The organism is Salmonella sp. NW1250 (assembly GCF_051812965.1).
GTDB classification, from domain to species: Bacteria; Pseudomonadota; Gammaproteobacteria; order Enterobacterales; family Enterobacteriaceae; genus Salmonella; species Salmonella enterica.
Genome location: NZ_JAMNDD010000004.1, coordinates 203473 through 261143, shown reverse-complemented (window position 1 = coordinate 261143; position 57671 = coordinate 203473). Strand labels below are relative to the sequence as shown.

Below are 57671 nucleotides of genomic sequence, written 5' to 3'. Positions count from 1 at the left end.
CGGTGAGTTTTCAGGCGCTGAACCCATTCTGGGTGGTCGTCGCCAGTCCGGTACTGGCAGCGATTTACACCCGACTGGGTAGCAAAGGCAAAGATCTGACTATGCCGATGAAGTTTACGCTCGGCATGTTCCTCTGCGCGCTGGGTTTTCTGACCGCCGCCGCCGCCGGGATGTGGTTTGCCGATGCGCAAGGATTGACGTCGCCGTGGTTTATCGTGCTGGTGTATCTGTTCCAGAGTCTGGGCGAGCTGCTGATTAGCGCGCTGGGGCTGGCGATGGTCGCCGCTCTGGTGCCGCAGCATCTGATGGGCTTTATTCTGGGAATGTGGTTCCTGACCCAGGCCGCCGCCTTCCTGCTCGGCGGTTATGTGGCGACCTTCACTGCCGTACCGGAAAACATCACCGATCCGTTACAGACGCTGCCAATTTATACCGGCGTCTTTAGCAAAATTGGTCTGGTAACGCTGGCGGTCACCGTGGTGATGGCCATTATGGTGCCGTGGTTAAACCGAATGATTAATACGCCAGGTACCGAACAGTAATACTCAGTGCCGGATGCGGCTTACGCCTTATCCGGCCTACAAATAATTGAGAATCGTAGGCCCGATAAGCGCAACGCCATCGGGCAATCCGTTACTCCGTCAGAGGGGTTCCGGCATAAATATCAAACCGATGCCCTTTGGTAACGATGGCGTTGGGCGTCGCGACATCCGCCAGCGGCGGCGCATAATCGGGACGTTTGACCACCACGCGTTTGGTCGCCAACTGACGCGCCGGTTCCAGCAGTCCGTCGGCGTCTAAATCCGGCCCCACCAACGACTGAAACACCCGCATCTCTTTCTTCACCAGCGCGCTTTTCTGCCGGTGAGGAAACATCGGATCGAGGTAGACCACCTGCGGGCGCGGCGTGATATCGGTTAACGCCGTCAGGCTGGAAGCATGAATCAACTGCAAACGCTCCTGAAGCCAGCTGCCAATATCCGCATCGGCGTAGCCGCGCGTCAGACCGTCATCAAGCAGCGCGGCGACTACCGGATTACGCTCCAGCATCCGCACGCGGCAACCGACGGACGCCAGCACAAACGCATCGCGCCCCAGCCCCGCCGTGGCATCGACCACATCCGGCAGATAATCGCCTTTGATACCGACGGCTTTCGCCACCGCTTCGCCGCGCCCGCCGCCGAACTTACGTCGATGGGCCATCGCGCCGCCGACAAAATCGACGAAAATGCCGCCGAGCTTCGGTTCGTCGCGCTTGCGCAGCTCCAGATGTTGCGGCGTCATCACCAGCGCCATTAGATTGTCTTCGTCATGCTCCAGTCCCCAGCGGGCAGCCAGAACAGATAAGGCGCCGTCTGTGGCGCCCGTTTCATCCATTAAGCAGATTTGCACGTAAAATCAGCCTTTAATCCCGTAATGCTCCAGCATCGCGTCCAGTTGTGGTTCACGGCCACGGAAGCGTTTAAAGAGTTCCATCGGCTCTTCAGAACCACCGCGAGTCAGGATGTTATCAAGGAACGACTGACCGGTCTCACGGTTGAAAATGCCTTCCTCCTCAAAGCGGGAATAAGCGTCCGCCGCCAGTACGTCGGCCCACAGATAGCTGTAGTAGCCTGCCGCATAGCCGCCAGCAAAGATATGGCTGAACGCATGTGGAAAGCGACCCCATGTCGGTGACGGCACCACGGCGACCTGTTTTTTAATTTCAAAGAGCGTCTCAAGAATTTTCGCTCCTTGCTGCGGGTTAAATTCCGCATGCAGACGGAAATCAAACAGACCGAACTCCAGCTGACGCAGAATAAACAGCGCCGCCTGATAGTTTTTCGCCGCCAGCATTTTATCCAGCAGTTCCTTCGGCAGCGGTTCGCCGGTCTCATAGTGGCCGGAGATAAACGCCAGCGCTTCCGGCTCCCAGCACCAGTTTTCCATAAACTGGCTTGGCAGTTCGACCGCGTCCCACGGCACGCCGCTGATACCGGAGACCCCGGCGGTCTCAATGCGGGTCAGCATATGATGCAGGCCATGACCAAACTCGTGGAACAGGGTGATCACTTCGTCATGGGTAAACAGAGCGGGTTTACCGTTCACCGGACGGTTGAAATTACAGGTCAGATAAGCGACCGGCTTTTGCAATGTGCCGTCCGCCTTACGCATCTGGCCGACACAGTCGTCCATCCACGCCCCGCCGCGTTTGTGTTCGCGCGCGTACAGGTCAAGGTAGAAGCTGCCGCGCAGCTCGTTATTTTCGTCATACAGTTCAAAGAAACGCACTTCCGGGTGCCAGACATCAACGTCAGTACGCTCTTTGGCAGTGATGCCGTAAATACGTTTCACCACTTCAAACAGGCCATTCACGGCTTTGTTTTCCGGGAAGTACGGACGTAACTGCTCATCGCTGATGCTGTACAGGTGCTGTTTTTGCTTTTCACTGTAGTACGCGATATCCCACGGTTGCAGCTCCTCAACGCCAAATTCGGCTTTGGCGAAGGCACGCAGCTGGGCCAGCTCTTTTTCCCCCTGCGGACGGGCGCGTTTCGCCAGATCGGTTAAGAAATCGAGCACCTGCTGCGGATTTTCCGCCATTTTGGTGGCCAGCGATTCATGGGCATAATTTTCGAAGCCCAGCAGTTGCGCCAGTTCATGGCGCAGCGCAAGAATTTCTTCCATCACCGGGCTGTTATCCCACTTACCGGCGTTCGGCCCCTGGTCGGAGGCGCGAGTGGAATAGGCGCGATACATCTCTTCGCGCAACGCCTGGTTGTCGCAGTAGGTCATGACCGGCAGATAGCTCGGGATATCCAGAGTCAGCAGGTAACCTTCCTGCTCTTTGGCTTCCGCCTGGGCCTTCGCTGCCGCCAGAGCGCTTTCCGGCATTCCCGCCAGCTCGGCTTCGTCGGTGATGAGCTTCGTCCAGCCCATGGTGGCATCAAGCACGTTGTTGCTGTACTGGTTGCCCAGCTCAGACAGGCGAGTGGCGATTTCGCCGTAACGCTGCTGTTTCTCTTTCGGCAGGCCGATGCCGGACAGTTCAAAATCACGCAGCGCGTTATCGACCGCTTTCTTCTGCGCGGTATTCAGAGTGGCGTAATGATCGCCGTCGCGCAGGTCGCGGTACGCATTGTACAGTCCTTCATGTTGCCCAACCCAGGTGCTGTATTCAGACAGCAGCGGCAGCGTCTGTTCGTAGGCTTCACGCAGCTCCGGACTATTTTTCACCGAGTTTAAGTGGCTAATTGGCGAGAAAATACGCCCCAGAACATCGTCGGCTTCCGCCAACGGCTGGCAGAGGTTTTCCCAGCTATACGGCGCGCCATGCGCCACAACGCCTTCTACCGCCGCCCGGCAATCGGCCAACGCTTTGGTGACCGCAGGCACCACATGCTCCGGTTTAATTGCAGAAAAAGGCGGCAGTGAAAAAGACGTTAGTAATGGATTGGTCATATGCGCAGTCCTGGTCTAAAAAAGAAATGAAGCGCTCTATCGCGCTTTCGCTATGGATCTAGAATGGGGGATAGTTGGGGGAATTTCAATGATGGTGGGCGCTCATTTCACCCGTGCAGCAACGCCAGCATCCGAACGTAGGCATTGCTGCTGAATCCAATTTTAACGACTGAAGATCAGTAGCTGTAGCGGCATAGTGACAATATCCAGCGCCAAAGTTACCGGCAGCAACACTCTGCCAAATTTTGCCCCGGACATACTGCGCTGATACTGATAGAACTCAACGGTGAAAGGATGGTAGAACGATAGCTGCTGCGTAACGCTCTGATCTTTATTTTTCTGATGGATAGTCCCCTTCAGGTCCATGACGGATAGCGTGCAATTTACCGCGCCGTCTGCACAAATAAACCCATAGCCTACCGCCGCCAGTTTGTCTTTCTCGTCCACCCAGGCGTAAGTCACATTGACTTCACCCGTAAACTCCTTCTTATCTGTATCAATCAGGAATTTAACACCATCCTTTACTCGCATTTTATCCCGGCGAATAGTCGCATCTTTTAACAGCGCCACCACATTATCGCCGCCCTGGGTCAACAGGTAGTCAAAATGTTCGCCAACAAACACCCAGCCCGTTTTCCCGTTGCTATCTTTACCTAAGGAAAGCGCGGTAACGGTATCCGATTTCCAGGTAGACTGATGACGATTGCCATCTTTATCGGTGGCAAGTATCAGCCCAAATGAAAGACAGCCCGACAGCGAACAGCAAACCAGTAATAAAAACAGCGTGCGAACGACACATTTTCCATAATGGAGCATCAATGAATCCTTTCTTTTCTATTATTAGCGCTATCGTTTTAATCAAATAAACAAGGTAAAACCAGCACTATCATCATAATAAAAACGATTTCAGAATAAGACCCGACAGGGGTAAGTCGGTGGACGCGTCGCGGCATGATTAGCGTTAAATTCAGATAGGTTTTTCATGGGCGTTTTTCTGAAAACAGGGCCGTGGCATCAATCGCTGTCATTTTTGCGCAAACTGCCCATGTATAATATTCTCAACTTTTTCGTTTCTGGAATACAAGGATTGTATATGACCACGTTATTACAGGTTATTGTACTGATATTTATTGTTTTCTTTATTTTCCCTGGGCGAAAAATTTTCCGTCGGAGTAAGCATCTGCAAGATGGCCGTAAATTAATTTCATCTTCTTCGCTGATGCTGCGAAAATTTGGCAGTTCTCGCGGCTATAACGCGGATTACTACTTTGACATGCAGTACCTCTATGAAGTCGCGGACGGTATCACCACCGCGATACCACTCACCAGCATCATTGAGGCGAAACCGGGAACAACGAGAGTCAGTGGTCGTTCAGTCTGGTCAGTCGACTGGATAACAGCGGAAGGGCAAAGAAAACAGACGCGCTTCCTTCATAATTACACCCTATTCAATCAAAGTTTTGCCACCTTCCTTAAGACCGTGAAACAGGCCAATCCAGACGCCTGCATCACTTCGTTGACGTTATTTACGCTCTGACGCCACAGCCTACTTGTTTTTCCTCCTGGCCAACGGCGATAAAAGCGCAAGAGCGGTAATCTCTACGGATCTGCGGTAAACTATCGGCTAACTTGTTTACTTCCCGGAATATCTGCATCCATGCTCAGTTATCGTCACAGCTTTCACGCTGGCAACCACGCCGACGTCCTTAAACATACCGTTCAGAGCCTGATCATCGAGTCGCTAAAAGAGAAAGAAAAACCGTTTCTCTATCTGGACACGCACGCGGGCGCGGGGCGTTATCAGTTGGGCAGCGAACATGCTGAACGTACCGGAGAGTATCTGGAAGGCATCGCCCGTATCTGGCAGCAGGACGACCTGCCCGCCGAACTGGAACCGTATATTAGCGTCGTAAAACATTTCAACCGCAGCGGGCAGTTACGCTACTATCCGGGCTCCCCGTTAATCGCCCGCCAGTTGCTGCGTGAGCAGGACAGTCTGCAACTCACGGAATTGCATCCCAGCGACTTCCCACTGTTGCGCGCGGAGTTTCAAAAAGACAACCGCGCCCGTGTGGAACGCGCTGACGGCTATCAGCAACTGAAAGCCAAATTACCGCCGGTTTCCCGCCGCGGTCTGATCCTCATTGACCCGCCTTATGAAATGAAAACCGACTACCAGGCGGTAGTCAGCGGCATCAGCGAGGGTTATAAACGTTTCGCCACCGGGACATACGCGCTATGGTATCCGGTGGTGCTCCGCCAGCAAATTAAGCGCATGATTCATGATCTGGAGGCCACCGGCATCCGTAAAATCCTGCAAATTGAGCTGGCGATCCGCCCGGACAGCGATCAGCGCGGGATGACGGCGTCCGGTATGATCGTGGTTAACCCGCCGTGGAAACTGGAGCAGCAGATGAACAACGTGCTACCGTGGCTGCACAGCAGGTTGGCGCCAAACGGTCACGGACACACTTCGGTAAGCTGGATCGTGCCGGAGTAATCACAGCCATCGGTGGAACCTTTCACCTTCAGGTATACAATCGCGAATATTTTGGCGGGTAGCGCAGAATCTATCCGTCCGACAACGAACATAAAGGAGCGGTCATGACCAAACACTATGATTACATCGCTATCGGCGGCGGCAGCGGCGGTATCGCCTCGATTAACCGCGCCGCTATGTACGGCCAGAAATGCGCGCTCATCGAAGCCAAAGAGCTGGGCGGTACCTGTGTTAACGTGGGCTGCGTGCCGAAGAAAGTGATGTGGCATGCCGCGCAGATTCGTGAAGCGATTCATCTGTATGGCCCGGACTACGGTTTTGACACCACGATTAATCAGTTCGACTGGAGCAAGCTGATTGCCAGCCGTACCGCGTATATTGACCGCATCCATACTTCATACGACAACGTGCTGGGCAAAAATAACGTGGATGTGATTAAAGGCTTTGCCCGCTTTGTCGATGCCAAAACCATTGAAGTGAACGGCGAAACCATCACCGCTGACCATATTTTGATCGCTACCGGCGGCCGTCCGAGCCATCCGAGCATTCCAGGCGTGGAATACGGCATTGATTCCGACGGTTTCTTTGCGCTGTCGGCCTTGCCGGAGCGCGTCGCGGTGGTAGGCGCAGGTTATATCGCCGTTGAACTGGCTGGCGTTATCAACGCGCTGGGGGCGAAAACGCATCTGTTTGTCCGGAAACATGCGCCGCTGCGCAGTTTTGACCCGATGATTAGCGAAACGCTGGTTGAGGTGATGAACGCCGAAGGCCCGCAACTGCATACTCACGCCGTGCCGAAAGCGGTGGTGAAAAACGCCGACGGCAGTCTGACTCTGGAACTGGAAGATGGCCGCAGTGAAACCGTTGATTGCCTGATCTGGGCCATTGGTCGCGAACCGTCGACCGACAATATTAATCTGGCGGCAGCGGGCGTGAAAACCAATGAAAAAGGTTACATCATCGTTGATAAATGGCAGAACACGAACGTAGAAGGCATTTACGCTGTTGGCGACAATACCGGCGCAGTGGAGTTAACGCCAGTCGCCGTCGCCGCCGGTCGCCGTCTCTCCGAACGCCTGTTTAACAACAAGCCGGACGAGCATCTGGACTACAGCAACATCCCGACCGTGGTCTTTAGCCATCCGCCTATCGGCACCGTCGGGTTAAGCGAGCCGCAGGCGCGCGAGCAGTACGGCGACGAGCAGGTGAAAGTCTATAAATCATCGTTTACCGCTATGTATACCGCGGTAACGACACACCGCCAGCCGTGCCGTATGAAGCTGGTCTGCGTCGGGCCGGAAGAAAAAATTGTGGGTATCCACGGTATCGGCTTCGGCATGGATGAAATGTTGCAGGGCTTCGCAGTGGCGCTGAAGATGGGCGCTACCAAGAAAGACTTCGATAATACCGTCGCTATTCACCCGACCGCATCGGAAGAGTTTGTGACCATGCGTTAATATCTTGTGCGCCCATCTTCGAGGGTGGGCGCACAAGCCTGCATGATTAATACGTACTGAAATAACTCTGGATGAGTTCCGGATTACGCGTCTGAGTTAATGCCGTCATCAGCAAGACTCGCGCCTTCGCCGGGTTGAGCGAGTCAGACACCAGTCCAGGCTGCCCTTGCGCCATCGGCGCTGATTGCCGACGCGGGCCGCATTGCAGCGGTAAACACCACCGGTTTGTCGCTTTTCACGGTCAAATTAAGAGCCTATCCCAGTAGGCGTTATTGGCGCAGCCAGTTTGGACACGGACAGCGCGCAAAAACCGGAGCGTACACGTAGTACGTGAGGATTTTGAGCACTGCCCAGGACCAAAATGGCAAGTAAAATAGCCCTAATGGGATAGGCTCTAAGAAAGTAGGCGGTTTCATCGAGCGTGTCAGTGCCATGAGTAATAACCACACCGTCAACATCGTCCCGCGCCAATAACGCATTCACCTTCTGTGAAAGTTTCAGGATAATATCGCTGGTCATATTTTCGCTACCAATATTCGCCACCTGCTCGCCGTCAACGCGAGCGATATTATTCATTTCCGGCACGGCGTTTATTAATGTTTGCACGCCAAGTTCACCGGATTTATATCCGGCGGTTTGTGTATTATTGGCTGCCATCCCGGCGATAGTGCCGCCTGTCGCGAGAATAACAATATGCGGTAGTGACGTTGTGCTAAATACACAGTGGCTGATGAGCAGCAACACGGCGGCCATGAAAACTCTGATTTTCATTTTCTTCCTCTGAATTAAAAATAATAAGTGACGTGTGCTATAAAAACATGAATAACAATCAGGCCAGAACCATTTTCCCTATTAACAGCCCGACAATGACCGAGACAATCACGTTAACTAATCCCGGACGCATAAAACTATGGTTAAGCACATATTTGCCGATACGCGTCGTACCGGTATCGTCAAACGCCAGCGCCGCCAGACACTGCCCCGCCACCGGAATAAAGAAATAGCCGTTAACGGCAGGCCAGGAGCCGATTAATGCATAAGCGGGCAACCCTAACGCCAGCCCCAGCGGCAACAGAATTAACGTCGTTGCCGCCTGGCTGCTGACCATAGCGGACACGAAAAACATCATAATGGCGATAAGCCAGGTATGCTGTTGCAATAGAGTTTGCACTTCTGCCTTAATCAACGCGATATGACCATTCACGAACGTCTCACTCATCCAGGCCAGGCCGAAGGCGCAGACAATCGCCAGCGCGCCCGCCCGAAATACCGTACCGCTGATAATCTGATCGACCTGCGGCCGACATAACAACACAATCAGGCAGGCAAAAGAGAGCATCGTAATCTGGATAGCGGCGGACATCGAAAGCGGTTGTAGCCCTTTCGCTGTTTCCACCATGGGCCGCAGCGCCGGAATCAGTCCTAACAGAACGATAACGATCGCGCTGGTCAGAAATAACGCCACCGACAATTTGGCGCGCGAAGTGACCACCGTATTTTTACTTTCTTTCTGCGCAGGTTTAATTAACCCTTCAGCAAGCCGACGTTGATATTCCGGATCGTCTTTTAACTCTTTTCCTTTATTAAAGGTCGCTATTGCCCCCATCGCTACGCCGATTAACGTGGCGGGCACGCAAATCATCATAATGGTTGAAATAGAGACGCCCAACGGCGCCATTAAACCAATCATCGCCGCCATGGCGGCAGATATAGGACTGGCGGTGATCGCCTGTTGCGATGCGATAACGGAAATAGATAAAGGACGTTCCGGTCGAATACCAGAATCCCGTGCGACTTCAGAAATAACCGGTAACAAGCTATAAACGACATGCCCCGTTCCTGACATAAAAGTGAAGATATAACAGATAAACGGCGCTAATAACGTAATGTAACGAGGGTGGCGACGCAGAATTTTTTCCGCCAGTTTGACCAGTAAATCCAGCCCGCCGGAGGCCTGTAAAGAAGCGGCCGCCAGGACAACAGAAAGAATAATCAGAATAACATCAATCGGTGGCGTAGAAGGCGTCAAGCCAAAAATAAAAACCATCACGCCGACGCCTAACCCGCCGACCATCCCTAAAAATACGCCGCCGATCCTGGCGCCTATCATCAGGGCCACAAGGATAAAACATAATTCCGTCCAAAACATACTTCCTCCTGGGTTATCTGGAGTGAGTGTCGCTTTACATTGAGGGACGTAACCTATTGTGCAAACGGTTTACCAAAACCAAATGCGCCGTAATGAGATAACACCTGCGCCGCCGATTTCCCGCCCTGCCGCATGGCGCGTAACACGCTTTCTTTATCGGGTTCCGCCATACCCGATTGCAAAATGGAAAGCAAAAAACCGGTTAAGAAGGCGTCGCCTGCGCCCAGCGTATCGACAGGTTCGATATAAGCAGGTTGCCACTCCAGATAATCCGCGCCGGAAAAATAATAAACTTTTTCATGCCCGCAGGTGGCAATAATATGCCGACAGCCATAACGATAAAGTTTATTGAGTTTTATTTTGATTTCATCTGGCGATAACCCGCTACAGGAGACAAATCCATAATCTACCCACGGGCATACCTTTTCAAAATAGTCGTCTGTACCGCGCCCGGAAAAATCAAAAGAGAGTAAAACGGTTTGTTGTTTAATTTTCTCCAGTTCCGATTCCAGGTGGCCGTTAATACTGGAATGGACTAAGGTAAATTGTGATATATAGCGAAGATCATCGTCAGACAGGCTAAAAGGATGTTCCCGCAATACGCCGTTTTTGTTGCTGGCGACAAATTGCCGATCGCCATGCGTGAGACGGATACAGGCATACCCATTTTCGCCGGTATAATGGCGGCTGTGAGAGATGTCTATCTGTAGCTGGTGTAATACATCCTGTACGTGCTGCGCGGCGTCGTCATTGCCAAACGCCCCCATAAACGCGCTGGGGATGTCTGCTAATTTCGCATAGACAGCAAAATTTAATGCGTTACCGCCGGGGTACATGATGCCGGAATGCAGGTATTTATCGACAACGTTGTCGCCAATACCCAATACGCTGATGCTCATCATTATTCCTTGTTTGTCTTTACAATAAAAAGCGTCCCTGCTTTTTTATCCATCCTGATGTAATTAATATTCCACTTTCCACATATAGCGGCGCGTCGTTAACGGATGCTGACGCGCCTCAGCTAACGCCCGATTGTAAACGGGATAAACGTTATTAAAGAGAGAGTGGTTAAAGTAATCAATAACCGTGGTTTTAATGGTCGATAGCCCCAGCTCTTTCGCATCGACAACTTCAATCCGGCGGCCATATTTTTTCAGGAAGTTTAACGCACGTTCATCCACCGCCCGCGTATTGCCCTCGGAAAACTGGAAGAAGAAAGGCGTATTCGCATCGGTAATTTCAAACGGCCCGTGGAAAAACTCACCGCTATGAATACAGGCGGAATGTATCCATTGCATTTCCATAAAGATGCAGATGCTCTGTAGGTAGGCTGCGCCATAGCCCGCGCCGCTGGCGACGGTATAAATGACTTTATCGTCTTTATATTCCTGCGCGAACGCCTGCGCGCGTTCCGCAACCTGCTCGCAAGCGCGCCAGACGATACGGTTGATTTTGCTGACGCCATCCTGAAAATCGTCGTAGTGCGCATACCCTTCCGTCTGCTGGAGCAGTTCGACCGCACTCAGCAGGCCTTTCATCGTTTTCTCTCCGGCAATATCTTTACCGTCGCCAAACGTGTACGTTTCCACATAGTCGCAATGCGCCACCAACGGTGAATCCATTATCCAGGTTAAACCAATGACCGGCGCGCCGTGCTGACGGGCGATTTCAGCCGCTTTAATTGTCTCTGGCGTATTACCTTTGTGGGAGGCGACAACCACAACGGCATTTTCTCCCAGCGCTACCGGCGGGTTGTTAATAAATTCTCCGCTGTTATACAGACCGACAGTCAACGCTTTCGCTTCTTTTTCTAAAAATGCTTTCGCCGGATAGAACGCCGCATAAGAACCGCCGCACGCCACGTAATAGACGTGTTTAACGCCCCCTTTCTCTGCCTGGCTGGTCACAATATTGCTAACTGTCTCTTTCATACCTATCATGCTTTCCTCTGGTTCCATCAATGATACAGGCGAGGATTCGCCATAAATGACTCATAATGTATTATTATTTTTATATGACATTTAAAGACATTTGATCAAGATGGAAAGCAAAAAAAATCGGGATCCGCGATCTGGATCCCGATTCAGCCTGCTCTTCGTTAGCGTAATGCTGACATCATACGGTAAACCGTATTTTATCGCCGACAATCAACTGTTGCGAAACGCAGGAGAGTTCTCCTTTGTTATCAATCATTTCACTTTTTATCAGGATCAGCGGATAACCCTCGTTGACGCCAAGATAATGGGCGACTTCAAAGCTGGCATAAACCAGTTCGATCATCTTACGGGAGTGGGTAAACCATAAGTGGTGTTTCTCGCGTAAGCATTCATACAAAGAGTGATTATTAAGATCTTCGTCCAGCAAAAACGCAAAACGTGGGGGAAGATGTACGGTTTCCAGCGATACCGCCACATCGTCGGCATAGCGGATACGTTCAATGACGACCGCTTTTTCGCCATCGTTCATATTCAGTAACGCTTTTGTCTCATCGTCTACCGATTCAAAAACGGATTTGATAGTGCGTGACCCCGGACGACGTCCCTGGGACTGGCATAACTCGCTGAAACTCATGATGCCGGTCATGCTACGCTGAAATTTCTCACCAGAGACAAAGGTGCCTTTGCCGGAGACACGGGTCAGCAAATTTTCACGCGTCAGCGCATCCAACGCCTTACGGACCGTGACCCTGCTCACCTGCCAGCGCGCGCTCAGTTCATTTTCCGTCGGGATCTGCTGGCCTGGTTTATACTCTCCACGCGCAATGGCCTCTTTTAAGGCGGCTTCAAGCTGCTTATAAAGCGGTTTGGCGCTTTTACTGTCGGGTTGCTCGATCATTTGTATCCATTTGTATTATCATGGTGCCATAGCTTGTATTATAACTATTTACGTTACCTTTGCTTGTGAATCCACGCCATGCGGTGACGTAGTGATACCGCTATGAAACGAATGTTCTGATTTTAGGTCTGGGGCGGGCGTCATGAAAATAGGATTTTCGCAATACTATTCAGTAAGTTATAAATTGTTTTTCTTGAGAGACAAATTGCAAAATGTGATCTATCGCACACTTTGCCACTCAGGTATCGAAGCGAATGTCTACGCTTAATAGACAGCCGGGCAACACCCGTATCTTTTACGACGCAAGCCGGAGGTCCTTGTCATTATGCTCAACCAGAAATTAAACCCCACGCCTTCTGAAGATCTGACTATTGATGTCGATCTGCTTTATGAAACAGACCCGTGCGAGTTAAAGCTGGATGAAATGATCGAGGCGGAACCGGAGCCGGAGATGATCGAGGGGCTTCCCGCCTCTGACGCCCTGACCCCTGCCGATCGGTATCTCGAACTGTTCGAGCATGTACAGTCAACAAAACTGTTTCCAGACAGTAAAACGTTCCCGGACTGCGCGCCGAAGATGGACCCGCTTGATATCCTGATCCGCTACCGTAAGGTCAGACGCCACCGTGATTTTGACTTACGCCGCTTCGTCGAGAACCATTTCTGGCTACCGGAAACATTATCCAGCGAGTATGTCTCTAACCCCGAAAACTCGCTCAAAGAACATATTGACCAGCTTTGGCCGATACTGACGCGCGAACCGCAGGATCATATTCCGTGGTCTTCGCTGCTGGCGCTGCCGCAATCCTATATCGTGCCGGGAGGCCGCTTTAGCGAAACCTATTATTGGGACTCTTATTTTACCATGCTGGGTCTGGCGGAAAGCGGGCGCGAAGACTTACTTAAATGTATGGCGGATAATTTCGCCTGGATGATTGAAAACTATGGCCATATTCCCAACGGCAACCGGACCTATTATCTGAGCCGTTCGCAGCCGCCGGTTTTCGCCCTGATGGTTGAACTGTTCGAAGAAGATGGCGTACGCGGCGCGCGGCGTTATCTCGACCATCTCAAAATGGAATACGCCTTCTGGATGGACGGCGCCGAATCGCTGGCGCTCAACCAGGCTTATCGCCACGTTGTGCGGATGCCGGACGGTTCCCTGCTGAACCGCTACTGGGACGATCGCGACACGCCGCGCGACGAGTCCTGGCTGGAAGATGTCGAAACCGCAAAACACTCCGGTCGTCCGCCCAATGAAGTCTACCGGGATTTGCGCGCCGGGGCGGCGTCCGGCTGGGACTATTCTTCACGCTGGCTACGCGATGCGGGCCGGCTTGCCAGCATACGTACGACCCAGTTTATCCCTATCGATTTGAACGCTTTTCTGTATAAACTGGAGAGCGCTATCGCCAATATTTCAGCACTGAAAGGCGAACGTGACACCGAGGCGCTATTTCGCCAGAAAGCCAGCGACCGACGCGCCGCCGTGAACCATTATCTGTGGGATGATGAAAACGGCTGTTATCGGGACTATGACTGGCGACGCGAAGAAATGGCGCTCTTTTCCGCTGCCAGTATCGTGCCGCTGTATGTCGGTATGGCGAACCATGAGCAGGCCGACCGTCTGGCAAATGTGGTACGCAGCCGTCTGTTAACGCCCGGCGGGATTATGGCGACCGAATACGAAACCGGCGAACAGTGGGATAAACCGAACGGCTGGGCGCCGCTGCAATGGATGGCGATTCAGGGCTTCAAACGGTATGGCGACGATATGCTGGGCGATGAAATCGCCCATAACTGGTTAAAAACAGTGAACCATTTTTATCAGGAGCACCACAAACTGATCGAGAAATACCATATTTCCGGCGGTACGCCCCGCGAAGGCGGCGGGGGCGAGTATCCGCTACAGGACGGGTTCGGCTGGACCAATGGCGTGGTGCGCCGCCTGATTGGCCTTTACGGAGAGCCTTAACCTGCTCCGGCCTCAGTGAATCGCATCATAAATGGCTGACTGAATTTTCAGCCATTTTTTATTGTCTGCGCTGGGCCGGGCCTGAGCGCGCAATCGGGCCTGCTCCGTATCGTGCTGCTGGCGCGTCACAACAGCCGGAACGGTGCAAAACGTTTGCAAATAGGTTTTATGCATCGCGGTCAGCGGCGCGCCGCTCGACATGTCATGACTTAACGTTGTGATAAATCGTCGGCAGGGTTTGACCTCATCCATCAGCGCGGGATAACGCAACAACAGTTGCAGCACCTCGGTATGTCCTGCCGCAAACGCCTGCTCCGTCCACGCGAGCTGCCAGTTCATTCCGCCCTGGAGGAACAGCGCCGTCACCCGCGTATCATTGCGCTCTATCGCCGCCCGCATGGTAAACGCATCCCAGGTAATCCCCATATGATTGAGCGTTTCCCGCGCGGAAGGCGCCTCGCGCGGCGGTTCATCCTGCGCCATTGCGGGCGCTTGCCCGTTATCGGAGCCTGGCGACGACGAACTAAATAGCCAGAACGCGCCCGCCAGTATCGCCAGCGTCATGACGCCAACCCCGGCCCACAAAGTGCCGGAAATAAGTTGCTCACGCTCTTCAGGCGTACGCGGAGGCCGCTTACGCGGTGGTTCTATGCTCTCGCTAATCTCATGCTTATCTCCCCCGGCCTGCCGATCTTTAAGCCGCGCGGTTTCCCAGAACTGGCGCAATTCACGTTCATCCGCCAGCAGAAACGAAGCGGGATTCACGCGGGTACGTTTTTCGGCATAGGCGCGCTGGATGGGCCGAACGATTTGCTGATACTGAACGTTTAGCAGCATAAGCTGCGCTGAGGTGAGCGGCTGCCTGGCGATAACCTCGTTTCGCGCGAGGCGGCAATCATCCAGAAACATACGCAGAGTGGTGCGCGACTCGGCGAACAGCGTTAACGCTGAGGCGTCATTAAAAATGACGACGTAATGACGGGCAAACAATTTTTTATCAACCACCATAAGCGCCAGTTCGCTGAACAACATGCCCTCCAGCGCATGTTGATCTTCTCCCTGTTTTAACCACTGGCGCAAACGGTCCGGGCCAAAATGTTGCTTGAGGTAGTGATTCAGCGACGCCCGATCCGGCCATGCGCGCGCAATAAGCGCTTTTAACGTCAGTTCTATCGCCCGAAGCTGACGCTGCGCCTCAAGATGCGCCTCCTGGTCGGGGTCTTCCAGCTCAGTTTGATACGTCAGTAGCGGCTGCTGCTGACGTAGATGTTCCAGCGAGGTGACAAAACGCAACGCGGCAAGGAGTTGATTTTCGCTCACCTCTTGCCCGCTGTCATAGTGGGGAACATGCTGCTGAAGGTGACGCAGTTGCAGCATAAACTGGCTCAACTGCGCGTCATTTATCCGCAATTTTTTCGCCACCGCGCCCCAACCGCCCAGGTTAAGACGCGCCTGCTCAAGTTGTTCCATGAACCACCGGGGCTCTTTTCCCTCTGTGGTATGAATACCCAGCAGCAGCAGGATTTCTATTGATGCCTGGCGGATAATCCCCAGGCTATGTTCAAAAGGCGCGCGTGTCGCCTGCGAAGCGCTATTCGTCATTATCTTCCCTAAAAAGACGATCCCGCGACGAGATCTTCGTTTTCTTTTAATTATGTTTTTTCATAGATATAACAGATTTAGCCACATTTCAGTGACTTAATCTTAATGATTGCAAATTTATAAGAAGATCGGTTACTAACCAAAAACATCAGTTTTTCATTCTGTCAACGCGGCGTGACGCTGAACGGCATAGACCTTTTCCCTGCCTGCGTTTGGCCGTCTGACCGCTAGCCACGCGTGCAGCACACTTTATAATCGCGCTTTTTATGAGAAAGATGCCATGCCGCACATTTCATCTCGCTTTAGCTCCGCCTGCATCGCGTTTATTAAACAGTGGCAGGGTCTGTCGCTGGAAAAGTATCGCGATCGGCAGGGTAACTGGGTGATTGGTTACGGGCATATGTTGACGCCGGATGAGACGCTGACGTTCATTACGCCCGACCAGGCGGAGGCATTCTTGCTGGATGACCTCAATAGCTGCGATATGCTGCTACAGAATTGTTTGCCGGAACTTAACGATTGGTTTCAACGCGAAACGCTTATTGCGCTGATGTTCAGCATCGGACATCAGCGTTTTTTATCATTAATCAATACGGGTGATATTTCACAGCCAGAAATAAGCGGACTGCGAATTTAACGTCGCTAATTCGATTCATTTAACATCATGGCGGCCTGGGTACGATTTTTTACATCCAGCCGCCGGTAAAGCGACTCCAGATGCGCTTTAACCGTCCCGGTACTAATATTTAACGCCCGCCCAATTTGTTTATTTGATTCTCCTGCGGCAAGCATCTGTAAAATTTCCCGCTGGCGGGCGCTTAACGCTTTTATATCACGGGACTCCAGCTCCGTTGAATTTAACCAATCCCCCGGTAAAAACATCATCCCGCGAGCGACAGCATTGAGCGCAAGGACAAAGGTTTCGGCATCAGAATCGCGTGGCACCACGGCCTGAACGTTAAATTGCATGACTTCATGCAGCCACTTTTGACTGCCATCCATCGCCGTGATAATAATCTTCACCTCCGGAAATTGCTGCGCGATTCTTTGTAACACCTCGCGGCAAAATTCAGCATCCAGGCCGCTATCCAGCATGACCAGCGCATCCGGCGCGCTTTCTATTTTTTGCCAGAGTTCTTCTGCCTGACCGACACTCTGGATACTTATTCCTGGAATGTGCTGCTGCAAACTGATTTTCATTCCATGAATAAATATTGACTGCCTGTCAAACATGATTACCTGCATTACTTTTCTCCACCTGGGTAAGATAATAGTCTCAAGATGAGGAAGGGTATTACCCGTAGGGTAAAATAAGAAGTCGCCATTTGGTATAGGCCATTTTACCGATAGTCATTGGTTGAGGAAGGGAAAGGTTATGAATATTTACAGCTTCAACATCGGGATTACAGAATTCGCTAAAATTAGCCTTTTAAAGTAAGGAATATCTTATTAGCGCGAACAGCCAAGGCTAATTTGAATATTAATTTAATGAAGAGTACGCCTGGCGCGTCACAAAGGAAATATCTGCTTTTCACCTGATGTGTTACAAAAAATAAAGTAGCACATTTTGTTAAAAAATAGCCAATCCGCCTGAAAACCGCGACGATGGGTCAATGACAATACCGTGTATGTACATGCATTTCTCTCTCCCACTACACCCGCGGCTATCAGCGTGTTTTACCGCTCTCGTCCCGTTTATCGGCTTTTTGGCGCTAAAAAGCCTGGCCGGAAGGCGATAAATCCGCCGCGCAACACGATCAGACGTATTCGTCACGCGAGCAATGATTGCGAAAGGGCTTATTAGATGCTAGAAAATCAATAAAACCAGCCGCTTCAGCGTCACTGTTTCAATAAAAACAATAATAGAGCCTGATGATGGATAAAATATATGCAATGAAATTGTTTGTACGCGTGGCGGAACGGGAAAGTTTTTCCCGCGCAGCAGAGGATATCGGCCTTCCCAAAGGCAGCGTCTCACGGCAAATACAAGCGTTAGAACATCAACTGGGCATCCGCCTGCTCCACCGCACCACCCGGCGGGTACAGCTTACTCAGGACGGAATGGTTTACTACGAACGGGCAAAAGATCTGTTGAGTAACCTGGATGAACTGGAGGGTCTTTTCCAGCCTGATCCCGCCAGTATCAGCGGCAAAATACGGGTAGATATACCGCCATGTCTCGCAAACAGCCTTATCATGCCGCGCCTGCCCACTTTTTTGCATCAGTATCCCGGCATTGCGCTGGAACTTTGTAGTAGCGATCGACAGGTCGATTTACTACGGGAAGATTTCGACTGCGTGGTGCGTACAGAGCCGCTACATGCGCCAGGGATACTGACGCGCCCGCTTGGCAAACTGAGAAGAGTGAACTGCGCCAGCCCACAATACCTGGCGCGCTTTGGGTATCCAGAAAACCTTGACGATCTCGCCTCACATGCGGTGGTGCATTATTCATTGACCCCGGGAGTTTCTTCACCGGGTTTTGCCTTTGAAACTCCCCACGGTATGCAGTGGGTAAAAACCGGCGGAATGCTAACGGTAAACAGTACGGAGACCTGGCATACGGCCTGTCTGGCAGGATTAGGGATCATTCAGACGCCGCGCATTGCTGTACGGGAGGCGTTACGCGCCGGAACGCTCATTGAAATTTTACCGCAATATCGCGCCGCTCCACTGCCGGTGACGCTGCATTATCCCCATCGCCGTAATCTTTCCCGCCGGGTACACCTGTTTATGGTATGGCTGACTGAAACCATTAAAGAGGCCGCAGAGTAGCCGCATTTTCAGCATCCACCGGGGAGAAGCTATACTGACATATTCTATTAATGATGAAGGACTACCGACCTGATGACGCAGGAAAATGACGTAAAACGCCCTATTCAGGAACTGGAGCACGACCCGATACAAAAAATAGAAACGCAGCCGCATGACGCCCCGGAAAAAAACGAAAAGGCAAATCAGGCGTTGCATTCCGTCACCTCCCTGATGCAAAAAATTCAGCGTCAACCAATGGTGGCCCACCTCATTCGCGCGACCGAACGTTTTAACGATCGACTGGGTAATCAGTTTGGCGCGGCTATCACCTACTTTTCGTTTCTGTCGATGATCCCGATAATGATGGTGTCCTTTGCCGCGGCAGGTTTTATCCTCGCCTCGCACCCTAATCTACTGGAAGATATTTTCAGCAAGATATTGATGAATGTGAGCGATCCTACGCTGGCGTCCACGCTTAAAAATACGATTAATACGGCGGTTCAACAGCGTACCACGGTAGGGCTGGTCGGACTGGGTATCGCGCTCTATTCTGGCGTTAACTGGATGGGCAACCTGCGGGAAGCGATTCGCGCCCAGTCACGGGACGTCTGGGAGCGCAAGCCGCAGGATCAGGAGAAAATCTGGCTCAAATATCTGCGCGATTTTATCTCGCTGATTGGATTATTAATCGCTTTAATCATTACGCTGTCCATTACTTCCATCGCCGGTTCCGCCCAGCAGATGATCATCTCCGCCTTGTATCTCGACAGCATCGAATGGTTAAAACCGGCCTGGCATTTGATCGGTCTGGCCATCTCTATTTTTGCCAACTATCTGCTTTTCTTCTGGATTTTCTGGCGACTGCCTCGCCATCGTCCCCGTAAAAAAGCGCTGATTCGCGGCACATTTATTGCCGCTATCGGTTTTGAGGTGATTAAAATCATTATGACTTATACGCTGCCGTCACTGGTGAAATCGCCTTCCGGCGCGGCGTTTGGCTCCGTACTCGGTCTGATGGCATTCTTCTACTTTTTTGCCCGCCTGACGTTATTCTGCGCGGCCTGGATAGCCACCGCCGAATACAAGGACGACCCGCGAATGCCGGGTAAAACGCAACGCTAGTCTGCGGCTTGCTGCCGAATGGCACGCACGGCGTCGTCATTCGGCCTACTGATGTGTAGATCCAGGCCGGGCAAGCAAAGCGTACCCGGCGGTACAATCAGGCACGTCCTTCCGCCTCATCTCATTGTTTCAGCATATAAATCCAGTAATTAACTTTTATTTAACCAGAAACCAGTTTTATCCACCAATTCTAAAATTATGTGAAGCATTTCATAGACGCAAAATGGCTGGCTTAAACATTATCCCCTTTTTGCGCTTTTTTTGACCATTTTTAGCTTTTGTTACACATTGAAATATAACTTTTGCTGTGCGTAATATGGCTATTCGTTCGCTAAAAATAAGAAAATAGTATGCAAGCAACCGCCACAACACTCGACCATGAGCAGGAACATGTTCCGGTAAACTCACGCAATAAAGTCGTTATTGCCTCGCTTATCGGCACCGCGATTGAGTTCTTCGACTTCTATATTTACGCCACCGCTGCGGTGATCGTGTTCCCCCTTATCTTCTTCCCCCAGGGCGATCCCACTGCGGCAACGCTACAATCGCTCGCCACCTTCGCTATCGCGTTTGTGGCGCGTCCGATTGGCTCTGCGCTATTCGGCCACTTCGGCGACCGGGTAGGCCGCAAAGTCACGCTGGTGGCTTCGCTGCTGACGATGGGGATCTCCACGGTTATTATCGGTCTGTTACCGGGCTACGCGACGATAGGTATTTTCGCGCCGCTGCTGCTGGCGCTGGCGCGTTTCGGTCAGGGACTGGGGCTGGGCGGCGAATGGGGCGGCGCGGCGTTATTAGCGACGGAGAATGCGCCGCCGCGCAAACGCGCGCTGTATGGCTCCTTCCCGCAGTTGGGCGCGCCGATCGGCTTCTTCTTTGCCAATGGCACCTTCCTGTTGCTCTCCTGGCTGCTGACCGACGAGCAGTTTATGAGCTGGGGCTGGCGCGTGCCGTTTATCTTCTCGGCGGTGCTGGTGATTATCGGCCTGTATGTGCGCGTGTCGCTGCATGAAACGCCGGTGTTTGCGAAAGTCGCCGCAGCGAAAAAACAGGTAAAAATACCGCTGGGCACGTTGCTGACGAAGCATGTCCGCGTAACCATTCTCGGCACGTTTATCATGCTGGCGACCTACACGCTGTTCTATATCATGACCGTCTATTCCATGACTTACAGCACTGCCGCCGCGCCGGTGGGGCTTGGCTTGCCGCGCAATGAAATACTGTGGATGCTGATGATGGCGGTGATTGGTTTTGGCGTGATGGTGCCCGTCGCCGGCCTGCTGGCGGACGCATTTGGCCGTCGGAAAAGCATGGTCATCATTACCACGCTCATCATTCTCTTCGCGTTGTTCGCCTTTACCCCGCTGCTGGGTTCAGGCAATCCAGCGCTGGTATTCGTGTTCCTGTTGTTGGGCCTGAGCCTGATGGGGCTGACCTTCGGCCCAATGGGAGCGCTGCTGCCGGAGCTATTTCCGACGGAAGTGCGCTATACCGGCGCATCGTTTTCCTACAATGTGTCATCGATTCTGGGCGCTTCCGTCGCGCCGTATATTGCCGCATGGCTGCAAAGCCACTACGGGCTGGCGGCGGTAGGGGTTTACCTGGCGTCAATGGCGGCGCTGACGCTGATTGCACTGCTGTTAACCCATGAGACGCGTCATCAGGCGTTGTAATAGGGCGCCGGATGGCATCATCCGGCGCTACGTTTCACGTTACTGCTTCATCTGCGTTAAAATCGTCCGGCACTGATTGGCTTCGCCTTCAGAGGGCGAAATGAGCGCCAATAGCGCGGCGGCGGGCGTTACCAACGTCGCCAGCGCTGCCGCAACCGCGCCGCGCGCAATCAGCGGGCCGGGCTTGACGCCCGCCTGCGGATTTTTAAATGTCCCGCGCACGTACAGCGGCGATCGCAGCGTAATAATACGAATCCCTTTACTTTCCGGATCAATGGTTAAATCGAGCTGTTCAGAGGCGAAGCTCGCCGTACCGGTCACGTTAATCAACGCATTTTCTGTATCAAAAGCAAAAATTTGCGGTCGCGCCACGCCGTTCGCAATATTGAGATTCGCCGCCGCGCAGTTAACCCGCACTTCGTCATCGCCAAAAATCTGCCCGACAATATAGTTGCCGACGTTCAGCCCCACGATTTCCATCAGGTTGCGGCTAATCAATCCATCATTCATCAATAATTTCAGATTGCCGTTACTGTTGCCAAGCAGCGCGGCGACCGAGTTGCCCGTCCCGCGAATATCCGCATCGCCGTTCAGCTCGCCCAGCGTTTTCTGCATCAGCTCCACATCCGGCATCAGTTCTTTAAGCTTCAGCCGACGCGCCTGTATATCCGCCCGCCCCTGCATTGGCTTTTTATCCCCTTCCAGATGGATGTTGGAGACAATACTGCCGCCTGCCAGACCAAACTTCAGCGGCTGTAGACGTAAGTCGGCGTTTTTCAGGATGATATGGGTCGAAAGATCGCTAATCGGTAGACTGCCGCCATGCTCAATACGTCGGCCTTTAAACCGGACATCGGCGTCCATAACGTCCCATTTGTCGGTTTCAAAGCGATCGTAAGGCAACACTTTATCCGCCGGCTGAACATTCTTCTCGCCTTTGCGCTGTTCAGACCGTTTCGACTGCTCAACGTCTTTCCCGGAATCCACGCCAATCAGCGGCCCAAGATCGGCCAGTCGTAACTGGCGCGATTCGACATCGCCTTCCAGTTTAGGGCGCGGTTTACCGGTGGTATAAGTGAGGGAGCCGTGGATATCACTGTCGCCAATGCGCCCGTTAAAACCGCGATAATCAAATACAGATGACTTTTCGGCGTCAATTTTCGCCACCAGTCGCCCATCGGTCTCAAACGGCGGCGTATCCGGCAGCAGCACGCCGGTTAAATCATATAAATCGCCCAGTGAATCGCCAGAGAATTTAAGCCGCAGATCGACGCCGCCCATTTTCATCGGCTCGTTCACCACGCCGCTAAAAGCCACCCGCGTGTTGCCAGAGCGGAAATCGGCCTGCACAGGAAAAGGCGTACTTTCGCTGCGTAGCGCCAGCATACCGCCTATTTTGCCCGTACCGGTCAACGGTTCCCCGTTATAACGCCCCTGCGCTTTCAGGCCGAAGACATAGTCGCCCACGGTGGATTTGTCTGCTTTGCCTTTCGTTCCCGTCACTTCGCTGAACGGCAACGGTTTGCCTAACGGATCGATCAGAATAGTGATATCCGCCTTGCTGACCTTATCATCGATCGCGATTCGCCCCTGGTCGAAGAGAATATTATCCAGCCGGAAGGACCAGGCGGAAGGTTTAGCATTGGGGTCCGTATTCTTGTCTTGCGCGAGGTTAAAGGTCCAGTTATTGGTTTTCTCGGACAGACGAATAAGACGCGCGTCGGGTTTCACCAGTTTGATCCACGGCAGCCAGACGGTTTTGGTCAGGAGCGCCAGCGGAGCAAGCGTCGCCTCAACGCGTGGCAGATGTACCATCGTAACTTCCGGAATATCCGGCGGATTGCCGAGAATGACATCTTCCGCGTGAACATGCGGCCACGGTACCCAGCTTCGCCAGCCAGTCTCCTGTTTTTGGCGTTCCCACACCACGCCTAAATCGCCGCGAATAGCGAAAGGCCGGTTCAATTCGGTAGAGACTTTCTGGTTGATGGTCGGTTTGAGGCGGTTCCAGTCAAATGTTGCGATCAACAAAATCACTATGACGATCAACAACAAGAAAGTCCCTGTGATGGCGGCGGTTATTTTGCCTGCTTTAGTCATGTGTTATTTCCTCACTTCTTCCCTTGCCTGTCCTAAAGATAGTTCAGCCAGACGAAAAAGGAGGATGACCGCGCCTCGTAATACCATGTATTACGGGAACAGTCTGGCGTTACAGGGTCAGAATCACCTCTTCGAGCGATATCAGCGGCACGGGTCGAGAAAGAAAATAGCCCTGGGCGGCAAAGGCGGGCGAACGCTGCACATCACGCCACTCTTCCAGCGTCTCCACGCCCTCGACAATAACGCCGCGGCAGTAGCGGTTCATCAGTTGCAGCAGCAGAGTGAACAGGTTGCGTCCCTCCGGGGACTGACGCAGCATGACGAACAGCTCGCGCGCCACTTTAATGTAGTCATAACGCACTTCGCTCAGCGCTGAAAAATTGGCCATACCAGTACCAAAATCATCCAGCCACAGCGGGCCGAACTCACACATCGAGGCGAAAGAGGAGTCTTTCGGCAAACGAATATGTTCCACCAGTTCGAAACGCAGCCAGGGTAAGCGCTCCATCGCGGCCAGAATGTCCGGCTGTCGTCGCATGGCAATTAGCGTAGGGCCATCGACATTGACCGATGCCAATAAGTGATGGCGAGTGAAAAAATCCGCTTTTTGTTCAAGCTGATGAAGTTGTTCTTTCACTACGTCAATGCGGTGTCGAACCGCTAACTCCGCGAAATAACGATCCGGGGCAATACGTCTGGAAGGGTTATCAGGATGGGTGACGACAGTGAGAAGTTCAACCGCCATCAGACGGCCATCCGTCTGGTATATCGGCTGGTAAGTATAGGCACGCTCGCATTGCAGCCAATAGCGCCGTTCCTGCAAATTCTCTATACCTGCATCAGGAACGCGTAGCTGCTGGATAACCTGCTTTATCATCTCAGTTGTCCTGTTAATGGGAGTGTGACTGTCCGGACTCGTCAAAGGTTATCGGCGTTCAGGCAGAGAACTTTACCCTCGGTCCCTGGCAAAATAAAAACAGACCCCGAAACTTGTCAAAAATACGCACTTGCTCAAAAAAATAATGGACCGATGTTTTAATATTATTGACCACTAAACATCCACAGCGCACACTAACGCTAATTTTTACAGATCAGGTTCACGACTATGTCTAAAAAGATTGCCGTGATTGGCGAATGCATGATTGAGCTGTCGCAGAAAGGCGCTGATGTTCAGCGCGGCTTCGGCGGCGACACGCTGAATACCTCCGTTTATATTGCCCGTCAGGTCGATTCTGCCGCTCTGGCCGTTCACTATGTGACGGCGCTGGGTACCGACAGTTTCAGCCAACAGATGCTGGAGGCGTGGCAGCATGAAAATGTGGATACCTCGCTAACGCAGCGGATGGAAAATCGCCTGCCAGGCCTCTATTACATCGAAACCGATGACACTGGCGAGCGTACCTTCTACTACTGGCGTAACGAAGCGGCAGCGAAATTCTGGCTGGAGAGCGAACAGTCAGCGGCTATCTGCGAGACGCTGGCGACCTTCGATTATCTCTACCTGAGCGGCATTAGCCTCGCGATTTTAAGCCCAACCAGCCGTGATAAGCTGTTGTCTTTATTGCGTGAATGCCGGGCCAACGGCGGGAAAGTCATTTTTGATAATAACTATCGCCCGCGTTTATGGACAAGTCGCGAAGAAACGCAGCAGGTCTATCAAAAGATGCTGGAATGTACTGATATCGCCTTCCTGACACTGGACGATGAAGACGCGCTATGGGGTCAGCAACCGGTGGAAGAGGTCATTGCCCGCACCCATGCGGCAGGCGTGCAGGAAGTGGTGGTAAAACGCGGGGCGGACTCATGCCTGGTCTCGATTCAGGGCGAGGCGCTCATTGACGTTCCGGCAGTAAAACTGCCGAAAGAGAAAGTGATAGACACCACTGCCGCAGGCGACTCCTTCAGCGCCGGTTATCTGGCCGTTCGTTTGACGGGCGGCAGCGCGACGGATGCCGCGAAGCGCGGACACCTGACGGCCAGCACGGTGATTCAGTACCGTGGGGCCATTATTCCGCACGACGCGATGCCGCAGTAAGTCATTTGCTCTTGCCCGGTGGCGCTACGCTTACCGGGCCGACAGGCGGCAGCTTACTGTGCCGCCGGTGTTTCCGTCACTTCCGGATGCGCCTCATCTGCTTCAACAGCGGCGGCAGTTGTCGGGACCATGATTTCATCCCACGTCGCCTTTAACGCCTTCATGTTAAATTCCGGCTCGCCTTGCGGTTGCAGCAAAATTAATGCCATCTCCTGCGATAGCTGCTGACGTAGATTCTGATTGAGCATGTCGACGGTCAGACTGTTGAGGAAATTCTGACGCAGCTTCTGATACTGCTCCGGCGCGATATCCACCACCTGATTCTGCAGCGAGCGCATACGCTGTCCAGTCAAAATGTCAGTATCGGTACGCGCGTAGGTCGCGAACAGCTTTTGCAATTCGAGATTTTTCTGCGCCACCAGAGCAGTAAACTCCTCTTCCGACAAACCTTTATCGCGTACTTTCGCCAGTTCATTCGCCACCAGGCTCAAATTGGTATTGAGCTTATCATTAGGTGATTCAATGTTGATGGCGCACTGCGCGCGCAGGAACAGAACCCGGCAGTCAAACCCCAGACCAATATCTTTCGCGTTATTTTTAGTAAGCTCTTGCTGGATATGCCAGAACAGCGCTTCGCGCGCCAGATCCGCCTGCCAGTAGCGCAACAGCGCCGCCGACTCGCGAATCGGTTGCCACGGCGTATCCCACATAATGGAGAGACGATCCTGGCGCACCGCATCGGTCATAATGCTCACTGATTCCGCCCGCAGCGGCGAAAGCGTCGGCACCGGGGCGGGCGTTTCGCGTTTACCTTTCAGCGTACCGAACGTTTTATTGATCTGCTCGGCGACGGAGCGCGCATCAATGTTGCCGACAACAATCAGCGTCATGGCATCCGGGGTGTACCATTTTTCATAGAAAGCCTGAATTTTGGCTGCGTCTACTGGCTGCTTTAACGGTTCCGCGGGATCGTGCCCCAATAACGCCGATCCTTTCAGCCGATAACGCCACCAGCCCTCTTTAGTATCTGCTGGCCACGTCGCAACCATATCTTCGCTGCTTAACGCATGATTCACCGTCTCTGGCGTAATGGTTAATTTACCGGAGACGTTAGCCAGATAGGTCAGCGCTTCTTTCAGCAGATCGTTACGGTTATTGGGTAAACTGAGGTTATAGAGCGTGGAATCATAAGAAACAATAACGGGCGGCATGGGACGTTTCGGATCAAACCCTTGCTGCCATAAAGAACGTGCCTGTGCGGCATCCAGACCACCGCTTTGCGTTAGCGCGATACGGGGAATCGCATGGCTGAACCCGCTCTGTTGAGTACTTTCGGTGAGCGAACCGGTATTAACCTGGAGACGAACTTCAATACGATCGCTGGGGCGCTGAGGCGTAGCCAACACTTGCCACTGTAACCCATTAGCCAGCGTCCCCTGTTGCCATGCCGGATCGGGCTGGAGCGCATCTGCCTGCACATAGCCGGCAGAGGCCAACATCAACAGACTGCCCGCTAAGAGTCGAATTTTTGTGCCCTGCATGTGAACCCCTGATCAACAATCCTGGTAATAAAAAGACAGCCCCGGCAGGGATGCCTGAATATGACGTAAAAACACTTCGTGTTAGACCGCGAGAACCTAAAAATGTCACGGAAGAAGTGAAATAATCCCTAAGCATCATGCTGTATGCTTTGGGCGCAGGGGTCAATTATGCGCAAACACCCGCAGTCCTGGAAGGGACTACGGGCATAAGTGGCGAGATTAGGAGGAAATTTCGTGCGTTTTGCCATCCGGCGCACGATTATTAAGCACATCGTCCAGCTTTTGGTGATCTAACTCTTTCACCCATTTGGCAACCACCACCGTCGCCACGCCGTTACCCACCAGGTTAGTCAGCGCGCGCGCTTCGGACATAAAGCGGTCGATACCGAGGATTAACGCCAGGCCCGCAACCGGTAAATGGCCTACGGCGGAGATAGTGGCCGCCAGCACGATAAAGCCGCTTCCGGTCACGCCCGCAGCGCCTTTTGACGATAGCAGCAGCACGACCAGCAGCGTTATCTGGTGGAAGATATCCATATGGCTGTTGGTCGCCTGGGCGATAAACACCGCCGCCATCGTCAGGTAGATAGAGGTGCCATCGAGGTTGAACGAATACCCCGTCGGGATCACCAGCCCTACCACCGACTTACGGCACCCCAGTTTTTCCATCTTATCGAGCATACGCGGCAACGCTGACTCGGAAGAGGAGGTGCCGAGCACAATGAGTAATTCTTCCCGGATATAGCGAATAAATTTAAAAATGCTAAAGCCCGTTACCCGTGCAATCGTCCCCAGCACCACCACCACGAAGAGAATACAGGTGATATAGAAGCAGATAATGAGCTGCCCCAGTTGCACCAGAGAACCGACGCCGTATTTACCGATGGTGAAGGCCATCGCGCCGAATGCGCCAATCGGCGCCAGGCGCATGATCATATTGATGATGCCGAAAATGACCTGCGAAAAACTCTCAATCACATTGAAAATGAGCTGGCCTTTGCTGCCCAAACGGTGCAGCGCAAAACCAAACAACACCGCAAACAGTAAGACCTGCAGAATGTTGCCGCTGGCAAACGCGCCGATCACGCTGCCCGGTATGACATCCATCAGGAAGGCAATAATGCCCTGCTCCTTGGCTTGTGCGGCATAAACGGCCACCGCCTGCGCATCCAGCGTTGCCGGATCGACGTTCATCCCGGCGCCAGGTTGCACAACGTTGACGATGATAAGACCGATAATCAGCGCAATCGTACTGACAATTTCAAAGTAAAGCAGCGCGACCGCGCCGGTACGCCCCACCGCCTTCATGCTTTCCATGCCTGCGATGCCCGTCACGACAGTACAGAAAATGACAGGAGCGATGATCATCTTAATGAGCTTAACGAACGCGTCGCCAAGCGGTTTCATTTGTGCGCCCAGTTCAGGATAGTAATGGCCAAGGAGAATACCAATGGCGATTGCTGTCAGGACCTGAAAATAAAGACTTTTGAACAGAGAGGTTTTCATAGGGTGTCCTTGAAGTAAAAACCACAGGTCTTGTAAGGTTATGAGTAACCTGCGGCCTTAAAATAACACCCACACAACATGACAGAAATGCGCCAGGATCATAATTGAAACAAAAATGTTAAAAAGTTTGAGCTGGCTCGCACAAGCGCGACCTTTTTTAACTTTTGTAATCAGGATTTTCGTGCGACAGATACCGTTCTTCAAAGATATCCGCGGGAACGGGCCGAGCAAACAGGAAGCCTTGCGCGACGTTGACTCCCGCCTGTTCCAGCCACGCGCGTTGCGCCTCGTTCTCCACGCCCTCGGCAATCAATTGTAAATTAAGACTGCGGGCCATCAGAATAATCGCCGTCACCATACTGTGATCATCCGGTAACCCATCGACAAACATTTTATCAATTTTAAGGATATCGACCGGTAGCGACTTCATATGCTGTAACTGGCGCAGCCCCGCGTAACCCATGCCAAAATCATCCAGTGCGATACGCACGCCAGCATTACGTAACGGACGTAAGATAGCGACGGCAGCGTGCGGATCGTCGATACGGCGGCTTTCAGTGACCTCAAGAATCAGCGTACCCGGTTGAATACGATAGCGGTTTAACAATTCCAGCAGCTCCGACACCATGCCAGGGTGCATGAGCTGTAACGCGGAAAGATTGACGGAGAGCGGCAATGTCACGCCGCGCTCCTGCCAGGCAGCAAGCTGGCGACAGGACTCTTCCAGCACCCAATGGCCCACCGTGACCATCAGGCCGCAGGATTCAATGCGCTCAATCAGCCCCTCCGGTAATTCCCAGCTACCGTCCGGCTGCTGCATACGTAATAAGGCTTCGGCGCTTAATACGTTGCCGCTGCGCATCTCGACCTGCGGCTGCAGCCAAATGGCAAACTGATGGTTATCCAGCGCGGTAAGGATATCGCTCTCTTCGGTAAGGCGCTGTTGAGCGGCCTCCATCTGCGCCGGGTCAAAGAACTGGATTTGATTTTTACCTTTTCGGCGCGCGGTAAACGCGGCGGAGACGGCGCGACCATAGAGCTCTTCGGCGGTCAGATCGCCATAATACATCGCAATGCCAATACTGCAGCTTGGGCGCAGTTGAATACCCTGGATGGGCAGTCGTTCATTAATGATAGTGAGTATTTGCTGACCTAATGTAATGGCGTGCCACGGCTCTTTAACGCCGTGGGCGATAATGGCGAAGTCATACCCGCTGACCTGCGTAAGCACCATGCGCGGCGCCAGCACCGACTTCAGCTTCTCAACCAGCGTCAGTAATAGAATCTCCCGCTGCGTTTCTTGCAGCACGCCTGCCGTGTCACGCAACGTTTCGCACGTCACGATGATAAGCGCGGTGGTCTGTTGGCGGGTGATAACCTGTTCCAGCAGCGCCATTAAAAAGGCTTTATTGGGCAGCTCGGAAACCGGAAAACGCATCGCATTGTCCGTTTGCTCCTCGCGTTGACGCTGCATAAGCTGCTGGTTGAGGTTATAGCTGCGCACCAGCATTCCAATTTCATCATCCTGATGCAGACGCGGCAACGCCAGCTGATGTCCGATCAGCTCCTGCTGCGGAATGTCGTTCAGCTCGCGGGCGATTTTGCGCAGCGGATGCACAATCAGGCGGTTTACGCACCAGGCGATGGCCACCGTCAGGATCAGCGATAGAAGTAAGTAAATGGTCACTAACGTAGAGAGCGCGCTCATGACGAACTTGTACATACGGTACGAATCCGCCTGCAATACAAGGTAGGCCAGCGGTTGCGGATTGGCGGGACGCTCCAGCGAATAAACCGGTAAAGAAATTTGTACCGGCAGTTCGAAGAGACGCGTCACCATAACCGGGACGGGGCGTTCAGGAATGAAGCGCTTACGCAACGCCTGGAACTGATTCGGCAATACCACATCGGCGCGACTCACCACGCCCGCAGGTTTAATACTTTCCAGAATGGTTTCCGCGCCGGGGAGATCCGCTTTTAAAATCGCGGAAGAAAGAGGTTCCCGAACAGATCGCGCGATACTTTCCAGTTGCGTAGCCGTGTTGTAGCGGTTCTGCTGTACCAGATGGAACAACAAAACGGTGCAAAAGACAAAAACAAACACCATGACAACGGCCGCAACCATTGCCATCTGTTTAATTGTTAACGAGCGGCTGACGCGCAAATTGACTCTCCCTGGATATCCCGGACTGCCGCCTGAGTATACCCGATTGCAGCGGCATTAAGAGAGGCTGTATCTGAAAAGGACTTTTCTGAATAACGGTTAATGATAGCGTCTGATGGCGCTGCGCTTCTCAGGCCTACGACGCCTGTCAATTCGTAGGCCTGACGCAATGATTACCAGTCAGCGTAAGGCACCAGAGGCTGCGGCGGTAAATCCATATCCCCCTGCCAGCCCGCCGCGGAATAACGGACATACAGCAGCAGATGACTGGGGGTATAATCTTTCGCCTGCTGAATATCGACAGCCGTACCCACAAACCAGTTGGCAGTAACACGGCGTTCAATGAGCGCCCGCGCGGTATAGCCAAATCCCTGGCTGCTGCCGCCGCCGTTGGTCTGGTCACGCGCATCCTCCTGATAATCCGCCGGAATCAAATTCATCAGCGGATAACGCGGCATGGTACGGTTGCGGGAGTGCGACCAGGATACCGAGCCGCCCAGCTCCCACGACCAGTTTTCCGTACGCTGCCGCCACATCACCGGCACCGCAAACGACAGGTATTCCTGCGGGCTATAATAACCGCCCTGACCCAGTGAATAACCGCTCAAATCTTTGTCGTAATGCCAGATCATGTTATTCAGCCCGACGGTAACGCGGCGGTTATTCTCGTTAATCACCTTATAGTAATAACCGGTCATCCAGCGCACGCGCCAGTTATCTTCCACATTTTTACCGCTCAACTGGTCGCCGCTGAGCGACGCCCAGACACCGTTTGCTTCGCCTTTATCATAGCTGAGACTGACGCCGCCGCCGTTGGCCCGCACGCCGCCCCATTTGGTGCCGGTATTGCTGCTGGCGTCCTTTTGTCCGCCAAACGCCAGCAGCGAGCTGGAGATCGGGCGACGATGCGCGTTCAGGGTATAACCCAACGGCCCGATATCGTCGCTGTAGCTGACGCCGCCGACCACATCAACGACATTAAAGCCCATCGGCGTCGTGCCGATATCCCAGCGCCAGGTCTCATTCTGCCAGCCGACCGCCACGCTCGCGCCCGTATCGGCCTGGCTACGATGTCCGCTGCATTTCTCCAGCGTACAGGTACCCCAGTTATTATCGTATTTTCCATCAGCATCCGTAGAGAAGCGGCCAACATCCATATTCACCATATCAGTACGAAAGAACGCCCGTCCGTCCGACCAGGGCGCATCCACCTGAAGCATCGTGGTATGCGCCTTCAGATCGGAGTAACCGCCAGTCCCGCTCGACCCCCAATAATCGTGCGCCAACGTGACATTGAGATCCTGCTGACGGTACAGCTCCGCCGCATCGCTACGCACGCCGCGTTTTAGCCAGTCATCTTTTTCATCATTGCGCGTCAGGCGGGTAAAGGTATCGTTATCCTGGGGACGAACCGGCGTAATCGCCGCGGCGACCATTGCGTCTTTGTAGGTCTCCAGCGCCCGCTGCGGCTCGCCCGTTTGCGCCTGAAAAGCGGCGGCGTCACGCAATACCATCGCGCTTTCCATTGATGGCGGCTGTGCTTTTGCCTGCGGCGTAATGCGGTTAAAGGTCCGCGCCGCCGCCGTAATATCGCCAAGCTGGAGCTGCGCCAGCGCGACGCGGCGCTGCATGTTAATAGAGGTGATTTGCGACGCAGGCAGCGCCGCCAGTTGAGCGCGCGCCGCAGCGTTATCGCCCTGTGCGATGTCGATTTCCACCCGCCCCAGCATGGCATCGACATTACCCGGTTCCCGCGCCAGAACGGCGTCATAAGCGGCGCGGGCCGCCGCATTATCGCCACGCTGCTGCGCCCAGTCCGCCAACGTTAACGCAATGCGCGTAGAGGGCGGCTGCTGACGTAACAACGCTTCCGCTTCGCGTTCTTTGCCGCTATCGCGCAAGCGGTTAGCGCTTTCCAGCACCTGGTTACTTTGCAATCGGCCCGCCAGTTCCTGAATATTGCTGTTCCACTGGCTGGTCGGCAGGGTATTGAGATGCGCCAGCGCCGCCCGGTCCCGATCGCTGCCGGAAAGATAAAGTCCATAAGCATAGACCTGTTCCGGATCGTTTGGCTTCTGCTGCGCCAGAGAGCGCATTTGCGCATCGGCCTGGGCGTGCTGCCCGGCCTGCCACAGATCGCGTGACAGTCGGTACGTCACCCACACGCTCCCCGGATCTAATGCCAGCCGACGACGGTGCAGTTCTGCGGCCTGCGCCCATTTGCCCTCGCTTTCCAGCGTTTCCGCCTGCTGCGCCAGACGGTCATTTTCCAGACTGCGTTCGATATCGTCGATACTGCGCCGCTGGCTGGCGGAAAGAGAAGCGATAAACGCGGCGGCTTTTTGCGGCGACTGCTGGCGATAAAGATTCGCCAGCCCGCGTACAGCATTGGTATTACCGCTATCCATACGCAGCGTCTGCTGATAATAACGTTCGGCGGCGGCATTATCTTTGCGCGCCATCGCCACATCCCCCAGCCCCAGTACCGCGTAGCTGTCGGTGTTATCCACTGCTCGCGCCTGCTGATAGAAACGCTCCGCCTGGGCCAGATTATTCGCTTTTAAGGCCGCGTCGCCCTGCTGAATTAACAGCCAGTAGCGATTGACCTTCAGCAGACTCTCCCACTTATCGCGGCTGCTGCTGTGCGGCGCCATCGCCAGCGCCTTTTCAAACTGCGCGACGGCGCGGGCGCGATCGCCACGCTGTGAGTATGCCTGCCCCAGCGCGCCGACCGCCTCGCTGTCGTCCTGCCGGGCGCTCACCGCCTGCTGCAATTGCGCAATGGCCTTACCGCCTTCTCCGGCATTAACCGCCGCGATGCCCTGCGAGCGCGCACGGAACGCCGGATCGGCTAACTGTTTTTGCTGCTCGCTAAGCTGGGCGCGGGCGGCAGACACGCTATCGCCTTCGCTAAACTGCGTCAGATAGTCTTGCAACGCTTTTACGCTGGCGTCGCTAACCGGGAGATCTTTTATCTGCTGGTACCAGATGGCGGAGGCCGCGCTGCGTCCCGTACTGGATTTCGCCATCTGTTTTAGCACCGCAAATCCCTCATCGCGCCGCCCACTGGCGAACAACAGTTGCGCCAGCGCATTTTGCAGAGCGTTATTACCCGGACTGACGGCATTGATTTTCTGTAGCTGGTTAATCGCTTCGTGACGGCGGGCGGGCAATTTCGCCACGGTCGTCCAGTATTCGACCGCCAGTTCGCCCTCCGGCGGATAACCTTTAAACAGCTTGTCGTAGCTGGCGATCGCTTGTTCAGTATGGCCGGTCGTCGCCAGTAAACGCGCCTCCTGCAAAGACTGGCGTCCTTGCGGCGTGGAGAGCAGCATCGCGGTGCGGGAAGATTGATACGCCGTCGACTCCGGCGCCAGTTGCGCCAGCCGGTCAAGTAGCTTCTGCGCCCCGTCGCTATCCCCCTGGCGCAACAGATAGCGGAAACGGGCGGCGATAACCTGTGGATCATTGGGGTCGATCAGCTCCAGGCGATAGAGCGACTGACGGACTAAGTCCTCACGGTGCGTGGCCTCGCCCAGCCGAACCTGCTCCAGCAACTGTTGCTGCGCGGAGGTCGCTGCGCCGGCAAGCGGTGTTAGCGCCATACCAAGCGATAACACCAACAATGCCCGAGAAACGCCCCTTTTGCCAGGTAAGGCGTTTCGACCGCCAGCCGGCAAAAAAGCGTGCATGAGACTTAACGTGAACTTACGCATTCCTGGCCCCAGTCAGGTAATAATTCACCTTTGACGGTGAAGCGAAAACGGTGCTGATCCCAGCCTTGTCCAAAGAGAGTCAGCACATAGTTGTAATAGGCATCGCTGCCAGGAAAATGGTCTGCGACCCGCTGTCGCTGCACGGCCTGGGCGTCGCGATTTTGCAGGAAAGGCAGTAAAGCGGCGGAAAACCCGACCGGCCCCGTCCCTTGCGCGTTCCCGCTGACGACATCCACTTTCTCCGGTGGAACGCCGTTTTTCATCGTTAACGTCGCCATCGGTTTAAATCGCGCCAGTAAACGCGCTTTTTGCGGATCGCCATCATGCATCATTCCCGCCCATAAATAGACGCGAATCGCATCGTAGCTACTGATCAGCGTCTTTTCCGCTTTCAACTGCCAGCCTGGCTTGCTTTCATAACGCACCCAGTCCGGCGAGAAACCTTTCGGCGCGGTTTCCAGCAAAAGCCGCAAATTGGTTTCCCGTAACGTCGACCACGGCGCGCCAAAACGGCTAAAGTATTGCGCCAACTGCGGCGGCAGATAGCTTGGGTTAAAACGCCAGCTATTCGCCTCGGCAAAGCCGATTTTGCCAGGTAGCAGCATTGAGCCCAGCCCCGGCACATTCACGACCTCTTCGCGGGCGATGCGTTTTAGCAACGCCGTGCCCACCTCGGTATAACGCGTCTCTTTCCACAGACGACCGGCCTCCAGCAGCGACCATGCCATCCAGATATCGCCGTCGGACGCGGAGTTGCTGTCCAGCACCGACCAGGTGTCGGGATCTTTTTGCCCCCACAGCCAGGCGGGCAGATGTTCACGCAGCGATCCCTGCGCCAGATTGTTTTGCGTCCAGTTAAACAGTTGCGCGAACGCCGGTCGATCGTTCGCTGCCAGGGCAAAGAACATGGCGTAGCTTTGCCCTTCGGAGGTGGTAATTTTTCGCGCATCGCCCGGATCGATAACGCGTCCCTGCTGGCTAATGTAATCTTTCTTGAACTGTTCCCACGCAGGCCAGCTACAGGCCGCCTGCGCATTTATTGCCGTCAGCATGACGATCATCGTTATCCATCCGCGCAGCATAGTCATCATGCGTTACTCATGGTCAGGGTCGAGACGACGGCGACTGAGAATACGTAGCAGACGCCACAATACCCACGCCAGTAATACCACACTGAGGGCCGCCAGTACCGCCAGCAGCACCGGGTGATTCGCCAGCGCATACCACAGCCGCTCAAACCACGGCAGATGTCCGACGTAATAGATATCGCCAACGCGCAGACTGTGAACGCCGGACTCGCGGATCACCGCCACGGAACCAAACATCGCGGCGCGTTTACCGCTGTCGTTCACAGCGTCGTTCAGTAGCTGGTAGCCGCGCGGGCTGTCAGCCAGCAGAGCAATCACGCTGCGCTGATCATTAAACGGCGACTGGAAGCCCACCACCGCCGCCATCGGGCCGCTGGCGGTGACGGTGGACTGCGCATCCGCCGCGCGATCGGCCTCATCCGGCATAATCGACGGGAAAGCGGTCTGCCGCATCGGGGTTTTTACCCAGCTTTGTGTCGCCTGCACCAACAGATCGATACGCTTATCGTCTTTTAGCTTGCCCGGAATAGCGCCAATAATCAGCAGGTCGGCGTCTTTGTCGGCTATCTGAGCGCTATCATCGGTGATGGTCAGATTAATTGCCGGGAAACCGGTCTGCCCGCCAATGGCGCCGACCGTATTCAGCAGCGTTTCCATTTGCGCTTCGGTTGGGGTCTTCGGCATCACCGCCAGCGTGTCAGACAAGTCGGCCATCCGGCTGAACGGGAAACCCGCATTGGCGAACGCGCGTAAATCCGGCATCGCGATAAAGTGGTAATATTTCGAAAAATCGATAGTGGAGTCATCCCCTATCACCACATGATTCGGTACCGGCTGGAAGGTAATACAGTTGTCCACCGACCCGCCCGGCATCGGATTCATGTAGCGGAAGTCAAAACGTAGTTGGTTCATCGCCCCCAGTTTGAGCGCCGGAATAGACACATCCGTTTTACCATCCAGCAGTCCCTGAAGTACCGGCAAGCGCAACAGGAGTCGATTAGTTTCCTGCGTGCTGTTAAGGCTAAAGGCTTGCAGGAACTGGTTATTCAGACTGATATCCAGCCGTGAACTGTCTTTGGTCGGCGGCGAGGTATAACGGTAGTTGAGATCCATATCAATACCGTTGCTACGCAGCAAATAGAGGTCCGGCGGCAGATTCAAAGAAACGTTGATGGGCGCCGGCTCCAGCCCACTCGACTGGAGCTGCTCTTCATAGGTTTTCAGCTCGCCAAAAGTGACCGGGCGATCGGTACGCACCCAGTTCGGCGCATCATACGGTTTGCGCGCCAGCAGCGGTTTTACATCGTTGACCACCACGCTGGAACCACGGAAGAGAATATTCCCTTGCGCGATACCTTTTGCCGCTTGCAACAGGTCTTTATCATCTCGACCAAACACGATCAGCAACTTCACATACGGATTATCCGGATGGCTCATCATCTCGATAACCGGCGCGTTAACCGCAGGATGATCGCGCAGGAAATCGGGGCGTCGATCGTTGGTGGCGAACACGATCGCATTGCGATCCGGCAGGTGATTATACAACACCGGGAAGCGCTGACCGCGCCAGCCCGCCCGCGAGCCAAACCAGGACGCGACAATAGAAGCCGCCTGCTGCTGCGCCAGGTCCGGCATATCAGCAAACACTATCGGCAACGTCACCGGACGGTTATCCCGCGGATCAAAAAACGGCACCGGGAAGTGGGACAGATCGTTATTCACCGCCAGCATGTTATAGGTCAGATCCAGGGCGCTATTTCGCCCGATGTCTAACCACAGAGTACTGCTGGCCGGGTTTTCACACACGTCGCGATAGTGGCCGACAAACTCCAGCCGCACCCGGTTAAAGTCGGTGATAAATAGCGGATTGATAGGTACCTGCGCCAGCGTCTTTTTCCCCAACTGCTCTTTTGTCACCGGCAGTACGCCCATCAGTTCATCATTGAGATAAACCTTGAGCTGCGACTGAACCGGCAGGAGCGACGGCGAGGGCGTATATTCCAGATTCAGCACCGCTTTCGACGCCACTTCATCGCTGCGCATACCAAATTCAATGCCGCCGTTAGGGTTAACGCCACGCAGCGCCATACTGCCCGGCGGCGGCGCGATTTGCGCAAAGGTCAGCTTGACCTCGCGCGAAGGCGCGGTCTGCGCCACGACGGGCGCCTCAGTTGCGGGCGACGGCGCAGGCTCGGTGGGTTCAGCATTTATCAATGGCGGCGTAGCAGGCGCCGCCGCCGTCATGAAAGCAGGAAACGCGCTTAATCCTATTACCGCCGCACACATCCAGGACAATTTTCTTTTCATCGCATTATCATCATTGTTGAGCCTGAGCCATAACCCGATCCGACGGCTGTATCGCCGCTTGCCGCTCCGGGCGACGCGGAATAAACGATACAATCCAGGCAATTAACGCCGTCAACGATCGGAAAATTACTTTTACTGAAGGCGGCGCGAACTCCGCGAGGTGGCGATATCCGCGGAAGCCCAGCTTCAGAATATCCAGCAAGCTTTCCAGCGGTTTATCTTCCGGGAAGCTATCTTGCCAAAGCGCCCACGTATCGGCGCGCGCGAAGGTACACTGCACAAAATCAATATGTTGTTTGGTGGTGAGCGGCATCAGTTGTAGTCCGACCTCATTGCCCGTTACGCGCACCACCTGCGTTGGAAAGACATATTCCTGCTGCCCGCGTTTGAGCAACAGATTCACTTTCTGCCCTTCCAACACCTGCGCCTGACCGTTGATCTTGATGCCTAACCCGCCGTCGGAGAAGTCATGTACGGTACAGGAGAACAAATGTCCATCTTCGCGGGCGATAGCCCCCGGCATGGCAATCTCGACCCGATGCGCGCGCCTGACCTGTTTACTCTCTACCGAAACCGCAACCGCGCCGCCGAGAATGACCAGGTTGTAGAAGACCCACACCAGGCTAACGATGACGGTCAGCGTTTCATTTTCCGGCCCGTAATAGTATCGCCATACGCCCGCCGCCACGCCGAGCAGGTTAAGCAAGACAAGGAAGATATACGGACGCGAGATTACCCAGTCGACGTACTTCTCTTCCACCAGCCCGCCTTTCGCCGTGACGTTAAATTTCCCTTTGTGCGGATTGATCAACGCGACCAGAGTCGGCGGTGCGATATACCATGCCAGTACCGTTTCATAGATTTCACTCCAGAAAGAGTGACGATACTTGCCCTGAATCTTCGAGTTAGTCAGGCTGGCGTGGACCATGTGCGGTATCACAAATAGCGCAATCATCAACGCAGGCGCATAAATGATATAGGCGTGCAGCAGCAGAAAAGCCAGCGGCGCGGTCAGAAAGATCAGGCGCGGAATGCCGGACAAGAAATGGAACATCGCGTTGAGGTAGCACAGCCGCTGCGCCAGTTTTAAGCCTTTACCAAACAGAGGGTTATCGAGGCGGAAAATTTGCACCATGCCCCGCGCCCAACGAATACGCTGCCCGATATGCGCCGACAGGCTTTCCGTCGCCAGTCCCGCCGCCTGCGGAATGCGCATATACGCTGAGGTATAACCTCGCCGGTGCAGCCGGAGCGAAGTATGCGCATCTTCCGTCACCGTCTCAACGGCGATACCGCCAATCTCATCCAGCGGCTTACGGCGAATCACCGCGCACGATCCGCAAAAGAAAGTGGCGTCCCACATATCGTTACCGTCCTGCACCAGTCCGTAAAACAGCGTGCCTTCGTTAGGCGTTTTACGAAAACGTCCCAGGTTGCGCTCAAACGGGTCCGGGGAGAAGAAATGATGCGGCGTCTGCATCATCGCCAGCTGTTTTTCTTTCAGGAACCAGCCCATTGTCATTTGCAGAAACGAGCGTGTCGGCACATGGTCGCAATCGAAGATCGCCACAAACTCGCCTTTCGCGTGTTTTAGCGCATTGTTGATGTTGCCGGCTTTGGCATGTTCATGCGTGGCGCGGGCAATGTAATGCACGCCAACATGTCGGGCAAAATGACGAAATGATTCGCGCCCGCCGTCATCAAGGATCCAGATATTCAGCTTGTCCTTCGGCCAGTCAATGCCAAGCGAAGCGTAAATGGTATTTTTGACCACATTAAGGTCTTCGTTATAGGTCGGTACAAAAATATCCACCGTCGGCCACTGCGACATCTCTTTCGGCAACGGCACCGGTTGACGATTTAACGGCCACACCACCTGGAAGTACCCCAGCACCAGCACAATCCAGGCGTAGGTTTCCGCAAACAGCAGAATCAGTCCGCACACCAGACTGACCGGGTCGTCCCAATTTAGCGTCGAGGTATAGCGCCACCAGATATAACGACAGGAGACCGTTAGCGACAGCACGATGAGCATCAGCGCGGAAAAGCGTCCCGGCATACGTCGTACCAACAGCGCAACGCCCCACAGCAACAGCAGAAAGATAAATTGCGATAGCGGGTTAAATGGCTGCGTAATACAGATCAGCGCCAGTATCAGTGAAAAGGTCACGATAACGCCCAGAATAAAACGCCGGGCGCCGTTGCTAAGATGTCCCAGCTCTTTTTCCTTTTCCAGATGCGTTGTCTTTTGGCGCACCCGTTCCGGTAAGGTATCCATCCATTGATGGTAACGTCCACGAACGTCCTTCAGGCGCGCAAATGACCGCCAGCGCGGTTCATGGCGTTCTTTAGTCGACGAGATCATCACCAGCCAGAGGGTCTGAATGAGGTAGCGGGCCGGGTCCAGCGGGCGCGGGCGGGCGGCGTTAATATGCGGGTAAAGCGCTTTATGCCCGTCGCGAATACGCTGCCAGCGCGGATGCTCAAGCGGAAACACTATCCACGCCAGAATCGTCCACAGGCAGCCGAGCGCTGCGCTAAACGGCGACGCGCCGTGGCGGCGGTAACCCTGATAGCGCTCGCTCAAGCGCGCGCTAACCGGCGGGATAAGCAGCCACCGGGAAAGGGCGCTCATCGCAGGCTCCCGGCGGACGTTTTGTCGCCCGCATCATGCAGCAGGCACCAGTTCGCCAGCGTTAACACCTCTTCGGCGGCTAACGAATCGCTGCGATATTCGCCTAACGGCTGTTTCGACGCCATGCACTCCGCCATCGCCTCATCGCGATGGATCACAATAGGCAGCAACCGGCGCTGGCTTTGCAGCCAGACCTGGTACAGATCGTCCTGTAACTGACTGCCAATGCGTAAGTCATTGATCAGAATATGCGCTCCGGCAGGCAATGCCTGCTGATGAAGGCGAATATGGCAGTTAGCGTCAACCTGGGCTATCGCCAGCGTATGGTCGCAGAGGCTCACCAGCTGCCCTGTCAGCGGTGACGCGCCGTAGGGCAAGTCCAGTAAAATCCAGCTATAACGCCCGCTCGCTTTCAGCGCCTGGATAGCCGATCCGATCTCTTCCAGCGTCTCCTGCCAGGCCTGCGGATTTTCCCGCTCTTGCGCGGTGAGCTGTCCAAACGGCAGTAGATCAAGCTGTGAGGTATAACGTAATCCGGCATCGCGCCAGTCCTGGCCATCCAGCAACGATCGCGCCCAACCGCCCTGATGGACGAAGTCGACGTTAAACGACATGCGCAGCAGGTTATCGGGGCTGGCGTCAATCACCAGGACATTTTCCCCTAAGATTTGTAACGCCCAGGCGAGTGCTGCGGTGAGAGATGTGGTTCCCACCCCGCCGCGCACGCCCTGCAGTCCCAGAATCGCCATTCATGGCTTCCTTAATGAATGTGGTTGCGCAAATTCAGCCAGGAGTGGCCATCTTTTAATCGCCGCCGCCAACTGTTCGCGTTGGGAAATATCGGTGTAATCTATTTCGGGTAGTGAAAACGCCTGGCTTAATGCCAGAAAATCATTTTGAAAAGTGTAGCCCAACGTTGGATCGGACTGAGCGCCAGGTTCATTGTTATACATTCTGGTTGCTCCTTTTTAAATATTTCTCACTGGCAGCATTACGCCCCGTCGTCAATACGGGAGAACGCGCATTTTTCATCTTTCCGTGACATCATTTATAATGTGTAAAAATGCAAAGCGCAGAGTTACAGGGCATCCTGCCGGGCAAATTGATTCACATGCTAAATCTGATGCGTTTTAATTTCAATGTTAGGTTTATTTCTGTGCTTTCGCTAGTAAACTGATAAACAGTTAAAATAGTGACATGAGGGACACTGTGGACCCCGTATTTTCTCTCGGCATCTCATCATTATGGGATGAACTGCGCCATATGCCAACCGGCGGCGTCTGGTGGGTTAACGCCGATCGCCAGCAAGATGCCATCAGCCTGGTGAATCAAACGATTGCGTCACAAACGGAGAATGCAAATGTCGCCGTCATCGGCATGGAAGGCGATCCTGGCAAAGTAATCAAATTAGATGAATCTCACGGTCCGGAGAAAATCCGCTTATTTACCATGCCGGATTCAGAAAAAGGGCTATACTCTTTGCCCCACGATTTGCTTTGTTCTGTTAACCCGACGCATTACTTTTTCATTCTTATTTGTGCAAATAACACGTGGCGGAATATAACGTCAGAAAGCCTGCATAAATGGCTGGAAAAAATGAATAAATGGACTCGTTTTCATCACTGTTCATTGTTGGTTATTAACCCTTGTAATAATAGCGATAAACAGTCCTCGTTGTTGATGGGTGAGTATCGCTCACTTTTCGGCCTCGCCAGTTTACGTTTTCAGGGCGACCAACATTTGTTCGATATTGCCTTCTGGTGTAACGAAAAAGGCGTCAGCGCCCGACAGCAGTTATTGCTGTGTCAGCAGGACGAACGCTGGACGCTATCCCATCAGGAGGAGACGGCAATTCAGCCGCGTAGCGACGAAAAACGCATTCTTAGCCACGTCGCCGTCCTTGAAGGCGCGCCGCCGCTCTCGGAACACTGGACGCTTTTCGACAATAACGAAGCGCTATTCAACGACGCGCGCACGGCGCAGGCCGCGACAATTATTTTTTCGCTTACACAGAACAACCAAATCGAGCCGCTTGCTCGTCGCATTCATACTTTGCGGCGCCAACGGGGAAGCGCGCTGAAAATTGTCGTGCGCGAAAATATCGCCAGTTTGCGCGCCACCGATGAGCGCCTGCTGCTGGGCTGCGGCGCGAATATGATCATTCCCTGGAACGCCCCGCTTTCACGCTGCCTGACGCTTATTGAAAGCGTGCAGGGGCAGCAGTTCAGCCGTTACGTACCGGAAGACATCACCACGCTACTGTCGATGACGCAGCCGTTGAAACTGCGCGGTTTTCAGCCGTGGGATACCTTCTGCGATGCCATCCATACGATGATGAGCAACACCCTGCTCCCCGCCGACGGGAAAGGCGTTCTGGTCGCGCTGCGCCCGGTACCGGGCATTCGGGTTGAGCAGGCGTTAACATTATGTCGGCCAAGCCGAACCGGCGATATTATGACCATCGGCGGCAACCGTCTGGTGCTGTTTTTATCATTCTGCCGGGTCAACGATCTGGATACCGCGTTAAACCATATTTTCCCTTTGCCGACGGGCGATATTTTCTCTAATCGTATGGTCTGGTTCGAAGATAAACAAATCAGCGCCGAGCTGGTGCAGATGCGCTTATTGTCGCCGGAACTGTGGGGAACGCCGCTACCGCTGGCAAAACGCGCCGACCCGGTAATAAATGCCGAACACGATGGCCGCATCTGGCGTCGTATTCCTGAACCCCTGCGACTGCTCGACGACACCGCGGAGCGTGCATCATGATGACCATCAGCGATATCGTGCAAATTATTCTTTTTTGCGCGCTGATTTTCTTTCCGCTGGGGTATCTGGCGCGTCATTCGCTACGCCGTATCAGTGATACGACCCGGCTGCTATTTGCCAAACCTCGTTATGTAAAACCAGCCGGAACTCTGCGCCGCGCTACGAAAGTCAAGGCAGACAAAAAATGACTCAGCATACTCAAACTCCATCAATGCCTTCTCCGCTCTGGCAGTACTGGCGCGGTCTTTCCGGCTGGAACTTCTATTTTCTGGTCAAGTTTGGCCTGCTGTGGGCAGGCTATCTGAATTTTCATCCTTTACTGAATCTGGTATTCATGGCGTTTCTGCTCATGCCAATACCAAAGTATCGCCTTCACCGGTTGCGCCACTGGATTGCCATTCCCGTCGGCTTCGCGCTGTTCTGGCATGATACCTGGCTGCCCGGCCCGCAAAGCATTATGAGTCAGGGGACGCAGGTGGCGGAATTCAGCTCCGGTTATCTGCTCGATCTGATCGCCCGTTTTATTAACTGGCAAATGATCGGCGCCATCTTCGTACTGCTGGTTGCCTGGCTTTTTTTATCACAGTGGATTCGGGTCACGGTGTTTGTGGTCGCCATCATGGTATGGCTGAATGTCCTGACATTAACCGGCCCGGTTTTTACGCTGTGGCCGGCAGGCCAGCCAACCGATACGGTGACGACGACTGGCGGTAATGCGGCCGCTACCGTCGCGACAGCGGGCGATAAGCCGGTCATCGGCGATATGCCTGCGCAAACCGCGCCGCCGACGACCGCGAATCTGAACGCCTGGTTGAACACCTTCTATGCCGCGGAAGAAAAGCGGAAAACGACGTTCCCGGCGCAGCTTCCGCCTGATGCGCAGCCGTTCGACCTATTGGTCATCAATATTTGTTCGCTCTCCTGGTCGGATGTCGAAGCGGCAGGCTTGATGTCACATCCGCTATGGTCGCACTTTGACATTTTGTTTAAACACTTTAATTCCGGTACGTCTTACAGCGGCCCGGCGGCCATTCGTCTGCTGCGCGCCAGCTGTGGTCAACCATCGCATACCCGACTTTATCAACCAGCCGATAACGAATGTTATCTGTTTGATAATCTGGCGAAGCTGGGTTTTACTCAGCATCTGATGATGGATCATAACGGTGAATTTGGCGGCTTCCTGAAAGAAGTTCGCGAAAACGGCGGTATGCAGAGCGAACTGATGAACCAGTCCGGCCTGCCAACCGCCCTGCTGTCATTCGACGGCTCGCCGGTATATGACGATCTGGCGGTCCTGAACCGCTGGTTGACAGGGGAAGAACGTGAAGCCAATTCCCGCTCCGCGACGTTCTTTAACCTGCTGCCGCTGCACGATGGCAACCACTTCCCCGGCGTCAGCAAAACGGCGGATTATAAAATCCGCGCGCAGAAACTGTTCGATGAACTGGACGCCTTCTTTACCGAACTGGAGAAATCCGGGCGTAAGGTGATGGTGGTCGTCGTACCGGAGCACGGCGGCGCGCTGAAGGGCGACAGAATGCAGATCTCAGGCCTGCGCGATATTCCCAGCCCCTCCATCACCAACGTCCCGGCGGGCGTGAAATTTTTTGGCATGAAAGCCCCGCATGAGGGCGCGCCGATTGATATTAATCAGCCGAGCAGCTACCTGGCGATTTCCGAACTGGTCGTACGCGCCGTGGACGGTAAGCTCTTTACCGAAGACAGTGTGAACTGGAACAAGCTGACCAGCAATCTGCCGCAAACCGCGCCGGTTTCAGAAAACGCTAATGCGGTGGTGATTCAGTACCAGGGTAAGCCCTACGTTCGTCTGAATGGCGGCGACTGGGTGCCTTACCCACAGTAAACCGAAAAAGGCCGCAAGGTTTCCCCTGCGGCCTGGTTCGGGCGCATGTTGCCATTACGGCGGACAGACGCTCAAAACGCGTTACTTCCTGTCACGTAGCCAGTTGACGATCACACTGGCGATAATGCCAGCAATGATCGGCGCCGCCAGATCGTGCCAGAAGGCCACGCCCAACTGCGTAAGCGTCATATAGCCGCCTTGTTGCAATGGCAACCGTTCGCGGCTATCCTTGATGTGTTGAGGTTCAAGTTAGCCCCCGTCAGGTTGCCAGGTTTATACCAGTCAACGTGCGGGGGTTTTCTCTATCCAGCAACCTATGCCGCCGGGGATCAAGCCCCCGCAACATTGCGCCTCACCGGGTAAACCCGGCTTGCTGCTGATATTACGGCAAAATCCCCGTCCCGGCACGGCGCTAACGTGCAATCTGCGTGACGCTTCGCAGACGATTACTTTTATTTGCCAGAATACATTCAGCATTTCTGAGGCTGGCAGTCAGCCGCTCAATTCTGTAAATTATGCCTCCTCGCGGCCAGTCCCGGTGATACCGAAACCCTCGTTCAGCATCCTGCGTCTATGACATATTCGCCTGTTGCGCCAGAGGAATGGCTAAAAGCAGGTATTACCGACGAACTTATCCGTCTTTCAGCGGGACCTGAAGATCCCGACGATATTATTCATGACCTTGAACACGCCAGCAGAAAAGCAGCATTCTGACGATTGCTCGGCGAACCGCTGTCACCGGTTTGCCGCATCGGGTATCAAGGCACTATAGCCTGGTTATAGGCAGCATTCTTTATGAGAGAGCTGCGTATATTTTGGGCAGGGGGCTCTATGCAGGACGACACATTACCATTAAATAACAGTAACGCTACGACCACACCGCTTTCAACGAGATTACCGTTTACAAAATATGATTTTGGCTGGGTGCTCTTGTGTATCGGAATGGCGATCGGCGCCGGTACCGTCTTAATGCCAGTACAAATCGGTCTCAAGGGGATCTGGGTATTTATTACCGCTTTTATCATCGCCTATCCCGCTACCTATATTGTGCAGGATATTTATCTAAAAACGTTATCTGAAAGCGAAACCTGTGACGATTATACGGATATTATCAGTCACTATCTTGGCAAAAACTGGGGCATTTTTCTCGGTGTAATCTATTTTCTTATGATTATCCACGGGGTGTTTATTTATTCCCTGTCGGTGGTGTTTGATAGCGCCTCCTATATCAAAACCTTCGGCCTTACTGAGGCCGATCTTTCGCAGTCTATTATCTATAAAGTCGCGATTTTCGCCGTGCTGGTGGCGATTGCCTCCGGCGGGGAAAAGTTATTATTTAAAATTTCCGGCCCGATGGTGGTGGTAAAAGTCGGGATCATTCTGATATTCGGTTTCGCTATGATCCCACACTGGAACCTTGATAATATTTCCGCCTTTCCCGCCGCATCGGTTTTCTTTCGCGACGTACTGCTCACTATCCCATTTTGCTTCTTTTCTGCGGTCTTCATTCAGGTGCTAAACCCAATGAACATCGCCTATCGTAAGCGCGAACCTGACCGTGTGCTGGCCACCCGGATGGCGATTCGCACGCATCGCATTAGCTATATTACGCTGATTGCCATTATTCTCTTTTTCTCGTTCTCGTTTACCTTTTCGATTAGTCATGAAGAGGCGGTGTCAGCATTCGAGCAGAATATTTCCGCCCTTGCGCTGGCAGCTCAGGTAATCCCTGGCCATATCATCCACATTACCTCTACCATCCTCAATATTTTTGCCGTACTTACCGCGTTCTTTGGTATTTATTTAGGTTTTCACGAAGCGCTTAAAGGTATTGTACTGAATGTATTGAGTCGTATTATGGATGTCAAAAACGTCAACCCACTGTTACTGACATCTGGAATCTGTGTCTTTATCGTGGTTACTCTGGTTATTTGGGTTTCGTTTCGCGTCTCAGTATTGGTCTTTTTCCAGTTAGGCAGTCCGCTTTATGGCATTGTCGCGTGTATTATTCCTTTTTTCCTGATTTATAAAGTAGCGCAACTGGAAAAATTACGCGGCCTGAAAACCTGGCTTATTCTGTTATATGGAATATTGTTGTGCCTGTCGCCGTTATTAAAATTGATTGAATAAGTCGTACCGGAGAGCCATGCCCGGTGGCGCTACGCTTACCAGGCCTACAGGTACGGTGTAGGCTTGATAAGGCGCAGCCGCCATCCGGCATAAAACGCAATTAACTCAGCGGTTTCTGCGGATTTTCATCCTGATCGACGGCAAAGCAGGCCACCAACTGGCCGTCGTACTCTTTAAGCTGCGGCTGTAACTGCGTACAGGGTCCGAAGCGACGGCGGCAGCGGGCGTTGAAGGCGCAGCCCGGCGGCGGGTTCAGCGGACTCGGCAACTCGCCGGTCAGCTTAATCCGCTCACGGCGATCGTCCGGATTCAGCCGCGGCGTGGCGGAGAGCAACGCCTGGGTATAGGGATGACGTGGATTGTTAAAAATCTGCTCTTTGGTCCCTTTCTCCACGCAGCGGCCTAAGTACATGACCATTACTTCATCGGCGATGTGTTCCACCACCGACAGGTCGTGCGAGATAAAGACATAAGACAGCCCCAACTCCTGTTGCAAATCCATCATCAGGTTCAGCACCTGGGCGCGCACCGACACGTCGAGCGCGGAGACCGGTTCGTCGGCAATCACTACGTCCGGATCAAGCATCAGACCGCGGGCGATAGCGATACGCTGACGCTGGCCGCCGGAGAACATATGCGGATAGCGGTCGTAGTGCTCGGTTTTCAGCCCCACCTTCGCCATCATCGCCAGCGCTTTTTCACGACGCTGCGCTTTACTCAGGCTGGTATTGATCAGCAACGGCTCTTCCAGAATTTGCCCCACTTTCTTGCGTGGGTTCAGGGAACCGTAGGGGTTCTGAAACACAATCTGAATTTTCTGCCGCCGCAGTTTCTGCGCGTGCGGATCGTGTTTGAGCAGATCCTGCCCCTGGTAATAAAGCTCGCCGCCGGTTGGCGTTTCAATCATCGTCAGCAGGCGACCCAGTGTGGATTTTCCACAACCGGACTCCCCCACTACGGCCAGCGTTTTACCGCGTTCGAGATTAAACGACACGCCGTCCAGCGCTTTTACCAGCCGTTCCGGAGAAAAGATCCCCTTCTTCACCGGATAGTGTTTTTTCAGGTCGATAGCCCGCAACAGCGGCTGTTGCAAGGTGGCCTCATGCGTACTCATAGTGTGGGCCTCCCGGCATCATCGAGTGGGTAATGACATTTTGACTGACGTCCATCGTCCAGTTGGTTGAGAGCAGGTTCTTCCGCACGACATCTGTCCGTGGCGTAGGGGCAGCGAGGGTTAAGCAGACAACCCGTCGGTCGGTCATATTTCCCCGGCACCACGCCCGGCAGCGACGCCAGACGCGCTTTATCTTGCGCAAACTCTGGTAAGGCACGTAGCAATGCCTGGGTATACGGATGACGCGGCGCGCGGAAAATATCCTGCGCAGCGCCTGTTTCGACGACCTGCCCGGCGTACATGACGATAATTTTGTGCGCCGCTTCCGCCACCAGCGCCAGGTCATGGGTAATCAGCACCAGCGCCATGTTCTCTTTTTGCTGCAACTCCAGCAGCAGCTCAATAATTTGCGCCTGAATGGTCACATCCAGCGCCGTGGTCGGTTCATCGGCAATTAACAGCTTTGGTCGACAGGCTATTGCCATCGCAATCATCACACGCTGACTCATGCCGCCAGAAAGCTGGTGCGGATAGACATCCAGACGAGAAGCCGGATCGGGAATGCCCACCTGGTTCAACAGGTCAATCGCTCGCTGACGACGGGTTTTCTTGTTCCCGCCCTGATGTACCTTGATGGCTTCCATAATCTGAAAGCCAACGGTATAGCAAGGATTGAGGCTGGTCATCGGGTCCTGGAAAATCATCGCCACTTCAGCGCCCACCAGGTTGCGACGTTCCTTCTCGGAAATGCGCTTCAGATCCTGTCCGTTAAAGAGCAGGTTTTCCGCCATCACGCGGCCTGGGTAATCGATAAGCCCCATAATCGCCAGCGAGCTGACGGATTTGCCGGAACCAGACTCGCCGACAATACCGACCACCTCACCCTGCTTCACGCTGTAGCTAATGCGGTCGACGGCTTTGAACGGTGTCCCTTCGTCACCGAAGTGCACCGATAATTGATCTACATTTAATAACGCCATCTCGAACCTCTTACTGCTTCAGTTTGGGATCGAGCGCGTCACGCAGACCGTCACCCATCAGGTTAAATGCCAGTACCGTCAGCAGAATCGCCAGCCCCGGGAAGGTCACCACCCACCAGGCGCTTTGCGCGAACTGCAATACGTCAGAGAGCATGGTGCCCCACTCCGGCGTTGGCGGCTGTGCGCCCATGCCAAGAAAGCCGAGGGCGGCCATATCGAGAATGGCGTTAGAGAAGCCCAGTGACGCCTGAACAATCAGCGGCGCAAGGCAGTTCGGGAAAATATTGACGAACATCTGACGCATTGCGCCTGCGCCCGCCACGCGGGAGGCAGTCACATAATCGCGGTTCACCTCTACCAGAACCGCCGCGCGAGTTAAGCGGACATAGTGCGGCAGCGCCACAAACGTCAACGCCAGCGCAGCGTTGCCGATGGAGGGGCCGAAGATCGCCACCAGCACCAGCGCCAGCAGCAGGCTCGGCAGGGCCAGCATAATATCGACCACGCGCATGATGATGTTATCGACCAGACCGCCGAAGTAGCCCGCGACCAGGCCGAGAATAATCCCCATTACCAGCGACAGGACGACCACCAGACAGCCGACCAGCAGTGACAAACGCGCGCCATACATCAGGCGCGAGAGGACATCGCGACCAACATCATCCGTTCCCAGAATATGCGCCCAACTGCCGCCTTCCTGCCAGACCGGCGGCGCCAGCAGCGCATCACGGAACTGCTCTGCCGGGTTGTACGGCGCAATAAAGTTGGCAAACACCGCAATCAGGATCACGATGAGAACATACGCCAGCCCGACGACCGCGCCTTTGTTGCGTTTAAAATAGTGCCAGAACTCCCGCAATGGCGTCATGGGCGCCGGTGCGGCATTAACATTATTTTCAGTAACCTGTGACATGATGGCCCCTTACTTCTTATGCCGAATACGCGGGTTCACCACGCCGTACAGCAGGTCTACCAGCAGGTTGACGAGAATAATCATCGTCGCTACCAGTAACACGCCGCCCTGCACTACCGGATAATCGCGGCGTTGCAGCGCATCGATCAGCCAGCGCCCCAGACCGGGCCACGAGAAGATAGTTTCTGTCAGAATCGCGCCCGCCAGCAGCGTCCCGACCTGCAGGCCGATCACGGTGACGACTGGCAGCATGGCGTTACGCAGAGCATGGACGATAATGACGCGCATCCTGGTCAACCCTTTGGCGCGTGCGGTACGGATGTAATCCTCCCCCAGCACTTCCAGCATCGACGAACGGGTCATACGCACAATGACGGCCAGCGGGATTGTGCCGAGCACCATCGCAGGCAGGATCATATGCGCCAGCGCATCAATAAAGTTACCCTCTTCGCCCCAGATAGCGGTGTCGATCAGCATAAAGCCAGTCAACGGATTGGTATCATCAAGGAACACCATATCGCTCACGCGCCCGGAAACCGGCGTCAGGTTCCAGTGGACGGAGACCAGCATGATCAGCATCATGCCCCACCAGAAGATAGGCATAGAGTAACCGGTCAGCGCCAGGCCAACGGCAGTGTGATCGAAGATAGAACCGCGCTTCACTGCGGCCAGCACGCCCACCGGAATCCCCACGGCGACGGCAAAAATCATGGCGCAGACGCCAAGTTCCAGCGTCGCTTTAAAGCGAGGTACGAACTCGTCCCACACGGGGATTCGGCTTTTCAGCGAGATGCCTAAATCGCCATGCATCACCCCCCAGATATAATGGAGGTACTGCTGCCACATCGGTTTATCAAGACCGAGTTCAGCCAGCAGTTGAGCATGACGCTCAGGGGAAATACCTCGCTCACCCGCCATGATCATCACCGGATCGCCGGGGATCATGTGGACAAAGGCAAAGGTGAGAAGGGTAATACCGATAAACGTCGGGATAACGAGTCCCAAACGTCGGAGAATGAACTGCAACATAACCCGAATTCTCTCTCATGACGCACGGCCTGGAACCGTGAGTCTGTATTGCTCACAAATCTTATCCCACGCAAACTGCATCGCGGATAAAGCATTACGCCGGATGGCGCTGCGCTTATCCGGCCTACACAACACCGGGGCGCAGCGCTCTTTTAATTATTCGACAGAGACGTTTTCGAAGTGATGTTTGCCTAATGGATCAACCACATAGCCTTTAACTTCTTTACGCACTGGCTCATAAACCGTGGAGTGAGCGATGATTAGCGCTGGCGCCTGGTCATGCATCACAACCTGGGCCTGTTTATAGAGCTCAATACGCTTGTTATGGTCGTCGGTCGCACGCGCAGGCTGAATCAGGTCTTCAAACGGCTTATAACACCATTTTGAATAGTTGGAGCCTTGCTGGGCGGCATCGCAGCTGAACAGCGTGGCGAAGAAGTTATCCGGATCGCCATTATCGCCGGTCCAGCCCATCATCACCGTCTGGTGCTCGCCATCTTTAGCGCGCTTGAGGTATTCGCCCCATTCATAGGTGACAATTTTGGCCTGAACGCCAATCTTCGCCCAGTCCGCCTGGATCATTTCCGCCATACGACGCGCATTCGGGTTATAGGGACGCTGTACCGGCATCGCCCACAGATCGATGGTGAAGCCTTTTTCCAGACCGGCTTCTTTCAGCAGCGCCTTCGCTTTTTCCGGATCGTAGCCATAGTCTTTAATATCGTCGTTGTAACCCCACATTGTCGGCGGGATCAGGTTTTTCGCCGCAATGCCCGCGCCCTGATAAACGGCTTTGATGATGGCCTCTTTATTCACGGCATAGGTCAACGCCTGGCGAACTTTGACATCATCCAGCGGTTTTTTCTGTACGTTATAGGAGAGATAACCCACGTTCAGACCGGCCTGCTCCATCAGGTTGATGTTTTTATCTTCTTTCATGCGCGCAATATCCGCCGGGTTCGGATACGGCATCACCTGACATTCGTTCTTCTGCAGTTTGGCGTAACGCACAGAGGCGTCAGGCGTGATGGAGAAGACCAGACGGTCAATCTGCGGCTTCGTGCCCCAGTAGCCGTCAAAGGCTTTGTAGAGAATGCGGGAGTCTTTCTGATATTGCACCAGTTGGAACGGGCCAGTGCCGACCGGGTTCAGATCCACTTTTTCCGGCGTACCGGCTTTCAGCATGTTGTCAGCATATTCTTTGGAAAGAATAGAGGCGAAGTCCATGGCTAAATCGGCAAGGAACGGCGCTTCCGGACGCGTCAGCACAAACTGCACCGTGTGATCGTCTACCTTCTTCACTTCGCTAATCAGATCCGGCAGCCCCATGCCTTCAAAGTATTCATAGCTGCCGCCAGACACTTTATGGTACGGGTTCTGCTCGTTTTTCTGCCGGTCAAAAGAGAACACGACATCATCGGCGTTCAGCTCGCGCGTGGGTTTGAAATCCTTGCTGGATTGCCATTTCACCCCTTTACGTAGGTGGAACGTATAGGTTTTACCGTCTTCGCTGATATCCCACTTCTCAGCAAGACCCGGGATCACTTCCGTGGTGCCGGTTTTGAATTCAACCAGACGGTTATAGATAGGTACGGAACTGGCATCATAGGTGGTGCCAGACGTAAAGAGCTGTGGGTTAAAGCCTTCCGGCGAGCCTTCTGAACAATAAACCAGGGTTTTGGCCTGCACGCTTGCTGCAACGGTCATGGCCACCAGGCTCAAACCAAGCTTCAGCATCCCTGACTTCTTCAAGGAAATACTCATTCTTCTGCTCCAATTGTGATGTATGTTGTTTTGCCCTTTGCAAAGGCTTTTACCGCCCGGCCTTTTTTGTTTTTTACCTGGTCAGGTCAGTAGTGAGAGGTGGGGATTCCGTTCGCATAATCGACTGAGTTGCAGTGCGGATTCTCCATAAAATGCCCCTCATTCCCTACAATCTGTCAATAGAATGTCAAAACGTCAATACAGGTAACCAGCTTTTACAACAACGGTGAGAATTAACAAACAAAGATTAAAAAAAGTTCAGAAGGGTATTTTCAGCAGGGAAATTTGTGCTATAGGCAGAAAGGCAGAGTTATTCACTTAATATTTTGCAACAGTTAGTGATTAACAATTAGACATTAATTGAAAAATTTCTTTCGATATGTTGATTATCTGAGCGATTAATACCACTAACGCTAAAACGCACAGGCGAAAATGCTGAGGTTATCCATAAGCCGTGTGCAAAAAAGAGTTACCCGGACATTGAAAAACACCATCGAATATGTCACAAAATTGTAAATAAGTAGGCCGTCGTGCGGCCTACCGCGATCACAAAAACTAACTTTTGACCCTGGCCTGCGTGCGCTTTTCGCTCCAGTTAAACAACGAGTTCACCAGAATCGCCGTCAACGTCCCCGCCGCCATGCCGTTACCAAACACCATCTGCACGCCTGAAGGGAAATTTTGATAAAGACCCGGCACCAGAATAGGCAGCATGCCCATCGCCAGCCCCATTGCCAGCGCGTAGGTTTTGCCCGGTGTGTGCAACGGTTCACGAGCGATCATATCGATACCAATCACCCCGATAATGCTGAACACAATCACCGCCGTACCACAAACCACCGAACCTGGCAGACAGGTCGCCAGACGTACCAGCGGCGCGAATATGGCAATCAGGATTAACAATCCTCCGGCAGCCGCAGTCACGAAACGCGATTTCACGTTAGTGGTGCGTACCACCCCAATATTTTCGCCGGAGGTGATAATTAAGGAGGTGCCAAAAATCCCCCCCAGCAGCGACATTACCGCATCACCACGAATGGTACGTGGAATCGTCTGCTGCACATTTTGCGTGGAATTGACTATTTCCGCGGTCGCAATCGTTTGCCCGGTTGCTTCAGCCATAGAGATGACCGCGTAAATCAGTAACGGTAGCGAGGCGGAGAGATCAAAAATCGGCCAGCCGAACGGCAAAAGCTGTGGGAAACTAAACAGCGGCCCGTGACTAACACCGCTAAAATCGGTGCTGCCCAGCGCCATTCCCAGCAGCGTTCCCGCTAAAAGGCCGAACATCACCGCCAGCTGGCGCAAAATACCGCTAAACGCCAGCGCGAAAATCAGCGTTATCAGGATAGTTCCCAGCGATAAAATGATACTGGTTGGATGAGCGAAGTCGGCGCTCCCTGGCTGGCCAATGATCAACCCGCCGTACAGGCGAATAAGGTTAATCGACACCATTAGCAGCATGATGCCAATGATAAAGGGGGGAAAATGGTGCAGGCAGCGGCGGAAAATCGGCAACGCGATAAAGTAGAACAGCGAGGTCAGAATTACGGCGCCAATCGCGGTCTGGATATTGGTCTGTAAAGCGATCGCAACGAAAATCGCAATCGGCGCGCCCCCCGGTACCATAATAAACGGCAAACGCGCGCCCACCCCTTTCACACCCAGGCTTTGCAAAATAGCGCCCAGACCGCACATCAGAAAGGTCGCGCTAAGTACCGAGGCGGTCACCGTATCGGTAAAGTGGAGCGCTTTGGCGATCAGAAAGACGGAGGTAATGGGGGTGGCGGCAACGACCAGCACATGCTGAAGCGCCAAAAGTAAGGTGGTTTGCCAGGGTAATGCATCGTTATCCGGCGTAGTAAGGCCAGGTTGCGGCATGATTAACTCCCATAAAACATCAAAAAAATAACCGCCAGCGCGGGCTGGCGGTCTGTATTATTTCAACCAACTAATGGCATCAGCGGCATAGCGATGCGCACGGAAGGCGCTGTTCTGTTTTCCAGGAATAATGCCTTTACTGAGGTGCTCCGGATATTCATTAAAGAACGGAATGATATATTCCCATACCGTTTCGCCTTCCGGGGTGACTTCAAACAGGCGGCCAAATGCCGATTCACAGATAAAGGTGTTGCCGTTCGCCAGCCGCTGCGCGCTCCCCATATACGGCGAGAAAAACGCCGGCGGGAAGATATCGCGATACTGCCAGGTAATCGCTTTGGTCTGCGGATCGAACTCCAGCACCGTGGAATGCGGCGAGGTGACGCCGGGACGCAGGTTGCCGTTATCGAAAACCAGAATCGACCCGTTCTCCATCTCAACCGGCGTGTGCTGCTGCGCTACGACTTCCGGCCCTGCATGCCAGATAACCTTCCCGCTCTCTTTATCCACGGCAATGACGCCGGAAGTGGTACGCAGGCTCATCAGTACCAGGCCATCACGGGTGACGGACAGGCCGTTAATCATCGGCCAGTGGCGGCGGTCGAAAATATCATGAATCGGGAAATCTTCCGGATTCAAATGCTCCCAGGCACGCCATTCCCAGACCACTTCACCGTCGCGATTGACCTCTTTGACGACGTCGCTCTGAATCACGCCGTCCGGCGCATCACGTCGCGGGTCGCCGCCGGTAACACGGGCGGCGATATCGGCAGGCAACGGCGACGCGGCGGTATACAGCAGATTACCGTTCGCCAACCATTGCGCATCATGGTGATGGTAAATATCTTCGTAATGCCAGACGATTTCGTTATCCGGCGTCACTTCGTAGAAGTCGCCGCCGTGCCAGAGATCCCACGCCGGATAGAGGTTCGCTGAAGCGCGGTGGCTGCCGTTATAACCCAGATTACCGTTCGGCAGCAGCACCGCATCACGCCCGGCGCGAACCGGAAGCTGCCACTGATGCGCGACTTCGCCCTGCTCGTCCACCAGATAAACCCGCCCTTCGGCGGTTTGCGGCGCAAAAAGCGTATAGCCGCCAAAGCTCTTCGCTTTATCAGCGTAGATAAGGCCCGCCGGACGGCGTCCAAGGGTGAAAGTCGAATCCTGAGTTAAGTGTGCCACATCGCCTCCTGAGGAATAAATTTGCGCCAAAATACCCCATTAAAACGTTTTAATGAAGAGTTTTTTACGATCACCATCGAAAAAAAGCAAACGTTACCGTCTGGTAAATATGCTACCCTGTGCGCAAATTTTCGCAGGTCAGGAAGCAGATGGCTGTTCAAAATAAAAAACGCGCAAAGTTGATTGATGTTGCCCGCCATGCAGGCGTATCGCCAGGGACGGTATCCAATGCATTGCACAACACCCGCTTTGTCGAGCCGCAGACGCGACGGCGTATTGAAGAGGCCATTGCTGCGCTCAACTACACGCCGAATATTCGCGCCCGCCAGTTGCGAACCGGCAAAACCAATACCATTGCCTTGCTCTCTTCGGTGCCGCTGGCGATTGCCTCCGGCGCGTCACGACTGGGATTTATGATGGAGGTGGCGTTAACGTCCGCGATGATGGCGCTGGAAAAACAGCATGCGCTGATTCTGGTGCCGCCGGGGGCAAATCCACTGGATGCCGTCAGCTTTGACGCGGCGATCCTGATTGAGCCGGCGGAGAACGACCCGCAGCTCCAGGCGCTGGTGCAAGCGGGCATTCCTTGCGTCACCATTGGCCGCACGCCGGGGACCGACACGCCTGTGCCGTGGGTTGAGCTGCACTCGGCGGCAACAGCACAGCTTCTGCTAACGCATCTGGAGGCCTCCGGCGCCAGCAAATGTGCGTTATTTGTCGGTAACACTCGGCGAACATCAGTTCTGGAGAGCGAAGCGGCTTACCAGCGCTGGTGCGCGGGGCGCCAGGCCCCCGTCGTCTACTCTCTCAATGAAAGCGAGGGTGAAAATGCCGGCTACCAGGCCGCGCAGCAGCTATTACAGGCGCATCCCGACGTTGACGGCGTGCTGGTGCTGATCGACACCTTTGCCAGCGGCGCGGTACGCGCTTTTCAGGAACAGGCAGTAGCTATCCCGGAGCAGATGCGCGTGGTCACCCGCTATGATGGTATCCGCGCGCGCGAATCGCTGCCGCCGCTGACGGCAGTGAATATGCATCTTGATGAGGTGGCGCGACAGGCAATCACGCTCCTGTTTGCCGTTCTGTCGGGTGAGAAGATCAGCTACAGCGACGGGATCATGCCTGAACTGGTGGTGAGAGCGTCAACCTGCCGGTGATAGAGGATGACTCGCCCTGCGGGCCGTTGCTGACGCAACGTTTTCTCGCTTCGCTCGGGTCGAACCTCTTGCCCCCGGAGGTTCTCATCCTCGTCAGGCTTCAGATACAAAAAACCCTGCTCGTTGAGCAGGGTTTCTGAATTTGGTCGGTGATAGAGGATGACTCGCCACTGCGTGGCTCGCCCTGCGGGCCGTTGCTGACGCAACGTTCTCTCGCTTCGCTCGGGTCGAACCTCTTGCCCCCGGAGGTTCTCATCCTCGTCAGGCTTCAGATACAAAAAACCCTGC

43 protein-coding genes, 2 other RNA genes and 4 pseudogenes (1 of these 49 running past the window's edge) are annotated in these 57671 nt (G+C 53.9%); 16 read left to right on the top strand and 33 right to left on the bottom strand.

Going from position 1 to position 57671, the window contains the following annotated elements; all coding sequences use genetic code 11:
• Positions 1–542 carry the 3' portion of a dipeptide/tripeptide permease DtpB gene (gene dtpB, locus NBA72_RS09120; RefSeq protein WP_001098275.1) on the top strand. 931 nt of this gene lie to the left of the window's left edge, so the window shows 542 of its 1473 coding nt (coding positions 932–1473); its start codon lies off the left edge, out of view; it ends in the stop codon at positions 540–542.
• Between the two features lie 91 nt (positions 543–633).
• Here dtpB and rsmJ read toward each other — a convergent pair whose 3' ends face one another.
• The 3 genes from rsmJ to NBA72_RS09105 form a co-directional block, all read right to left on the bottom strand.
• On the bottom strand, positions 634–1392 hold the full coding sequence (gene rsmJ, locus NBA72_RS09115) for a 16S rRNA (guanine(1516)-N(2))-methyltransferase RsmJ (RefSeq protein WP_023216703.1): 759 nt from the start codon (positions 1390–1392) through the stop codon (positions 634–636).
• A 6-nt stretch (positions 1393–1398) separates the two neighbouring features.
• On the bottom strand, positions 1399–3441 hold the full coding sequence (gene prlC / locus NBA72_RS09110) for an oligopeptidase A (protein ID WP_000184178.1): 2043 nt from the start codon (positions 3439–3441) through the stop codon (positions 1399–1401).
• Positions 3442–3603: 162 nt separating this feature from the next.
• On the bottom strand, positions 3604–4257 hold the full coding sequence (locus NBA72_RS09105) for a hypothetical protein (RefSeq protein ID WP_042948485.1): 654 nt from the start codon (positions 4255–4257) through the stop codon (positions 3604–3606).
• A gap of 277 nt (positions 4258–4534) precedes the next feature.
• On the opposite strand from NBA72_RS09105, the gene NBA72_RS09100 reads away from it, so the two are divergent.
• From NBA72_RS09100 to gorA, 3 genes are all read left to right on the top strand, one after another.
• The gene (locus tag NBA72_RS09100) at positions 4535–4978 is read left to right on the top strand and encodes a hypothetical protein (RefSeq protein ID WP_000209570.1); all 444 of its coding nucleotides are present in this window, start codon (positions 4535–4537) and stop codon (positions 4976–4978) included.
• Positions 4979–5098: 120 nt separating this feature from the next.
• Entirely contained in the window at positions 5099–5941 is an 843-nt protein-coding gene (locus tag NBA72_RS09095; protein WP_000954233.1) for a 23S rRNA (adenine(2030)-N(6))-methyltransferase RlmJ, read from the top strand.
• Positions 5942–6045: 104 nt separating this feature from the next.
• Positions 6046–7398 (top strand): glutathione-disulfide reductase, encoded by a 1353-nt coding sequence (gene gorA / locus NBA72_RS09090; protein WP_000160780.1) that lies wholly within the window; start codon positions 6046–6048, stop codon positions 7396–7398.
• 46 nt (positions 7399–7444) lie between these two features.
• Here gorA and NBA72_RS09085 read toward each other — a convergent pair.
• From NBA72_RS09085 to NBA72_RS09055, 7 genes and pseudogenes are all read right to left on the bottom strand, one after another.
• Positions 7445–7576, bottom strand: a pseudogene (locus NBA72_RS09085) (L-asparaginase); the annotation flags it as partial.
• Positions 7569–7649, bottom strand: a pseudogene (locus tag NBA72_RS09080) (asparaginase domain-containing protein); the annotation flags it as partial. The pseudogenes NBA72_RS09085 and NBA72_RS09080, both read right to left, overlap by 8 nt.
• 148 nt (positions 7650–7797) lie before the next feature.
• Positions 7798–8169 (bottom strand): annotated as a pseudogene (gene fraE, locus NBA72_RS09075) (fructose-asparagine asparaginase); the annotation flags it as partial.
• A 58-nt stretch (positions 8170–8227) separates the two neighbouring features.
• The gene (locus tag NBA72_RS09070) at positions 8228–9547 is read right to left on the bottom strand and encodes an anaerobic C4-dicarboxylate transporter family protein (RefSeq protein WP_000498935.1); all 1320 of its coding nucleotides are present in this window, start codon (positions 9545–9547) and stop codon (positions 8228–8230) included.
• A 53-nt stretch (positions 9548–9600) separates the two neighbouring features.
• On the bottom strand, positions 9601–10446 hold the full coding sequence (gene fraD / locus NBA72_RS09065) for a fructose-aspartate kinase (protein ID WP_000028435.1): 846 nt from the start codon (positions 10444–10446) through the stop codon (positions 9601–9603).
• A gap of 63 nt (positions 10447–10509) precedes the next feature.
• Complete coding sequence (fraB, locus tag NBA72_RS09060) at positions 10510–11487, bottom strand: 6-phosphofructose-aspartate deglycase (RefSeq protein ID WP_077917544.1); 978 nt, start codon at positions 11485–11487, stop codon at positions 10510–10512.
• Between the two features lie 175 nt (positions 11488–11662).
• Positions 11663–12382, bottom strand: coding sequence for a GntR family transcriptional regulator (locus NBA72_RS09055; protein ID WP_000572565.1), 720 nt, complete (start codon positions 12380–12382; stop codon positions 11663–11665).
• A gap of 325 nt (positions 12383–12707) precedes the next feature.
• Here NBA72_RS09055 and NBA72_RS09050 point away from each other — a divergent pair, with 325 nt between their 5' ends.
• A complete protein-coding gene (locus NBA72_RS09050; RefSeq protein WP_000934257.1) occupies positions 12708–14357 on the top strand; it encodes an alpha,alpha-trehalase in 1650 nt (549 codons plus the stop codon).
• Between the two features lie 12 nt (positions 14358–14369).
• Here NBA72_RS09050 and NBA72_RS09045 read toward each other — a convergent pair whose 3' ends face one another.
• Positions 14370–15959 (bottom strand): STY4199 family HEPN domain-containing protein, encoded by a 1590-nt coding sequence (locus NBA72_RS09045; protein WP_042948488.1) that lies wholly within the window; start codon positions 15957–15959, stop codon positions 14370–14372.
• A 280-nt stretch (positions 15960–16239) separates the two neighbouring features.
• Between NBA72_RS09045 and NBA72_RS09040 the strand changes: the two genes are divergently transcribed.
• Complete coding sequence (locus NBA72_RS09040) at positions 16240–16596, top strand: glycoside hydrolase family protein (RefSeq protein ID WP_042948489.1); 357 nt, start codon at positions 16240–16242, stop codon at positions 16594–16596.
• A 5-nt stretch (positions 16597–16601) separates the two neighbouring features.
• Here the strand turns inward: NBA72_RS09040 and NBA72_RS09035 are convergent, their stop codons facing one another.
• Positions 16602–17204: a response regulator transcription factor gene (locus NBA72_RS09035; protein WP_001196081.1), complete on the bottom strand. Its 603-nt coding sequence runs from the start codon at positions 17202–17204 to the stop codon at positions 16602–16604.
• A 630-nt stretch (positions 17205–17834) separates the two neighbouring features.
• Here NBA72_RS09035 and NBA72_RS09030 point away from each other — a divergent pair.
• The 3 genes from NBA72_RS09030 to NBA72_RS09020 all read left to right on the top strand — a co-directional run bounded on the left by NBA72_RS09030 (position 17835) and on the right by NBA72_RS09020 (position 21508).
• Positions 17835–18734: a LysR family transcriptional regulator gene (locus tag NBA72_RS09030; protein WP_000358046.1), complete on the top strand. Its 900-nt coding sequence runs from the start codon at positions 17835–17837 to the stop codon at positions 18732–18734.
• A 72-nt stretch (positions 18735–18806) separates the two neighbouring features.
• Positions 18807–19835 (top strand): inner membrane protein YhjD, encoded by a 1029-nt coding sequence (gene yhjD / locus NBA72_RS09025; protein ID WP_000191228.1) that lies wholly within the window; start codon positions 18807–18809, stop codon positions 19833–19835.
• A 350-nt stretch (positions 19836–20185) separates the two neighbouring features.
• Entirely contained in the window at positions 20186–21508 is a 1323-nt protein-coding gene (locus NBA72_RS09020; protein WP_001148981.1) for an MFS transporter, read from the top strand.
• 39 nt (positions 21509–21547) lie between these two features.
• On the opposite strand, the gene NBA72_RS09015 is transcribed toward NBA72_RS09020, so the two are convergent.
• Both NBA72_RS09015 and pdeH read right to left on the bottom strand, forming a co-directional pair.
• Positions 21548–23608, bottom strand: a complete 2061-nt coding sequence (locus NBA72_RS09015) for an AsmA family protein (RefSeq protein WP_017441623.1) — start codon at positions 23606–23608, stop codon at positions 21548–21550.
• Positions 23609–23717: 109 nt separating this feature from the next.
• Positions 23718–24485 carry a cyclic-guanylate-specific phosphodiesterase gene (gene pdeH / locus NBA72_RS09010; RefSeq protein WP_000595626.1) on the bottom strand — a complete coding sequence of 256 codons (768 nt, stop codon included), beginning with the start codon at positions 24483–24485 and terminating at the stop codon, positions 23718–23720.
• 228 nt (positions 24486–24713) lie between these two features.
• On the opposite strand from pdeH, the gene NBA72_RS09005 reads away from it, so the two are divergent.
• Entirely contained in the window at positions 24714–25643 is a 930-nt protein-coding gene (locus tag NBA72_RS09005) for a sugar kinase (RefSeq protein ID WP_000037583.1), read from the top strand.
• Between the two features lie 53 nt (positions 25644–25696).
• On the opposite strand, the gene NBA72_RS09000 is transcribed toward NBA72_RS09005, so the two are convergent.
• The 9 genes from NBA72_RS09000 to bcsR all read right to left on the bottom strand — a co-directional run bounded on the left by NBA72_RS09000 (position 25697) and on the right by bcsR (position 41553).
• Entirely contained in the window at positions 25697–27184 is a 1488-nt protein-coding gene (locus NBA72_RS09000) for a M16 family metallopeptidase (RefSeq protein ID WP_001163182.1), read from the bottom strand.
• A gap of 219 nt (positions 27185–27403) precedes the next feature.
• Positions 27404–28690: a C4-dicarboxylate transporter DctC gene (dctA, locus tag NBA72_RS08995; protein WP_000858228.1), complete on the bottom strand. Its 1287-nt coding sequence runs from the start codon at positions 28688–28690 to the stop codon at positions 27404–27406.
• A 157-nt stretch (positions 28691–28847) separates the two neighbouring features.
• Complete coding sequence (gene hmsP, locus NBA72_RS08990; protein WP_001266362.1) at positions 28848–30854, bottom strand: biofilm formation regulator HmsP; 2007 nt, start codon at positions 30852–30854, stop codon at positions 28848–28850.
• A 173-nt stretch (positions 30855–31027) separates the two neighbouring features.
• Positions 31028–34570, bottom strand: coding sequence for a cellulose synthase complex outer membrane protein BcsC (gene bcsC, locus NBA72_RS08985; RefSeq protein ID WP_042948492.1), 3543 nt, complete (start codon positions 34568–34570; stop codon positions 31028–31030).
• On the bottom strand, positions 34552–35661 hold the full coding sequence (gene bcsZ, locus NBA72_RS08980; RefSeq protein WP_042948494.1) for a cellulose synthase complex periplasmic endoglucanase BcsZ: 1110 nt from the start codon (positions 35659–35661) through the stop codon (positions 34552–34554). The genes bcsC and bcsZ overlap by 19 nt, the downstream gene beginning before the upstream one ends.
• 3 nt (positions 35662–35664) lie before the next feature.
• On the bottom strand, positions 35665–37965 hold the full coding sequence (gene bcsB, locus NBA72_RS08975) for a cellulose biosynthesis cyclic di-GMP-binding regulatory protein BcsB (protein WP_000823809.1): 2301 nt from the start codon (positions 37963–37965) through the stop codon (positions 35665–35667).
• Positions 37966–37975: 10 nt separating this feature from the next.
• The gene (bcsA, locus tag NBA72_RS08970; protein ID WP_001275339.1) at positions 37976–40600 is read right to left on the bottom strand and encodes a UDP-forming cellulose synthase catalytic subunit; all 2625 of its coding nucleotides are present in this window, start codon (positions 40598–40600) and stop codon (positions 37976–37978) included.
• Positions 40597–41349 (bottom strand): cellulose biosynthesis protein BcsQ, encoded by a 753-nt coding sequence (gene bcsQ, locus NBA72_RS08965; RefSeq protein WP_042948497.1) that lies wholly within the window; start codon positions 41347–41349, stop codon positions 40597–40599. Before bcsQ ends, bcsA begins: the two co-directional genes overlap by 4 nt.
• Positions 41350–41553 (bottom strand): cellulose biosynthesis protein BcsR, encoded by a 204-nt coding sequence (gene bcsR, locus NBA72_RS08960; RefSeq protein WP_000282616.1) that lies wholly within the window; start codon positions 41551–41553, stop codon positions 41350–41352. It abuts the gene before it with no gap.
• A gap of 244 nt (positions 41554–41797) precedes the next feature.
• Here bcsR and bcsE point away from each other — a divergent pair, with 244 nt between their 5' ends.
• From bcsE to bcsG, 3 genes are read left to right on the top strand one after another with little or no spacing between them, the layout of a single operon-like run.
• A complete protein-coding gene (gene bcsE / locus NBA72_RS08955) occupies positions 41798–43369 on the top strand; it encodes a cellulose biosynthesis c-di-GMP-binding protein BcsE (RefSeq protein WP_023197652.1) in 1572 nt (523 codons plus the stop codon).
• Positions 43366–43557: a cellulose biosynthesis protein BcsF gene (bcsF, locus tag NBA72_RS08950; protein WP_000988321.1), complete on the top strand. Its 192-nt coding sequence runs from the start codon at positions 43366–43368 to the stop codon at positions 43555–43557. Before bcsE ends, bcsF begins: the two co-directional genes overlap by 4 nt.
• Positions 43554–45233, top strand: coding sequence for a cellulose biosynthesis protein BcsG (gene bcsG, locus NBA72_RS08945; RefSeq protein ID WP_000192022.1), 1680 nt, complete (start codon positions 43554–43556; stop codon positions 45231–45233). Before bcsF ends, bcsG begins: the two co-directional genes overlap by 4 nt.
• An 81-nt stretch (positions 45234–45314) precedes the next feature.
• Here bcsG and NBA72_RS08940 read toward each other — a convergent pair whose 3' ends face one another.
• Complete coding sequence (locus NBA72_RS08940) at positions 45315–45422, bottom strand: type I toxin-antitoxin system toxin Ldr family protein (RefSeq protein WP_001537650.1); 108 nt, start codon at positions 45420–45422, stop codon at positions 45315–45317.
• A gap of 372 nt (positions 45423–45794) precedes the next feature.
• On the opposite strand from NBA72_RS08940, the pseudogene NBA72_RS08935 reads away from it, so the two are divergent.
• Together NBA72_RS08935 and NBA72_RS08930 are read left to right on the top strand one after the other, a co-directional pair.
• Positions 45795–45947 (top strand): annotated as a pseudogene (locus NBA72_RS08935) (PLP-dependent transferase); the annotation flags it as partial.
• Positions 45948–46064: 117 nt separating this feature from the next.
• Complete coding sequence (locus NBA72_RS08930; protein ID WP_001150163.1) at positions 46065–47363, top strand: aromatic amino acid transport family protein; 1299 nt, start codon at positions 46065–46067, stop codon at positions 47361–47363.
• 100 nt (positions 47364–47463) lie between these two features.
• Here NBA72_RS08930 and dppF read toward each other — a convergent pair whose 3' ends face one another.
• The 7 genes from dppF to NBA72_RS08895 form a co-directional block, all read right to left on the bottom strand.
• Entirely contained in the window at positions 47464–48477 is a 1014-nt protein-coding gene (gene dppF, locus NBA72_RS08925) for a dipeptide ABC transporter ATP-binding subunit DppF (protein ID WP_042948502.1), read from the bottom strand.
• Positions 48474–49457 (bottom strand): dipeptide ABC transporter ATP-binding protein, encoded by a 984-nt coding sequence (gene dppD / locus NBA72_RS08920; RefSeq protein WP_001196509.1) that lies wholly within the window; start codon positions 49455–49457, stop codon positions 48474–48476. The genes dppF and dppD overlap by 4 nt, the downstream gene beginning before the upstream one ends.
• A gap of 10 nt (positions 49458–49467) precedes the next feature.
• On the bottom strand, positions 49468–50370 hold the full coding sequence (dppC, locus tag NBA72_RS08915; protein ID WP_000084690.1) for a dipeptide ABC transporter permease DppC: 903 nt from the start codon (positions 50368–50370) through the stop codon (positions 49468–49470).
• 9 nt (positions 50371–50379) lie between these two features.
• On the bottom strand, positions 50380–51399 hold the full coding sequence (dppB, locus tag NBA72_RS08910) for a dipeptide ABC transporter permease DppB (RefSeq protein WP_000938843.1): 1020 nt from the start codon (positions 51397–51399) through the stop codon (positions 50380–50382).
• 156 nt (positions 51400–51555) lie between these two features.
• Positions 51556–53163 (bottom strand): dipeptide ABC transporter periplasmic-binding protein DppA, encoded by a 1608-nt coding sequence (gene dppA, locus NBA72_RS08905; protein ID WP_042948506.1) that lies wholly within the window; start codon positions 53161–53163, stop codon positions 51556–51558.
• A gap of 555 nt (positions 53164–53718) precedes the next feature.
• Positions 53719–55044 (bottom strand): uracil-xanthine permease family protein, encoded by a 1326-nt coding sequence (locus tag NBA72_RS08900; protein WP_042948508.1) that lies wholly within the window; start codon positions 55042–55044, stop codon positions 53719–53721.
• A gap of 57 nt (positions 55045–55101) precedes the next feature.
• Complete coding sequence (locus NBA72_RS08895) at positions 55102–56226, bottom strand: aryl-sulfate sulfotransferase (RefSeq protein ID WP_000940810.1); 1125 nt, start codon at positions 56224–56226, stop codon at positions 55102–55104.
• A gap of 149 nt (positions 56227–56375) precedes the next feature.
• Here NBA72_RS08895 and NBA72_RS08890 point away from each other — a divergent pair, with 149 nt between their 5' ends.
• Positions 56376–57383, top strand: coding sequence for a LacI family DNA-binding transcriptional regulator (locus NBA72_RS08890; RefSeq protein ID WP_000290693.1), 1008 nt, complete (start codon positions 56376–56378; stop codon positions 57381–57383).
• Here NBA72_RS08890 and NBA72_RS08885 read toward each other — a convergent pair.
• Both NBA72_RS08885 and NBA72_RS08880 read right to left on the bottom strand, forming a co-directional pair.
• Positions 57374–57492, bottom strand: a non-coding RNA gene (locus NBA72_RS08885) — RtT sRNA. The two genes, NBA72_RS08890 and NBA72_RS08885, sit on opposite strands and share 10 nt — an antisense overlap.
• Before the next feature lie 34 nt (positions 57493–57526).
• Positions 57527–57660: non-coding RNA, RtT sRNA (locus tag NBA72_RS08880), on the bottom strand.
• Between the last annotated feature and the right edge of the window lie 11 nt (positions 57661–57671).

Excerpts from the sequence above, each read along its gene's own strand:
- prlC (WP_000184178.1), bottom strand. The coding sequence starts at position 3,441 with ATGACCAATCCATTACTAACGTCTTTTTCACTGCCGCCTTTTTCTGCA.
- NBA72_RS09105 (WP_042948485.1), bottom strand. The coding sequence starts at position 4,257 with ATGCTCCATTATGGAAAATGTGTCGTTCGCACGCTGTTTTTATTACTG.
- NBA72_RS09100 (WP_000209570.1), top strand. The coding sequence starts at position 4,535 with ATGACCACGTTATTACAGGTTATTGTACTGATATTTATTGTTTTCTTT.
- NBA72_RS09095 (WP_000954233.1), top strand. The coding sequence starts at position 5,099 with ATGCTCAGTTATCGTCACAGCTTTCACGCTGGCAACCACGCCGACGTC.
- gorA (WP_000160780.1), top strand. The coding sequence starts at position 6,046 with ATGACCAAACACTATGATTACATCGCTATCGGCGGCGGCAGCGGCGGT.
- NBA72_RS09070 (WP_000498935.1), bottom strand. The coding sequence starts at position 9,547 with ATGTTTTGGACGGAATTATGTTTTATCCTTGTGGCCCTGATGATAGGC.
- fraD (WP_000028435.1), bottom strand. The coding sequence starts at position 10,446 with ATGAGCATCAGCGTATTGGGTATTGGCGACAACGTTGTCGATAAATAC.
- fraB (WP_077917544.1), bottom strand. The coding sequence starts at position 11,487 with ATGATAGGTATGAAAGAGACAGTTAGCAATATTGTGACCAGCCAGGCA.
- NBA72_RS09055 (WP_000572565.1), bottom strand. The coding sequence starts at position 12,382 with ATGATCGAGCAACCCGACAGTAAAAGCGCCAAACCGCTTTATAAGCAG.
- NBA72_RS09050 (WP_000934257.1), top strand. The coding sequence starts at position 12,708 with ATGCTCAACCAGAAATTAAACCCCACGCCTTCTGAAGATCTGACTATT.
- NBA72_RS09045 (WP_042948488.1), bottom strand. The coding sequence starts at position 15,959 with ATGACGAATAGCGCTTCGCAGGCGACACGCGCGCCTTTTGAACATAGC.
- NBA72_RS09040 (WP_042948489.1), top strand. The coding sequence starts at position 16,240 with ATGCCGCACATTTCATCTCGCTTTAGCTCCGCCTGCATCGCGTTTATT.
- NBA72_RS09035 (WP_001196081.1), bottom strand. The coding sequence starts at position 17,204 with ATGCAGGTAATCATGTTTGACAGGCAGTCAATATTTATTCATGGAATG.
- NBA72_RS09030 (WP_000358046.1), top strand. The coding sequence starts at position 17,835 with ATGGATAAAATATATGCAATGAAATTGTTTGTACGCGTGGCGGAACGG.
- yhjD (WP_000191228.1), top strand. The coding sequence starts at position 18,807 with ATGACGCAGGAAAATGACGTAAAACGCCCTATTCAGGAACTGGAGCAC.
- NBA72_RS09020 (WP_001148981.1), top strand. The coding sequence starts at position 20,186 with ATGCAAGCAACCGCCACAACACTCGACCATGAGCAGGAACATGTTCCG.
- NBA72_RS09015 (WP_017441623.1), bottom strand. The coding sequence starts at position 23,608 with ATGACTAAAGCAGGCAAAATAACCGCCGCCATCACAGGGACTTTCTTG.
- pdeH (WP_000595626.1), bottom strand. The coding sequence starts at position 24,485 with ATGATAAAGCAGGTTATCCAGCAGCTACGCGTTCCTGATGCAGGTATA.
- NBA72_RS09005 (WP_000037583.1), top strand. The coding sequence starts at position 24,714 with ATGTCTAAAAAGATTGCCGTGATTGGCGAATGCATGATTGAGCTGTCG.
- NBA72_RS09000 (WP_001163182.1), bottom strand. The coding sequence starts at position 27,184 with ATGCAGGGCACAAAAATTCGACTCTTAGCGGGCAGTCTGTTGATGTTG.
- dctA (WP_000858228.1), bottom strand. The coding sequence starts at position 28,690 with ATGAAAACCTCTCTGTTCAAAAGTCTTTATTTTCAGGTCCTGACAGCA.
- bcsC (WP_042948492.1), bottom strand. The coding sequence starts at position 34,570 with ATGCGTAAGTTCACGTTAAGTCTCATGCACGCTTTTTTGCCGGCTGGC.
- bcsZ (WP_042948494.1), bottom strand. The coding sequence starts at position 35,661 with ATGATGACTATGCTGCGCGGATGGATAACGATGATCGTCATGCTGACG.
- bcsB (WP_000823809.1), bottom strand. The coding sequence starts at position 37,965 with ATGAAAAGAAAATTGTCCTGGATGTGTGCGGCGGTAATAGGATTAAGC.
- bcsA (WP_001275339.1), bottom strand. The coding sequence starts at position 40,600 with ATGAGCGCCCTTTCCCGGTGGCTGCTTATCCCGCCGGTTAGCGCGCGC.
- bcsQ (WP_042948497.1), bottom strand. The coding sequence starts at position 41,349 with ATGGCGATTCTGGGACTGCAGGGCGTGCGCGGCGGGGTGGGAACCACA.
- bcsR (WP_000282616.1), bottom strand. The coding sequence starts at position 41,553 with ATGTATAACAATGAACCTGGCGCTCAGTCCGATCCAACGTTGGGCTAC.
- bcsE (WP_023197652.1), top strand. The coding sequence starts at position 41,798 with ATGAGGGACACTGTGGACCCCGTATTTTCTCTCGGCATCTCATCATTA.
- bcsF (WP_000988321.1), top strand. The coding sequence starts at position 43,366 with ATGATGACCATCAGCGATATCGTGCAAATTATTCTTTTTTGCGCGCTG.
- bcsG (WP_000192022.1), top strand. The coding sequence starts at position 43,554 with ATGACTCAGCATACTCAAACTCCATCAATGCCTTCTCCGCTCTGGCAG.
- NBA72_RS08940 (WP_001537650.1), bottom strand. The coding sequence starts at position 45,422 with ATGACGCTTACGCAGTTGGGCGTGGCCTTCTGGCACGATCTGGCGGCG.
- NBA72_RS08930 (WP_001150163.1), top strand. The coding sequence starts at position 46,065 with ATGCAGGACGACACATTACCATTAAATAACAGTAACGCTACGACCACA.
- dppF (WP_042948502.1), bottom strand. The coding sequence starts at position 48,477 with ATGAGTACGCATGAGGCCACCTTGCAACAGCCGCTGTTGCGGGCTATC.
- dppD (WP_001196509.1), bottom strand. The coding sequence starts at position 49,457 with ATGGCGTTATTAAATGTAGATCAATTATCGGTGCACTTCGGTGACGAA.
- dppC (WP_000084690.1), bottom strand. The coding sequence starts at position 50,370 with ATGTCACAGGTTACTGAAAATAATGTTAATGCCGCACCGGCGCCCATG.
- dppB (WP_000938843.1), bottom strand. The coding sequence starts at position 51,399 with ATGTTGCAGTTCATTCTCCGACGTTTGGGACTCGTTATCCCGACGTTT.
- dppA (WP_042948506.1), bottom strand. The coding sequence starts at position 53,163 with ATGAGTATTTCCTTGAAGAAGTCAGGGATGCTGAAGCTTGGTTTGAGC.
- NBA72_RS08900 (WP_042948508.1), bottom strand. The coding sequence starts at position 55,044 with ATGCCGCAACCTGGCCTTACTACGCCGGATAACGATGCATTACCCTGG.
- NBA72_RS08890 (WP_000290693.1), top strand. The coding sequence starts at position 56,376 with ATGGCTGTTCAAAATAAAAAACGCGCAAAGTTGATTGATGTTGCCCGC.